We start from the raw sequence: 55,546 nt of genomic DNA, 5'->3' as shown, positions 1-55,546 counted from the left end.
CGACGGAGCCCTCGGCAAGCTCCTCGTGCGCCGTGAGCCGGTCGGGGTCGTCGCGGCCGTCGTCCCGTGGAACGTCCCGCAGTTCGTGGCCGCCGCCAAACTCGCCCCCGCCCTGCTCGCCGGCTGCACGGTCGTCCTCAAGCCGTCACCCGAATCGCCCCTGGACGCCTACCTGTTGGGCGAGATCGCGCAGGAGGCCGGGCTGCCGGAGGGCGTGCTCTCCATCCTGCCCGCCGACCGCGAGGTCAGCGAGTACCTGGTCGGACATCCCGGCGTCGACAAGATCTCCTTCACCGGGTCCGTCGCGGCCGGCAAGCGCGTCATGGAGGTCGCGGCCCGCAACCTCACCCGCGTCACCCTGGAACTGGGCGGCAAGTCGGCGGCCGTCGTCCTGCCCGACGCGGACATCGAGTCGACCGTCGCCGGGGTCGTCCCCGCCGCCTGGATGAACAACGGCCAGGCCTGCGTCGCCCAGACCCGCATCCTCCTGCCGCGCTCCCGCTACGACGAGTTCGCCGAGGCCTTCACCGCCGCCGCGTCCGCGCTCGTCGTCGGCGACCCGCTCGACCCGGCCACCCAGGTCGGCCCGCTCGTCGCCAAGCGCCAGCAGCAGCGCAACCTCGACTACATCCGCATCGGCCAGGAGGAGGGCGCCAAGATCCTCACCGGCGGCGGCGTGCCGAAGGGCTACGAGCAGGGCGCGTACGTCGAGCCGACCCTCTTCGGCGACGTGGACAACAGCATGCGCATCGCCCGCGAGGAGATCTTCGGCCCGGTCATCTGCCTGCTCCCGTACGGCGACGAGACCGAGGCCGTGAAGATCGCCAACGACTCCGACTACGGGCTCAGCGGCAGCGTGTGGACCGCCGACGTCGCGCACGGCATCGACATCGCGCGGCAGGTGCGTACGGGCACGTACAACGTGAACACCTTCAGCCTCGACATGCTCGGCCCCTTCGGCGGCTACAAGAACAGCGGTGTGGGGCGGGAGTTCGGGCCCGAGGGGTACAGCGCCTACCTGGAGCACAAGATGATCCACCTGCCGGCCGGCTGGGAGGGCTGACGCGTATGGGTGACCGGTGGCATGTGGAGGTCGACCGGAGTGTGTGCATCGGCTCGGGCATGTGCGTGAACCACGCTCCGGACGGCTTCCGGCTCGACACGGCACGGCAGTCGCACCCCGTCGACGACGACGCGGACGCCAACGAGAAGGTGCTCGCCGCCGCCGAGGGCTGCCCCGTCGAAGCCATCATGATCACGCTCATCGGCAGCGGTGAACCCGTTTTCCCGCCCGAGGAGTGACAGCAATAGAAATATGCTGGACGATTTGAAGAAGTCGTGAACTCGAACAAGGCGAACATTAGTTGACCTGTGCGTTCCGCACGGTTTTCTGGTGACAATCGTGACTGTCCCCCTCCTTGGCGGCGTGCGAATCTCTTTGCCAGCCGGTAAAGGCCGTCGGAGGAGGGGACGCACGCCATGGACAAGCGGTACGAGGTCTATGCGCTGGCCGACCCGCATTTCTACGAGACCCCCGACAGGCTCGCGGTGGGCGGGAGAGCCGGCGGGCTGCCCGAGTTCGACACCGCCCGCCGTCCCGTGCCCGAGGGGTGGCGCGCCGACAGCAACGGCGAGTGGCTGAATCTCACGCCTCTGGACGCCGACGGCGCCCCGCGTCAAGGCCCCTGGCAGGGCTGGAAGATCCACGCGTCCGCCACCAGGACCGACGCCGAGAAGACCGCGGGGATCGTGTGGGACTACTGCGTACCGCGCGGCATTCCCTTCAAATTCGTCCCGGCTCCGCATCTTCTCCACTTACGGAACACGAAGTACGCGGCCCGTGACATCAGCGGGAAATTCGCCACCCTCTATCCGGCCGACGACGGCCAATGCCGGCTGATTCTCGAGGAGTTGGGCGAGCTGCTGCGCGGCCTCGAAGGGCCGTACATTCTCACCGATCTGCGCTGGGGCGAGGGGCCGCTCTACGTCCGCTACGGCGCGTTCGCCCGCCGTATGGTCGTCAACGAACGCGGCGCCCTGGTCGGCGCCGTCGAGGACCCCGACGGCCGGCTCGTCCCCGACCACCGGGAACCCGCCTTCCACGTCCCGCCCTGGGTGACCCTGCCCGACTTCCTGAAGCCGCACCTCGACGCCCGCAACGCCACGACCGTCACCGATCTGCCCTACCGCTTCGAGAAGTCCCTGCACTTCTCCAACGGCGGCGGTGTCTACCGCGGCGTCGACACCCGCGACAGCAGCCGCGTCGTCCTCAAGGAAGGCCGCCCGCACGCCGGACTCGCCGCCGACGGCGCCGACGCCATCGCCCGCCTGGAACGCGAGAAGGCCGCCCTGGAACGCCTCTCGGGACTCGGCGTCGCCCCCGAGGTCCGCGACTGGTTCACCGTCGACGACCACCGATTCCTCGCCATGGAGTACGTGCCAGGACGCACCCTCAACGCCTTCTTCGCCGAACGCCATCCGCTGCTCACCCCGGACCCCGACCCCGAGGCCCTCGCCGCCTACGCGGACTGGGTGGTACGGATCGTCGCCGCCGTCGAGAAGGCGGTGGCCGCCGTCCACGAGCGCGGCATCGTCTTCAACGACCTGCACATGTTCAACATCATCGTCGCGCCCGACGAGCAGTCCGTGACCCTCATCGACTTCGAGGCCGCCACCCGCGTCGAGGAGAGCGGCAGCCAGCTCCTCGCCCATCCGGGGTTCTGGGCGCCCCTGGACCGCTCGGGCACCGACATCGACCGCTACGCGCTCGCCTGTCTGCGGCTCGCGATGTTCCTGCCCGTCACCACCCTGTTCGTCGTCGACCGCGGCAAGGCCGCGCATCTCGCCGAGATCATCGCCGAGCAGTTCCCCACCGTGCCACGGGAGTTCCTCGACGAGGCGGTCGCCGAGATCGTACGGGGGCGACAGGGGGCCGCACCCTCCTTCGGGAGCGGCTCCCTGCCGGCGCCGGGCGACTGGCCGCGCAGCCGCGACTCCCTCGTCGCGGGCATCCTCGCCTCGGCCACCCCCGACCGCGGCGACCGGCTCTTCCCCGGCGACGTCGTCCAGTTCAACACCGGCGGCGGCCTCGGCCTCGCCCACGGCGCCGCCGGAGTCCTCTACGCCCTCGCCGCGACCGGCGCCGAACGGTACGAGGAGGGCGAGCGCTGGCTCCTCGACCACACCGCCCCGGCACCGCCCGGCACCCCGCTCGGCCTCTACGACGGCCTCGCCGGAATCGCGTACACCCTCGACCTGCTCGGCCACCCGCAGCGCGCCCTCGACCTCGTCGGCACCCTGCTCGGCGAGAAGTGGCAGCGCCTGGCCGGGAACCTGCACGGCGGACTCGCCGGGGTCGGCCTCGTCCTCGACCACCTCGCGCACCGCACCGGCGAGAGCGCCCTCGCCGACCGCGCCGCCGAAGCCGCCGCCATCCTCGCCGACCGGATCGCCGAGGTGCGCGACGCCCGGCCCGCCAAGCGCCGCGCCGGACTCCTGCGCGGCCTGAGCGGCCCCGCCCTCTTCCTGCTGCGCCTGTACGAGCGCCACGGCGACCCGGCACACCTCCAACTGGCCCTGGACGCACTCACGTCGGACCTCGACCGGTGCGTGACGGCCCGCGACGGAGGCCTCCAGGTCGACGAGGGATGGCGCACCATGCCCTACCTCGGCGACGGCAGCGCAGGTATCGGCATGGTCCTCGACACGTACCTGCGGCTCGCCCCCGACCCCGGCCTGGAAGCGGCCCGCGCGGGCATCGTCACCGCCGCCACCTCCCGCTTCTACGTCCAGCCCGGACTGTTCGAGGGCCGCGCCGGCATGATCCTGCACCTCGCCCGCACCACGGCACCCGGCGCGACCCCGCGGCGGCTCGCCGACCAGGTCGACGCCCTGGGCTGGCTCGCGATGACCTACGAAGGCCAACTCGCCTTCCCCGGACACCAGATGATGCGCCTGTCCATGGACCTCGGCACCGGCGCCGCGGGCTGCCTGCTCGCCCTCGGCGCGGCCCTGGGCGAGGGCACCCGCGCCGGTCTGCCGTTCCTGCCGCCCCTGAGCGGCCCCGAAGCCGGCTCCGGCCACCGAGCGGAGTCGTGACACAACCGGCACTCCCGTCCCCACGGGAACCACAAGGCACAACGACAACGCACGACGAAGGGAAGAACCATGGCACTTCTCGACCTCCAGAACCTCGAAGCCGACGAGACGGACGGCGGCGGTGGCGGCGGCGAGGGCAGCAACGTCTCCCTCCTGCTCTGCGACAAGCACAGCTCCAACAGCACGATCCTGTGTCTGTGACCGACGATCGCGCCGAGGTCACCCGTTCATGACCTCATGACCTGATGACCGACGGGCGGGCCCGCCACCACGCGGGCCCGTCCGTCCCGTTCCCACCAGCGACCCGGAGAGGCCCCATGACCGCGACCGGTGACCGGCTGCTGCGCGGCGCGCTGCGCTCCAGCGCGGGCCGCTGCGCGCTCCTGTGCCTGGTCACCGCCGCCGCGGCGGGCGCGGGCCTGCTCCTGCCCTACGTCCTCGGCCGCACCCTCGACGCCCTGTTCGCCGCGCACACCGCGGGGGCCGTCGACTCCGTCGGCGGCGACGTCGGACGATGGCTCCTGACCGCCGGGGCCCTCGTCGCGGCCCTCGTGGTCCTCGACGCCGCCGAGGCGGTCCTCACCGGCACCACGAACGCCCGCACCACCGCCCGGCTGCGCCACCGCCTGCTGCGCCACGTCCTCGCGGCAGGCCCCCGGACCACCGCCCGGCTGCCCGCAGGTGACCTCGTCGCGCGGCTCGTCGGCTCCACCGCGCAGGCCGGACCCGCGCCCGCCATCGCCGCCGCCCTGTTCGCCACCCTGCTCACGCCGATCGGCGCGATCGTCGCCCTCGGCGTCACCGACCCCTGGCTCGCCGCCGCGTTCCTCGCGGGCGCGCCCGCCCTCGTCCTCCTCCTGCGCGCCTTCGCCCGCGCCTCCTCCGACTGCGTCTCCGCGTATCTGCGCGCCCAGGGCGACCTCGCCACCCGGCTCACCGAGGCCATCGGCGGCGCCCGCACCATCGCCGCCGCGCACACCGCCGACCGCGAAGCCGCCCGCATCCTGCAACCGCTGCCCGAACTCGCCCACCAGGGACGGCGGATGTGGCGCGTTCAGGGCCGGGCGAGCGCGGGCGCCGTCGCCCTGGCGCCCCTGCTCCAGCTCACGGTCGTCGCGACGGCGGGCTATCTGCTCCTGCACCACCGGATCTCCGTCGGCGAACTCCTCGCCGCGTCCCGGTACGTGGTCCTCGCCACCGGCATCGGCGTCCTCGTCGGCGACCTCTCGGCCCTGATCCGCACCCGGGCCGCGGCCCACCGCCTCGGCGACGTCCTCGACCTCCCCGCACCTTCCTACGGGGATGAGCAACTGCCCGTATCGGGCGGCGAGTTGGAGATGCGCGGCGTCACCGTCCGCCGCGACGGGCGCACCGTCCTCGACCACGTCGACCTCACCGTGCCCGCCGGAGCCACCCTCGCCGTGGTCGGCGCGTCCGGCGCCGGGAAGTCCCTGCTCGCCGCCGTCGCGGGGCGCCTCGCCGACCCGGACTCCGGCACCGTCCTCCTCGACGGCGTCCCGCTGCCCGAGCTGAGCCGCACCGCCCTGCGCCGCGCGATCGGCCACGCCTTCGAGCGCCCCGCCCTGCTCGGCACCACCCTCGCCGACACGATCGCCCTCGGCCCCACGCCGCGCCCCCGCGCCGACGTCGTCGCCGCCGCCCGCACGGCCCGTGCCGACGGCTTCGTGCGCCGCCTGCCGCACGGCTACGACACCGCCTGCGCCGAGGCCCCGCTCTCCGGCGGCGAGACCCAACGCCTGGGACTGGCACGGGCGTTCGCCCACGGCGGCCGGCTCCTGATCCTGGACGACGCGCTGTCCAGCCTCGACATGATCACCGAACGCGAGATCGCCGCCGCCCTCCTCGCACCCGGCCGCGGCGCCACCCGCCTCGTCGTCGCCCACCGCGCCACGACCGCCGCCCGCGCCGACACGGTCGCCTGGCTGGAAGCGGGCCGGGTCCGCGCGGTCGGCCCGCACGAACGGCTGTGGCGCGACCCCGAGTACCGGGCGGTGTTCGCCGGATGACCGGCGAGGCGGGGGCGCCCCCGGGAACGTACCGCCGCGGCGCCCGCTTCCTGCTGCGCCGCCGGGCCGTCCTCGTACGGCTCGCCGCCTGGTCGGTCCTGGAGGCCGGGCAGACGTTCCTCCTCGGCTACGCCCTCGCCCGCGCCCTCGACGACGGCTTCCTCGCCGGACGGCAGGGCACAGGGCTGCTGTGGCTCGGCGCCGCCGCACTCGGCGTCCTCGCGGGCGCGCTCGGAACGGCCCGCGTCTACGCGGCCGTCGCCCAACTCGTCGAACCACTACGCGACGTGCTCGTCCGCAAGGTCGTCGACCGCGGTGTGCGCGACGGCGACGGGGGAGCGGTGTCCCGGCTCACCCAGCAGGTGGAGATCGCCCGCGACACCTTCGCCGGGATCGTCATGGTGGCGCGCACCTTCGTCGTCACCGCGGCCGGCGCCCTGGTCGGCCTGTTCTCGCTCGCCCCGGCGCTGCTCCTCGTCGTCGCGCCGCCCCTGGTCCTGGGTGTCGCCCTGTTCCTGGCGACGCTGCGCCCGCTGGCCCGCAGGCAGGAGGCGTTCCTCGCCGCGGACGAGGCCGTCTCGGCGCGGCTCGGCGCGGTGTGCGGCGGACTCAGGGACATCACGGCCGCCGGAGCCGAGGAGCCGATGGCGGCGGACGCGGACCAGGTGATCGAGCGCGGCCGGCGCACGTCGAGCGCCCTCGCCCACTGGTCCGTCCTCCGTGTCCTCGCCCTGGGCGTCGGCGGGCAGCTCCCGCTGGTCCTGCTCCTGTTGACGGCTCCCTGGACCCTGCACCGCGGGGTCAGCCCCGGCGCCCTGATCGGCGCCATCGCCTACGTCACCCAGTCGCTGCTGCCCGCCCTGCGCGGCCTCGTCCACGGCCTCGGCGTCGGCGGCTCCCGCCTGGTCGTGGTGCTGCGCCGCCTCACGTACGAGGCCGCTGAACAGCCGCTTCCGGCAAGGGCGTTGGTGGCCGGATCCGAGAGTGCCCCCGCCCTGGAGATCTCCTCGCTCACCTTCGCCTACGGCACCGGCGCCGACCCGGTGGTGGACGGCCTCGACCTGACCGTCCCGCGCGGCGGCCACCTCGCCGTCGTCGGACCCAGCGGCATCGGCAAGTCGACCCTGGCCGGCCTCGCCGCCGGACTGCTCACGCCCGACGCCGGACAGGTCCGGGTGCACGGGCTCCCCGCCGATGCCCAACAGGCGGTGCGGCAACGCGTGTTGATCCCCCAGGAGGCGTACGTCTTCAGCGGCGCACTCCGCGCCAACCTCGGCTACCTGCGCCCGGACCCGGTGCCGGACGACGAGCTGTGCGCCGCCGCCGCGGCGATCGGCCTCACCCCACTGCTCGACCGGCTCGGCGGCCTCGACGCCCCCGTCGACCCGGCGGCGCTGTCCGCGGGGGAGCGGCAACTGATCGCACTGACCCGCGCCTACCTGTCGCCCGCGCCGCTGGCCCTCCTCGACGAGGCCACCTGCCACCTCGACCCGGCGGCGGAGGCCCGCGCCGAGCGGGCGTTCGCCGAGCGGCCCGGCGGCACCCTCGTCGTCGTCGCGCACCGCCTCAGCTCAGCGCTGCGGGCGCCGTGCACCCTCGTCATGGACGGCCCGCGCACCGTCTGCGGCCCCCACGAGGAGCTCCTCCACCGCTCGCCCCTCTACCGCGAACTGGCCGGCGTCTGGACGCGCCAGGGCCGGCCGCCCCGGGTGGCCTCATGACCAGCCCCTCATGAGCCCGGCCTCATAACCAGCCCTCGCCCTGCGAGATCCGGATCGCGTCGATGCGGTTGCGGGCGCCGATCTTGCGGGTGATGGCCGCCATGTAGTTGCGCACCGTCCCGTTGGACAGATGCAGCCGCCGCGCGATCTCCGCGACGGGCGCGCCCTCGGCGGCGAGCGACAGAACACTCAACTCCCGTCGCGTCAAAGGGTTCTGGGACGCCTTGAGGAAGCCGAAGCCCAGGGAGTCGTCGATGAAACGTTCTCCCCGGGCCACCTGCCGGATGCCCAGCAGAAGCCGCTCGACGGGGCCGTCCTTGTCCACGTAACCGAGCGCCTGCACCTCGAGCGCGCGGCGCAGCAGGCCGGGCCTGCTCCGGGTGGCGAGCACGAGCAGCGAGCACCTCAGCTCGCCCAGCGGGGGGATCCCGTACGACGCCTCGTAGTCGAGGTCGGCCACGCAGAGCTGCGGCCTGAGCGCGCCCACCCTCCCCGGCGCGCTGTGCCACGGTGTGTGATCCACCTCCAAGTCCGGTTCTCTGTCGAGGCGTTCGGCGAGTGCCGACCGCATCAGACAGGAGTCCTGCACAAGAAGTACCCGGGTCACGTCTGCCCCCTCAAGCCCCGCTCCGGCCGCTGGTCCCGTGCATGAAGACTTCGCATGAACAATTCAAGCGGGCGGGTTCCCCGGAGCGGATGGGCAGAACTGGCCAAGGAGGCGGCGGCCGACTTTGACGGGTTATCGGCCCTCGGGCGCAGCGCCGCGTGCCGTGTCGGGCACCGTGAGGTCGATCAGCTTGCACACCGTCTCGATGTCGATCTTCACCTGGGCGATCGAGGCGCGCCCCGACAGCCATGTGATCAGCGCCGAGTGCCAGGTGTGCTCGATGACGCGGACCGCCGAGAGCTGGGCAGGGGTCGGGTCGTCGAGCTCCATCGCGTCCAGGATGATCGCCGTCGTCTGCCGCGAGACCTGGTCGACCTCGGGGCTGACGCTGCGGTCCGCGAAGGTCAGGGCGCGGACCATCGCGTCGGCCAGATGCGGCTCGCGCTGGAGCGCCCGGAAGGCCCGCATCAGCGTCTCGGCGACCCGCTCGGAGGAGGTGGCCCCGGCGGGCGGGCGCTTGCGGACCGTCGTGTGCATGTGCTGGAGCTGGTCCTGCATCGTGGCCACGAGGAGATGGACCTTGCTCGGGAAGTAGCGGTACAGCGTGCCGAGCGCGACCTGGGACGACTCGGCGACCTCCCGCATCTGCACCGCGTCGAAGCCGCCGCGCGCCGCCAGCTGGGCGCTCGCGTGCAGGATCCGGCGGCGCCGTGCCTCCTGCCGCTCCGTGAGCGCCGCGGCGCCCCCTTGTGCAGAGCTTCTCGCGTCCGGAGCTGTCATCTGTCCGCTTCCGTGTCCCGTGTCCCGGCCCGTGGCGTGAATCACCTGATCCGCCCGTCACAGGCCGGCTACCTGCCGGTAGATTCGATGCTCATTGAACGATCAAGTCTGAAACTTGTTCTAGATTAGCGCCCCAAGTAGTGTCCACGGGCAAGTAGGGAGAAGGGTGGCCTGGAGTGACCGCGGAGTCGTTGCGCATCGCTCTCCTCACGTACAAGGGCAACCCGTTCTGTGGTGGTCAGGGGGTGTATGTCCGCCATCTCTCCCGTGAGCTCGCCCGCCTCGGCCACCGCGTCGAGGTCATCGGCTCCCAGCCCTACCCCGTCCTCGACGAGGGCGAGGGCCTTGAGGGTCTCTCGCTCACCGAGCTGCCGAGCCTCGACCTGTACCGCAGCCCCGACCCCTTCCGTACGCCCAAGCGCGACGAGTACCGGGACTGGATCGACGCCCTGGAAGTCGGCACCATGTGGACCGGCGGCTTCCCCGAGCCGCTGACCTTCTCGCTGCGCGCCCGCCGCCATCTGCGCGAGCGCCGCGGCCAGTTCGACGTCGTCCACGACAACCAGACGCTCGGCTACGGTCTCCTCGGGGACATCGGCGCCCCGCTCGTGTCGACGATCCACCACCCCATCACCGTCGACCGGCAGTTGGAGCTGGACGCCGCCGAGAACTGGCGGCAGCGGATGTCCAAGCGCCGCTGGTACGCGTTCACGCGCATGCAGAAGCGCGTCGCGCGCCGCCTGCCGTCCGTGCTCACCGTCTCCGGCACCTCCCGCGACGAGATCGTCAAGGACCTCGGCGTGCGCCCGGGCCGCATCCGCGTCGTGCACATCGGCGCCGACACCGACCTCTTCTCGCCGAACCCGGCGGTGCCCGAGGTGCCGGGCCGCATCGTGACGACCTCCAGCGCCGACGTCCCCCTCAAGGGCCTCGTCTTCCTCGTCGAGGCGCTCGCCAAGGTGCGCGCCGAACACCCCGAGGCGCACCTCGTCGTCGTCGGCAAGCGCGCCGAGGACGGCCCGGTCGCGCAGGCCATCGAGCGGTACGGGCTCGAAGGCGCCGTCGAGTTCGTCAAGGGCATCAGCGACCAGGAGCTCGTCGACCTCGTCCGCTCCGCGCAGGTCGCCTGCGTGCCCTCGCTCTACGAAGGGTTCTCGCTGCCCGCCGCCGAGGCCATGGCCACCGGCACCCCGCTCGTCGCCACCACCGGCGGCGCGATCCCCGAGGTCGCGGGCCCCGACGGGGAGACCTGCATCGCCGTCCCGACGGGCGACCCGGGCGCGCTCGCCGCGGGCATCAACCGGCTGCTCGACGACCCGGTGCTGCGGGTCAGGCTCGGCGCGGCCGGCCGCACCCGCGTCCTGGAGCGCTTCACGTGGGCGCGCGCCGCGCAGGGCACCGCCGACCTGTACCGCGAGTCGATCGAGCGCGCCGGGCGCCCGACTCCCCGCCCCACGACCGCCGTTGTGACCGAAGAGACCCCCCAGGAAAGCAGGGCCACGTGCTGACCGTCGACTTCACCCGCTTCCCGCTCGCCGCGGGCGACCGCGTCCTCGATCTCGGGTGCGGGGCCGGACGGCACGCGTTCGAGTGCTACCGGCGCGGGGCGCAGGTCGTCGCCCTCGACCAGAACGCCGAGGAGATCGCCGAGGTCGCCAAGTGGTTCGCCGCGATGAAGGAGGCCGGTGAGGCCCCGGCCGGCGCCACGGCCACCGCGATGGAGGGCGACGCGCTCCAACTCCCCTTCCCCGACGAGTCGTTCGACGTCGTCATCATCAGCGAGGTCATGGAGCACATCCCCGACGACAAGGGCGTCCTCGCCGAGATGGTCCGGGTCCTCAAGCCCGGCGGGCGCATCGCCGTCACCGTGCCGCGCTACGGGCCCGAGAAGGTCTGCTGGGCGCTGTCCGACGAGTACCACGAGGTCGAGGGCGGCCACATCCGCATCTACAAGGCCGACGAACTCCTCGCCAAGATGCGCGAAGCGGGCCTCAAGCCGTACGGCACCCACCACGCGCACGCGCTGCACGCGCCCTACTGGTGGCTCAAGTGCGCGTTCGGTGTCGACAACGACAAGGCGCTGCCCGTGAAGGCGTACCACAAGCTCCTGGTCTGGGACATCATGAAGAAGCCCGCCCTGACCCGGGTCGCCGAGCAGCTCCTGAACCCGGTCGTCGGCAAGAGCTTCGTCGCGTACGCCACCAAGCCGCACCTCCCGAAGGACCCCAGCGGGGCCGCTGCGTGAGCAGTCCCGAGCGGACCGAACTCCTCGTCCTCGCAGGCGTCCTGACGGCCGATCAGGCCGCCCGCACGGTCGCGGGGATCCTCGCCGTGCAGCGCCCCGACGGCGCCATCCCGTGGTTCCGCCGCCACCACCTCGACCCGTGGGACCACACCGAGGCCGCCATGGCCCTCGACGTGGCCGGCGAGCACGAGGCCGCCGAGCGCGCCTACGACTGGCTCGCCCGGCACCAGAACGAGGACGGGTCCTGGTACGCCGCCTACCACGACGGCGACCCCGACGACGTCACCGACCGCGGCCGCGAGACCAACTTCGTGGCGTACGTGGCCGTGGGCGTCTGGCACCACTACCTCTCCACCGGCGACGACGCGTTCCTGGACCGCATGTGGCCCGTCGTCTTCGCCGCGATCGAGTGGGTGCTGCGGCTTCAGCAGCCCGGCGGTCAGATCGGCTGGAAGCGCGAGGACGACGGCACGCCCGTCGACGACGCGCTCCTGACGGGCAGTTCGTCGATCCACCACGCGCTGCGCTGCGCCCTCGCCATCGCCGAGCAGCGCGAAGAGCCGCAGCCCGACTGGGAGTTGGCGGTCGGCGCGCTGCGCCACGCGATCCGCCGCCACCCGGAGCGCTTCCTCGACAAGAACCGCTACTCGATGGACTGGTACTACCCGGTCCTCGGCGGCGCCCTGCGCGGGGACGAGGCGAAGGAGCGGATCGAGGCCGACTGGGAGAAGTTCGTCGTCCCCGGCCTCGGCGTGCGCTGCGTCGTCCCGAACCCCTGGGTGACGGGCGGCGAGAGCGCCGAACTCGCCCTCGCCCTGTGGGCGGTGGGCGAGTCCGACCGTGCGCTCACGATCCTTCAGGACATCCAGCACCTGCGGGACCCGCGGACCGGCCTCTACTGGACCGGCTACGTCTTCGAGGACCGGGCCGTGTGGCCGGAGGAACTCACGACGTGGACCGCGGGGTCCGTCCTGCTGGCGGTCGCCGCACTCGGCGGCGACGAGGCGACGTGCCATGTGTTCGGCGGAGAGCTGCTCCCGTCCGGCGTCGAACCGGATTGCTGCGCGTAGTCGCACGCAGGACTGCTCAGTTGCGGGAGAGACGAGTCGCCGAACCCTGGACCGTCGGTGACGTCAGTACCGCCTGAGCCGGTTCGCGACGGCGTGGCCGACGAACAGGTACACCACTGCCGCCAGGCCGTACCCGGCAACTACCCGCGCCCAGGCCTCGTCGAACGTGAACAGGTCGTGCGACCAGCCCGCCAGCCAGTTCGCCGCGTTGTGGATGAACTGCACCAGGTCGTTGCCCCGGTTCGCGTCCAGCAGATACATCAGGATCCACAGTCCGAGGATCAGGGCGAGGACGTCGGCGACGACCATGACGACCCGGCCCGCTTCGTTGGTGCCTCGGTAATGCCGATTCGCAGACATACGGTCCGGGTGTCCCGGATTCCGGCCGGGAAACGCCGTGGGACAAGGGCGGGACACGTTCGGGCTCGCCCGAGTGGCGCAGCCGCGGGGCCCGGGTGAGGCTGCCAGCAGCGCACTCGCCCCACCTGCCCCGGAGGTCCCCGTGGTGCCCACCTTCCCCCTGCCCGTACGCCGCCTCGTCGTGGCCGTGCTGATGTGCGGCGCCCTGCTGGCCGGCACCACCGCGTGCGGCGGCGGCGACGAGGACGCCGTGTCGTCCCCGTCGAGCAGCAGCTCGGCGGAGCGGCAGAAGTTCGCCAAGACCCGCTTCGTGGCGAACGCGGGCCTCGCGGCCGGCGCCACCTACCAGTGGATCGTGAAGCCCTGGCGTGCGGGCACCTTCAAGAAGGGCGCCGACGGACGCAAGTTCGCACTGATCAAGGCCGGCGTCGCGGGCGCCTTCACGTACAACAGGCTCAAGGCCGCCGTGAAGAACGCCGAGGGCGACCCGACCCTCTCCAAGGCGGTCGCGCCGCTCGCCGCCGGCATCGAGTCCCTCAAGGACCTGCCGAGCAAGCTCCGCAAGGGCGACGGCGTCGACGGGGTGGCCGGCTCGTTCGACGACATCATCAACAGCGTCAAGGACGCCGGGAAGAGCGCGGGCGCCGAGGTGACGAACAAGGTGCCGTCGGCTTCCCAGCTGACCTCCGGCTCGTAACCCCGCCGGGTGCTCAGTCGGCCGTGACACCCCAGTACGCGATCCTCGTGGGCCGCCCCTCCTCGTCGTGGAGCACCGTGCAGTTCCCGCAACCGCGCGCCGGATAGTCGAGGACGTCGGTGTCGAGGGCGGCCTCCCACTCGGCGTGGGTCGGGCGGCCACCGGGGCACCAGGCCCGTATCTCCGCGTCGGTCAGCGGTCTCATCACGGGGCCGGGGTCGCGGTCCGTCGCCTCGACCAGGCACACGAGGTCCAGGACGGTGGCCGTGCCCCCGGTGAAGATGTACTCGTGCCACTCCGGGTCGTCCCACAGCTCCTCGATCGTGCGGCCTGCGAACCCGTGGTCGTCCGCGGCCAGTTCCCGCTCCTGCTCGGCGCGGAAGGCCGCTGCCAGGTCCGCCTGATAGGCCCCCGTCGTCGCCCACGCATTGCCACCCATGGCCCCACCCCTCCCTCGGCGCGGCCGGTCTTCGGCCGTCGGGGAAACAGCGTACGAGCGCCCACTGACAACGCCCGGACGGAGCGCGGAGCTCAGGAGTTGAGCTCGGCGAGCACACGCAGGGTGTGCGGGTCGGGGGAGAGCACCAGCAGGTCCGTCACGGGCCCCTTGCGCCACAGCTCCAGACGCTCGGCGATCCGTTCCCTCGGCCCCACCAGGGAGATCTCGTCGGCGAACGCGTCCGGCACGGCGAGCACCGCCTCCTCGCGCCGCCCCTCGGCGAACAGCTCCTGGATCCGCCGGGCCTCCTCCGCGTATCCCATCCTTGCCATCAGATCGGCGTGGAAGTTGCGGGTGGCGTGCCCCATGCCGCCGATGTAGAAGCCGAGCATCGCCTTGACGGGCAGCAGCCCTTCGGCGACGTCGTCGCAGACCTTCGCGCGGGCCATGGGGGCGACGAGGAAGCCGGCGGGCAGGTCGGTGAGCGACGCTTCGTACACGTCGGTGCGCGTCGGCGACCAGTACAGCGGCAGCCAGCCGTCCGCGATCCGCGTCGTCTGCGCGATGTTCTTCGGCCCCTCCGCCCCGAGCAGGATCGGCAGGTCGGCGCGGAGCGGGTGCGTGATCGGCTTGAGCGCCTTGCCGAGCCCGGTCCCGTCGTCGCCGCGGTAGGGGAGGGGGTGGAACCGGCCGTCGACCTCGACGGGCCCTTCCCGCCTGAGGACTTGGCGTACGACATCCACGTACTCGCGGGTGGCGGTGAGCGGCGACTTCGGGAACGGCCGTCCGTACCACCCCTCCACGACCTGCGGCCCGGACAGGCCGAGGCCCAGCATCATGCGCCCGCCGGACAGATGGTCGAGGGTGAGTGCGTGCATCGCGGTCGTGGTGGGGGAGCGGGCCGCCATCTGCGCGATGGCGGTGCCGAGCCGGATCCGGCTCGTGTGCGCCGCGAACCAGGTGAGGGGGGTGAAGACGTCGGACCCCCAAGACTCGGCGGTCCACACGGAGTCGTAACCCAACTCCTCCGCGTGCTTGACGAGTTGGAGGTGATCGGGGTCCGGCCCGCGCCCCCAGTAGCCGAGTGCGATGCCGAGCCGCATGAGCGCCACCCCTGCCCGAAGTCACCTGATGGTCCGTCAGTTTCGGTGGGTGACTGTACGCGAAAGGCCCCTCGCCCGGAAGGTGGGCGAGGGGCCTTTACTGGCTGTGGGGTACGTCAGCCGCGCTGGATCCCCGTGGTGTCCTGGAGCACACCACGACGGCCGTCCTGCGTCTGGGCGACGAGGCCGGGGCCGCGCTGCTCGACGGCCAAGTACCAGGTACCCGGCGCCAGTTCGGCGATCGGCGTCGGGTTGCCGTCCTCCGCGTACAGCGGGCGCGGCACCGGCACCGCGAACCAGAACGGCGAGAAGTCGGCGGCCGGCTGACCGCCCTGCGACGGCTGCGGCGCGGGCGCGGCGGCCTGCTGCGGCTGAGCGCCGTACGGCTGCCCCGGACCGGGCTGACCGTGCTGCGCGGGCTGACCGTGCTGTCCCGGACCCGGCTGCCCCGGCTGCGCGCCGTAGGGCTGACCCGGCTGCTGGGCGCCCGGGTACCCGTAACCACCCTGCGGCTGACCGCCGTAGGGCTGCGGCTGCTGCGGACGCGGGGCGCCGACGAGGGCGCCCTTGAGAGCGGGGACCAGGGGGGTGGCGATGGCGGCGGCGGCCATGACCAGGGTGGCGATGAGGGCGAGGATGAGGCCGATGCCTGCGTCGATACCGCTGCCGCCGGAGCCCAGGTTGTCGACGCCGCTGGTCGGGTCGAAGATGTTGGCCAGCGCGCCCCAGGCGGCGAACACCGTTGCCGCCACGCCGAACTGGCCGAGGTCGAGGCCGGCGACCTTGCGCGGCTGCGGCAGTCCGCGGGCCACCACGATGAGCACGGCTCCGATGATCCCCGACAGGACGACGCTCATCAGGAACGGGCCGCTTTCCCAGCCGTTCGGGAACTCGACGCTGTCCGGGGCGTCGTCGGCGGAGTAGATATCGAGGAACGAGGCGATGAACAGCAACACCGCTGCTCCGATCACCACGCCGTCGCCTCGAGTGAGGGAGCGGATATTCACTTCAGGTCCTTCGTCAGTCGTCTCGTCATCGGTGGAGGCGGCGCCAAGCGCGGGGGTGGCCCCTCATCGTAGGGACGACACTATCGCCCCCCTACGACAGGTGTCTGCCGAGATCCATACGGTGACGGCTACCCGCGCAGGAAACTCACGATTCCCTCAGAGATGCCCTGCGCCGCCTTCTGCCGCCAGGAGCCGGAGGTCAGCCGGCCCGCGTCCTGCGAGTCCCGCATGTTGCCACATTCGATGAACACCTTGGGGACCGTCGACAGGTTGAGGCCGCCCAGGTCGGAGCGGGTGTCGAGGGCTGTGCCGCCGCCCACGTAGTTCGACGGGGGTTCGCCCGTGACCTGCAGGAACTTGCCCGCGACGCGCTCGCCGAGGTCGCGCGAGGAGGCGACGATCGGGCGGGTGTCCGCGGCGCCCGCGTGCACGGATGCGGGAAGGATCACATGGAAGCCGCGGTTGCCGGACGCGGAGCCGTCGGCGTGGACGGAGACGACGGCGTCGGCCTTCGCGGCGTTGCCGATCCGGGCGCGCTCGTCGACGCAGGGGCCCCAGGCCCGGTCGCCGTTCTGCGTCAACCGCACGGTGGCGCCCTGCTGTTCGAGGACGGTCTTCATGCGGCGCGCCACGTCCAGCGTGAACTGGGCTTCTGTGTAACCGGCGTTGGTGGACGTACCAGTGGTGTCGCACGCCTTGCTGCCGTTGCCGACGTTCACGGTGCGATTGATATCGGCCGTGTGCCGAAAGTTCCCCGGATTGTGACCCGGGTCGATCACGACGACCTTGCCCTTGAGGGGACCGGAGCCGCCGCCCGCGGGCTTCGAGGACGGGGAGGGCTTGCGGGTGGCCGTCTTCGAAGGGGACGGCGACGCGGACGACTTGGAGGGCCACGGCGACGGTTTCTTCGCGTCGTCGCTGGCCCCGGCCGCCGACGTGGACGACTGGCCGGGCGCCGGGAGCACCTTCGGCGGTGTGCTCTCGCCGGGGCCGCTCACCACCTGCCACAGCAGCCAGGCCGCCAGCGCCGTGGGCACGAGCGCGGCGAACGTGACCAGCACGGGCCGGCCACCGAACCGGCGGCGGCCCCCGGGGTCGCCGCCGCGGTAGTAGTCATCGAAGCCGTCGGCGTCATCTGGGTCAGGTCCTACGTACGACACGTCCCCGACCCTAACCGGGGGCTCAGATCCCCGCTCCCGTTCGCCGCAGGACGCGCAGCGAGTCGTGTGCCGAGACCTCGGTGAACGCGCCGGACGCGAGGGCCCGCTGGTACACGCGGTACGGGGCCTGTCCGGTCCACTCGTCGTGCTTGACGGGGAACACGTCGTGGATGAGGAGGAGTCCACCGTCGGCGACGTGCGGGGCCCAGCCCTCGTAGTCGGCGGTGGCATGCTCGTCGGTGTGGCCGCCGTCGATGAAGACGAAGCCGAGCTTGCCGCCCCACACCTTCGCGACCTGCGGTGACCTGCCGACGAGCGCGACCACGTGGTCCTCCAGGCCCGCCGCGTGCAGGGTCCGCCGGAAGGTCGGGAGCGTGTCCATCGCGCCGACCACCGGGTCGACGGTCTCCGGGTCGTGGAAGTCCCAGCCGGGCTGCTGCTCCTCGCTGCCGCGGTGGTGGTCGACGGTCAGGGCCGTCAGGCCTGCCGCGCGGGCGGCGTCGGCGAGCAGGATCGTGGAGCGCCCGCAGTACGTGCCGACCTCCAGGAGCGGCAGCCCGAGCGCCGTCGCCTCGACGGCGGCGGCGTACAGCGCGAGCCCTTCGCCGAGCGGCATGAACCCCTTGGCGTTCTCGAAGGCGGCGAGGATCTCCGGCGCGGGCTTGTGGCTTGTGGTGGTCATGGCGCTCATGCTGCCGTACGGGGACGAGGCAGCGGGAGCCGGGGACGTGCCCGCAGCGCGACGACGGCCGTCGCGGGGACGCCGGCGAGGGGCACCATCGGCCAGGGGATGCCGAGCCACACCGCCGGGAGGCCGATCCCGCAGCCGCGAGATGGGAAAGCACTGCCGCGATCAGGGAGGAGCACCAGCACCACGCCCGTGCACCGCACCCAGCTCGGCGACGTGTCCAGAGCCGTACGACCCGGAGCGCTGCCCCTGTGCGCCGTCGCTCTCGATCTCGCCCGCGTTGCCATCGCTCGCCCGCCCCCTTCTTCCTCCGGCATCGTCCGCCGGCCGGAAGCGGCAGGGGCCGGGGCCCGGACGGCAGAACGGGGCCGGTGCCGGTTTCCGTACCCCGGCAGTTCCGGCCCCGCTGCGCCCTGCCCGGGCGCCGTGCGTCGGGGGTTACCCGACGTGCTCGGCGACCGCCTCAAGTGCGAGGTCCACCTGCACCGGGCGGTTCTCGCCGTGGTGCGTGGCGGCCGAGGCGCGCGGCGCGTGGCCGGCGGCCGTCACCGCGAGGACGTAGGAACCGGCGTCCGGGACGTCGAGGGCGTAGTGGCCCTCGGGGTCGGTCAGGGCCGCGCCTGCCTGGCGGCCGCGGCGGTCGATGAGGGTCACCTTGGCGCGGGCGACGGGCATGCCCGCCGGGTCGACGACCTGGCCGCGGAAGTGGGCGAGGACCTCTTCGGCGTTCGCGATGTTGGCGTCCTCCTCGCTGCTGGCCCGCAGCTGCACGACGGCGACCTTGCGCTTCGGCAGGAACAGGGCGAGCACCACGCCGACCGCGACGGCCGCGGTGGCGATCAGGAACGAGACACGGAAGCCGTGCATCGTGGGGATCGCGACGCCGCCCACGTGGTTCGCCGTGTTGGCCAGGACCATGCCGATGACGGCCGACGACACCGACGTGCCGATGGAGCGCATCAGGGTGTTGAGGCCGTTGGCCGCGCCCGTCTCGGACGGGTCGACCGCACCGATGATCAGGGCGGGGAGCGAGGAGTAGGCGAGGCCGATGCCCGCGCCGACGACGACGGCGATGATGATCGTCTGCCAGGCGGCGCTCATCAGGCCGATGCCCGCGCCGTAGCCGATCGCGATGATCAGCATGCCGAGGATCAGCGTGAACTTCGGGCCGAACTTCGCCGACAGGCGGGCGTAGACCGGGGCGGTGAACATCATCGTCAGGCCCAGCGGCGCCACGCACAGACCGGCGACGACCATCGACTGGCCGAGGCCGTAGCCGGTGGCGGACGGGAGCTGGAGGAGCTGGGGCAGGACCAGGGAGATCGCGTAGAAGGCGACACCGACCATGATCGAGGCGAGGTTCGTGAGCAGGACCTCGCGGCGGGCGGTGGTGCGCAGGTCGACGAGCGGGGCCTTCAGGCGCAGCTCCATCGCGCCCCAGGCGAGCAGTACGACGAGCGCTGCGGCGAACAGGCCGAGCGTGGTGCCGCTGCTCCAGCCCCAGTCGCTGCCCTTGGTGATGGGGAGGAGGAAGAGGACCAGGCCGAGGGAGAGGCCGATGGCCCCGGCGACGTCGAAGGTGCCCTGCGCGCGCAGCGGGCTCTCCGGGACGAAGACGAGGGTGAGCACGATCGAGACGACACCGAGGCCGGCGGCGCCGAAGAACAGCGCGTGCCAGTCGGCGTGCTGGGCGACGAGTGCGGCCAGCGGCAGGGCGAGACCGCCGCCGACGCCGATGGACGAGGACATCAGGGCCATGGCCGAGCCGAGCTTCTCGCGCGGCAGCATGTCGCGCATCAGGCCGATGCCCAGCGGGATGGCGCCCATGGCGAAGCCCTGGAGGGCGCGGCCGACGATCATCACGAGGAGGTTGTCGGTGAACCCGCAGACCAGCGAGCCGACGACCATGATCGCGAGGCTGGTGAGCAGCATCCGACGCTTGCCCGCGAGGTCGCCGAGGCGGCCCATGATCGGGGTGGCGACGGCGCCGGCGAGGAGGGTCGAGGTCATGACCCAGGTGGCGTTGGAGGGCGCGGTGCTCAGCAGCTCCGGCAGGTCCTTGATCACCGGGACGAGCAGGGTCTGCATGACCGCGACGACGATGCCGGCGAAGGCGAGGATGGGGACGACGCCGCCTGTTCGGCGGGTTGGGGCCGTCGGCTGGGACATGAAGGGGGGCCTCCGGAAGGCTGTTTCGGGGGTCGGTCGCATGCACGGCGCTGTGCGGGGTGCGGGCAGGTTGCGTGTAAGCCGAACTTGTTTCCTCGGGCGACTATTCCGACGATCGTCGTACCAGCGGAAGTCTTGACCTTTTCATTACATGGGGCGCCGTTCGAGGTGATCTGCGCCTCATCGGTCCGCCGTGGATCTGCCGTGGATCCGCCGTCGATCCGCCTTTTCTGATATGGCGTCAGATTCGGTCTTCCGGTCTACTGGAACGTGTTCTACCGTGCGCGCCATGGGCATCGCCATCACGCAGGAACAGCGGGAACTCGCGGGATCCGTGCGCGGCTGGATCGCTCGCGCCGTCCCGCCCGAAGAGATACGCAAACTGCTCGACGCCCCGCCGGCGCCCGGCCACCGCCCCCTCTACTGGGACGGCGCCGCCGCGCAGGGCCTGCTCGGGGTGCACCTTCCCGAGTCGTACGGGGGCGGCGGCGGGACCCTGCTCGATCTCGCCGTGGTCGTCGAGGAGGCGGGGCGGGCGGCGCTGCCCGGGCCGTTCCTGGCGAGTGTGCTCGCGGCCGAGGTGCTGCGCCGGGCCGAGCGGCCGGAACTGGCGCGGAGTCTTGCCGAAGGCTCGCGGGTCGGGGCCGTCGCGTTCGGGCCGGGCGGGCTCAGCGCCGTCGCCGGGCCGGGCGGGCTCGTGCTCGACGGGACGGCGCCGCCGGTCCTCACCGGGGCCGACGCCGATCTCCTCGTCCTCGCGGCGCGGGGCGAGGGCGGCGTCGTATGGGCCGCCGTCGACGCGGGCACGGCCGGGCTCACCGTGCGGGCGCACGAGAGCGCCGACCCGACGCGGCCCACCGCCGAGGTCGTCGCGGCGGGCGCCGTCGTCCCGGCCGACCGGATCCTCCCCGTCGACGCCGGTCTCGTACGGGACGTCGCGGCCGTGCTGCTCGCCGCCGACGCGTGCGGGGGCGCCGCCTGGGCGCTGGGCACGGCGGCCGAACACGCCAAGGTGCGCGAGCAGTTCGGGCGGCCCATCGGACAGTTCCAGGGCGTCAAGCACCTCTGCGCCGACATGCTCGTACGGGTCGAGCAGGCCTGCGCGCTCGTGTGGGACGCGGCGCGGGCGCTGGCGGACGGGGCCGGCGCCGACGTACGCGGTCTGGTCGCCGGGCTCGCCGCGGGGGCCGCGCTCGACGCCGCGTACGGCTGCGCCAAGGACTGTGTGCAGATCCTCGGCGGCATCGGCTTCACCTGGGAGCACGACGCCCACCTCTATCTCCGCCGGGCCGTCGTCGCCCGGCAGCTGATCGGCGCCGGGGACGCGCACCGGCTGCGGGCCCTGCGGTTCGCGGAAGGCGGGGCGCGCCGCGAGCTGCGCCTCGACCTGCCCGCCGAGGCCGACGCGTACCGGGAGAGCGCCCGGGACGCGATCGACGGCGCCCGCGGACTCGACCCCGCCGCCGCCCGCCGCGCCCTCGCGCCCACCGGATACGCGGCCCCGCACCTGCCGCCGCCGTACGGCCTCGGCGCGGGACCGGTCCAACAGCTGGTGATCCAGGAGGAGTTGAGAGCGGCGGGGGTGAAGGTCAGCGACCTCGGCATCGCCACGTGGGTCGCCCCCTCCCTCCTCACCCACGGCACCGAGGCGCAGCGCGCACGCCACCTCCCCGCGACCCTGCGCGGCGACGTCCTGTGGTGCCAGCTCTTCTCCGAGCCGGGCGCGGGCTCCGACCTCGCCTCCCTGCGCACGCGTGCGGAACGGCTGCCGGACGGGCGGTGGCGGATCAACGGGCAGAAGGTGTGGACGTCCGCCGCGCAGTGGGCCGACCACGGCATCCTGCTCGCCCGCACCAACCCGGACGCGCCCAAGCACAAGGGCCTCACCTACTTCCTCGTCGACATGAAGCACACCGACGGCATCGACATCCGCCCGCTGCGCGAGATCACCGGCGACTCCCTCTTCAACGAGGTCTACTTCGACGACGTCCTGCTGCCCGCCGACGCGGTGGTCGGCGAGGTCGACGACGGCTGGCGGGTCGCCCGGCACACGCTCGGCAACGAACGCGTGCACATGGCCGACCAGTTGACCTTCGACACGGGCCTGGAGGCGCTCCTCGCCCGCTCGGCGGACCTCGACGACGCGTACCGGGCACGGATCGGCGCGCTCGCGGCGGAAGCGCACGCCCTCGCCTGCGTCGGCCTGCGCACGACGATGCGCCAGGTCGCGGGCGAGGAACCCGGCGCGGGCGCCTCCGTCCGCAAACTCGTCCAGACCCCGCACCAGCAGAAGATCGCCGAACTGGCCCTCGAACTCCTCGGCCCCGCGGGCGCCCTCCGCGAGGGCCCGGGCGAACGCGCCCTCCACGGCTTCCTGCTGTCGCGCTGCCTGACGATCGCCGGGGGCACGACACAGGTGCAGCTGAACGTGGTCGCCGAACGGATTCTGGGGCTGCCCAGGGACGCGGCCTAGGGGCCGGTGATCAGGCCGTCTCGAACACGCGGCGCACGGCGTCCAGGTCCACCGGCTGCTCGTAGTAGTCCTCGGCCCACTCGCGAAACGCCTCCGGGGTGCCCTCCAGGAGCAGTTCGAGGAGCCACTCCGCGCCGTCCGCGTCCTCCTCGTCCTCGGGGAAGGTGATGTCCCCGGTGTGCCACCGGGTGTCGTCGGCCGCGCGCCATAGGCAGCCGGTGACGCGCGGCAGGCCGCCTTCGTCCACGAACGCGGGCTCGTCCACGTACCGCTGGAAGGCCGCGGGGACCGTGTCGAGGACGCCCGGCCAGGGCTGATGGTCCTCGTCGCCGTACGGGCTCATCGGCGATTCGTGGCTGAAGACGCGTATGTAGGCGCCCGCGGGACCGAAGACGACGGACAGGTCGTCCCCCGATCCGTTGTCCACCGAGAAGACCTCCTCGGTCGGGCTCCAGTCCGCGGAGTACGAGTGGTACGCGTACTCGCCCGACGGGTTGATCAGCGCCTCCGCCGCCGCGATGGCACGGCACCGGGCGCGCAGGGTCGGGATGTCGGGAAGCCGGCGGGCGGCGTCTGCTGCGGTCATACGGAGATTGCAGCAGACGCCACTGGCAACGGCCGGACCCGTCAGTCCCTGCCGCGGCGGCCCCACCGTGACGCCTTGCGGATGTCGCTCACCACCGTCGGGGCCGGACCCGGAATCGGAGCCGGAGCCGCTGCGGGGGTCGAGCCGGGCTGCATGCCCTTGAGTTTGGCCCGCCAGGGGCCGTCCGCGCGTTCGAGGCGGATGACGGCCGGGCCCTCGGGCAGGGGGTGGGTCTCGCGGCGGGCGCCGATCTCGTTGATGAGGGTCTCGCCGCGCGGCAGGGTCGCCGGGTCGCCGTGGCCCTCGAACTCAAGGAGCTCGGCGATGAGGTTGTCGTCGCCCTTGTAGCGGATGTGGAAGTCGGCCGGGCCCGCGGTGTGCAGCAGCACGTCGGGGCCGCGCCACTCCAGCCACTCGTCCGTCAGCCGGTGCGCCGCCGCGAGCGGCAACACCCTTACCTGCCAGGGCCCTTCGGCGCGCAGGCGCAGCCGGAGCGGGCCGCGCTGCGGGACCACGGTCAGCAGGCGGCCCTGGAAGTCCTCCTCCGTGCTGTTGACGAGGGTCTCGCCCTCCTTGTTGCGCCAGTTCAGCGGGAAGAGGCCGGTGTAGCCGTCGCCCTTGATGCACAGCTCGACGACCACCGGGCCCGGCGGCAGGCCGTCCACCTGGATCACGTCGTTGTCGCGGCCGGTGAGCGTGTACGGCTCGAAGGCCGGGCCGAACGACCAGGCGTGGTCCGCCTGTTGGGGCGGCGGTGGGGCAGACGCCCGGGCCGGTATCGCGTCCGCCGGTGCCGGTGCCGGTGCCGGTGCCACCGCTGCCGGCGGCGCGAACGGCACCGCCTCCGGCACGGGCACAGGCGTCGGCACAGGCGTCGGCGCAGGCACAGAGACAGGCGCCGGAGCCGGAGGCGCCACCGCAGCCCCGGCCGCAGGAAGCGCCCCCACCCCGTGATCCCCCACCAGCCCGTCGAGCCCGTCGGCGTACCCCTGGCCCACCGCCCGGAACTTCCAGCCTCCGGCGCGCCGGTACAACTCCCCGAGCACCAGGGCCGTTTCGGCGCCGAGCTCCGCGGTCTCCACCTCGTAGCGTGCGACGGACGTGCCGTCCTGCGCGTACGCCTCCACCGACGGCACGCCCGTCTCGCGCACCGTGCCGCCCCGCGTGAAGCCGACGACGAGCACCCGCTCGACGTCCGCCGCGAGGCCGGGCAGCGTCGCCTCCAGCCAGACCGTGCCGTCCGCGCCCCCGGCGAGCCGCACGCCGCCCGACACGTGCGCGGGCGCCCCGTCGAACACGACGTCATGGTCCCCCCGGACCTTGCCGTCGGCCGTCAGGAGCAGCGCCGCTCCGTGCAGCCAGCTGCGGATCGCGATGCGCAACGGCACCGTCGGCACGAACGTGTTGGCCCCTTTGGTCAGATCCCCCACGGAAAAGCCCCCTCCACGTTTCCTTCACGTAGACATCACGCGACCGCCATGGCGATCTCCGAGCGGAGCATCCCATACGGCGACGTGCCGGGTGCACGTATCGTCGCCCCGTGGAGCTGAAACACCTCACCGGGTTCGTCGCCGTCGCCGAGGAACTGCACTTCGGACGGGCCGCCGAGCGCCTGCACATCGCCCAGTCCCCGCTCAGCCAGCAGATCAGGCTCCTCGAACGGGACCTGGGCGTACGGCTCTTCGACCGCACCACCCGCTCCGTCCGCCTCACCCCGGCCGGGCAGGCGCTGATCGAGCCGGCGCGGCGGCTGCTCGCCGACGCCGCCGCCCTGCGCCGCACCGTGCGCACCGCGCACCTCGGCGAGACCGGCCGCGTCACCGTCGGCTTCGGCGGCGCCAGCGCCTACGCCGCGCTGCCCGCCCTCACCCGCGCCGTGAACTCCGAACTCCCGGGCGTGGAGCTGGTGTTGGAGGGTCAGATCTTCACCGGCGAAGCGCTCGCCCGGCTCACCGACGGCACCATCGACCTCGGCGTCGCCGCCCTCCCGGTGCGGCGCGGGATCACCGCCCGGGTGGTGCGCGCCGAGCCGCTGGTGTGCGCCCTGCCCGAAGGGCACCGGCTCGCCGCCCGCGACGGCGTCACCTTCGCCGACCTCGCCGACGAGCGCGTCGTCACCTTCCCCGTGGCCCGCGGCTCGGCGGTCCGCGAGGCGATGGTGCAGGGCTGCCACGACGCCGGGTTCGCACCCCGGATCGCGCAGGAGGCCCCGGACTCGTACAACCTCCTCGCGCTCGTGGGCGCGGGCGTCGGCGTCGCCGTCGTGGTCGGCTCCGCGCGCTCCATCCACCTGGAGCACGTCGTGTTCCGGCCGCTGGTCGGGGAGGGTGTCCCGGTGCTGCCGATCGCGCTCGCCTGGCGGACCGGGAACGACAGCGCCGCCCTCGCCGCCGTCCTGGAGATCGCCGAGCGGGTCCTGCCGACACCGCCCGATTATGTGGCATAGCAGCTCACTGAGCGCCGGAATCAGTCTTGGACAGCACTTAATCGCGCGGGCAGAGTGATCGTCATGCCTGAGCCGACCGCGCGACAGTCCCCGGGTGCCGCCGCCCCGCTCGCCGGGATCAAGGTCGTCGACCTGTCCAAGATCCTCGCGGGCCCGTACGCCACCATGTCCCTCGCCGACCTCGGCGCGGACGTGACCAAGGTCGAGCACCCCGAGGGCGGCGACCCGACGCGCCGCTGGGGCCCGCCGTTCCAGGGCGACGACGCCACGTACTACCTGGCCGCCAACCGCAACAAGCGCTCGGTCACCCTCGACCTCAAAGCGGCGGAAGGCCGGGCCGAGGTGGAGCGCATGCTCGCCGATGCCGACGTCCTCGTGGAGAACTTCCGCCCCGGCTCGACCCTCGCCCGCCTCTTCGACTACCGCGAACTGACCGAGCGGCACCCGCGCCTGGTCGTCCTGCACATCTCCGCCTTCGGCGAGAGCGGCCCGCTGCGCGACGAGCCCGGCTACGACATGGTCGCCCAGGCCGCCGCCGGGCTCATGTCCCTCACCGGCGAACCCGACGGACCGCCCGTCAAGGCAGGCTTCGCGATGGGCGACCTCGGCGCGGCCCTCTTCGGTCTCATCGGCATCACCTCGGCCCTCGTCGAACGCGCACGCACCGGCCGAGGCCAGTACGTCACCACATCCCTCTACGAGACCCAGCTCGCCCTGCACGCCAACTGGGCCACCGCGCACTTCGCCACGGGGGAGCGCCCGACCCGCCTCGGCTCCGGACACCCCAGCCTCGTCCCGTACCAGGCGTACGAGGCCGCCGACGGCCACTTCGTCATCGCGGTCGGCAACGACGCACTGTTCCGCAGACTGTGCGAGGCCGTCGGCCTGCCCGCGTTCGCCGACGACGAGCGCTTCGCCACGAACGCCGCCCGCGTCGTCAACAGGGCAGCGCTCAACGCGGAGTTGACGCGGGTCCTGGCGCGGCGCACGGTCGGCGCATGGTGCGACACGTTCAAGGAGGCGGGGGTGCCCGCCGCGGCCATCCGCCACCTCGACGAGGTGTACACCTGCCCGCAGACCGAGGCGCTCGGCATCGTCCAGGAGGTCGACCACCCGACGGCAGGACGCCTGCGCCAGGTCGCCTTCCCCGTCAGCTTCAACGGCGTACGCCCCGCCGTACGCACCGCACCCCCCACCCTCGGCCAGCACAACGACCGTACGCATCTCCGTACGCAGCAAGGAGTTTGAGGACACCATGCCGTTCCCCGCGCTCGACCCGACCGACCCGCTCAACCTGGAAGCCCTCCTCACCGACGAGGAGCGCGCCGTGCGCGACACGGTCCGCCAGTACCTCGACGACAAGGTCGAGCCGCACATCGCCGACTGGTTCGAATCCGGCGAACTGCCCGCCCTGCCCGAACTCGCCCGCGACTTCGGCAAGATGGGCCTGCTCGGCATGCACCTGGAGGGCTACGGCTGCGCCGGGATGTCGGCCCGCGCGTACGGGATCGCCTGCCGCGAACTGGAGGCCACCGACTCCGGCCTGCGCTCCTTCGTCTCCGTCCAGGGATCGCTCGCCATGTTCGCCATCCACCGCTTCGGCTCCGAGGAGCAGAAGCAGGAGTGGCTGCCGAGGATGGCGGAGGGCTCGGCCATCGGCTGCTTCGGCCTGACCGAGCCCGACCACGGCTCCGACCCGGCGTCCATGACGACGCGGGCCCGCCGCGACGCTTCCGGGGACTGGATCCTCGACGGCCGCAAGATGTGGATCACGAACGGTTCGGTCGCGGCCGTCGCCGTCGTCTGGGCGCAGACCGAGGACGGCGTACGGGGATTCGTCGTCCCCACCGACAGCCCCGGCTTCTCGGCGCCGCTCATCAAGCACAAGATGTCGCTGCGCGCGTCGGTGACCAGCGAGCTGGTCCTCGACGGGGTGCGGCTGCCCGCTTCCGCGCGGCTCCCCGAGGCGCGCGGCGTCGGCGCCCCGCTCACCTGCCTGAACGAGGCCCGGTACGGGATCGTGTGGGGCGTCACCGGCGCGGCCCGCTCGGCGTGGCAGTCGGCGCGCGACTACGCCTTGCAGCGCGAGCAGTTCGGCAAGCCGATCGCCGGGTTCCAGCTCACGCAGCAGAAGCTCGTCGACATGGCCCTCGAACTCCACAAGGCGACGCTGACGGCCCTGCACCTGTCGGCGCTGAAGGACTCGGACGCGGGCGTGCACCCGGCCCAGATCAGCTTCGGCAAGCTGAACAACGTCCGCGAGGCCATCGAGATCTGCCGCACCGCCCGCACCATCCTCGGCGCGAACGGCATCTCCCTCGAATACCCGGTGATCCGCCACGCCAACAACCTTGAGTCCGTGCTCACTTACGAGGGCACGACCGAGATGCACACCCTCGCCCTCGGCCAGGCGCTGACGGGGCTCGCGGCCTTCCGTTAACCGGCGCGCCCTGCCAGTATCTGACGAGTCGTCAGATACTGGCAGGAGGGCTGTGCAGCCATGAAGTCGTACATAGTCGGCGTCGGCATGACCAAGTTCGAGAAGCCCGAGAGCCGTGACTGGCAGTACTGGGACATGGCGAAGGAGGCGGGAGGCGCGGCGCTCGCCGACTCGGGGATCGCCTACGAGGACGTACAACAGGTCCCCGTCGGCTACTGCTTCCAGGCGTCGACGGCCGGTCAACGGGCGGTGTACGAACTGGGGTTGACCGGCATCCCGGTCTACAACGTCAACAACAACTGCGCCACGGGATCCACCGCGCTGATGATGGCCCGCCAGTTCGTCGAGGGCGGGATCAGCGACTGTGTGCTGGCGCTCGGGTTCGAGAAGATGAAGCGCGGCGCGCTGGGCGGGGGAGCGGACGGCGGCGACTTCAGTACGTCCCCGGTGGCCCGCCACTACGGCATCATGGCCGCCCGGCACGGCTTCGAGATGTCGCCGCCGACCGCCCAGATCTTCGGCGACGCGGCCCGTGAGCACATGGAGAAGTACGGCACGACCGAGGCGCAGCTCGCCGCGGTCGGCGCCAAGAACCACCGTCACTCCGTGAACAACCCCTACGCCCAGTTCCAGGACGCGTACACCGTCGACGAGATTCTCGCCGCGAAGGCCATCCACGCCCCGCTGACGAAACTCCAGTGCTCACCGACGTCGGACGGCGCCGCCGCGGCCGTCGTCGTCTCCGAACGCTTCGTGGAGGAACGGGGGTTGGGGGAGAAGGCCGTCGAGATCGTCGCCCAGTCGATGACCACCGACACCGAGGAGTCCTTCGCGTCGGGGTCGTGCATCGACGTCGTCGGACAGCCCATGTCCCGGGAGGCGGCCCGCCAGGTCTACGAGGCGTCGGGCCTCGGCATCGAGGACGTGGACGTCATCGAGCTCCACGACTGCTTCTCCGTCAACGAGTTGCTCACGTACGAGGCGCTCGGCCTGTGCGGCGCGGGCGAGTCGGGCCAACTCGTCGAGTCCGGCGCGACGACCTACGGCGGCCGCTGGGTCGTGAACCCGTCCGGCGGCCTGATCTCCAAGGGGCATCCCCTCGGCGCCACCGGCATCGCCCAAGCAGCCGAACTCACCTGGCAGTTGAGGGGCGAGGCGGGCGCCAGGCAGGTCGAGGGCGCGCGCACCGGGCTCGCCCACAACATCGGGCTCGGCGGGGCGGCGGTGGTGACGCTGCTGCGCAAGCGCTGAGCCGCGTCCCGGTCAGCGGGCCCGCCACTCCTCGGCGAGGAGGCCCATGACCACCTCGTCCCGCCAGACCCCGTCGTGCAGCTCGACCTGCCGGCGCACGCCCTCGACGGTGAACCCGATCTTCTCGTAGACGTGCCGGGCCCGGTGATTGTCCGCGTACGCCTCCAGGCCGATCCGGTGCAGCCCGGCCGTCTCGAAGCCGTAGCCGACGATCAGCCGCGCGGCCTCCGTGCCCACACCGCGGCCGCGGCCGCGCGGGCCGATGAGGGTGCGGAAGGTGGCGTGGCGGTGGTCCGGGTCCCACTCGTTGAGGACGACCTCGCCGACCAGCTCGCCGGTGACCCGGTCCGTCACGGCGAGGTCGAGCCGGTCGTCCTGGTCGGACCGCGACCCGTACCAGGCGCGCAGCCGCTCCGCACCGAAGGAGGCCGGGCCGCCCGTGAACCGGACCACCTCGGGGTCCTCGATGATCACGGCCATCACCTCGGCGTCGTCCTCGGTGAACGGGCGCAGCACGGCTCTGGCGCCGGTCAGGACGGGTTTCGCGGCGAAGGGGGTGGCGGAGGTCATCCGGGGAGTCTGTGCGATCGGCGACCGGCGGGCAACGGGGTTTCCCGGCAGTCCGGGTCCTAGGACCCGCGTCCTATGGCCCGTGCACCGAAATCCTGATGTACGGGGTGCCGCCGGGCTGGGACCATGACACTCATGCTGCATTCGCCTCCCGCGTCCGACGCCGATCCCCGTACCGCGATACGCACCCGCCCGACCCCGCCCACCTGGCTCGTGGTGGCCGTCGCGTGCGCCGGGCAGTTCCTCGTCGTCCTCGACGTCTCCGTCGTGAACGTCGCGCTGCCCTCCATGCGCGCCGACCTCGGGATGAGCGCCACCGGCCTCCAGTGGGTCGTGAACGCGTACTCGATCGCGTTCGCCGGATTCATGCTGCTCGGCGGGCGCGCGGGCGATCTGTTCGGGCGCAAGCGGATGTTCCTCGTCGGGCTCGGCCTGTTCACGCTCGCCTCGCTCGCGGGCGGGCTCGCGCAGTCCGACTGGCAGCTCCTCGCGGCGCGCGCCGTACAGGGCCTCGGCGCCGCCGTCCTCGCACCCTCCACCCTCACGATCCTCACCTCGGCCGTTCCGGAGGGCGCCGCACGGGCCCGCGCCATCGCCACGTGGACCGCCGTCGGCGCGGGCGGCGGCGCCGCCGGCGGACTCGTCGGCGGCGTTCTCACCGAGGGCCTGAACTGGCGCTGGGTGCTCCTCATCAACGTTCCGCTCGGCGCCGTCGTCCTCGCGGCCGCCGCCCGCTGGATCCACGAGTCCCGCGCCGACGGCGAACGCCGCCTCGACCTGCCGGGCGCCCTGCTCGTGACGGCCGGCACGGCGCTGCTCGCGTACGGCATCGTGCAGACGGAGGCGGAGGGCTGGGGCGCGCCGGCGACCCTGGTCCCGTTGGCCGTCGCCCTGGCGCTGATCGTGCTGTTCCTCGTCGTCGAAGCGCGGACGCGACTGCCCCTGATGCCGCTCGGCCTGTTCAGGGTGCGGTCGGTGGCCGCCGCGAACGCCGCGATGTTCGTGTGCGGCATGGGCTCGTTCGCCATGTGGTTCTTCATGACCCTGTACGCGCAGAACGTGCTCGGCTACACCCCGATCGAGGCCGGCCTCGCCCTCGTCCCCAGCTCGCTCGCGGTCGTCGCGGGATCGAAGTTCGCGCCGCGCCTGATGCCGCGGTTCGGGGCGCGGAACGTGGCGACGGCCGGTGTCCTCGTGACCGCCGCCGGGTTCGCCTGGCAGTCGACGATGACCGCGGACGGCTCGTACGTGACGACGATCATGCTGCCCGGGATCGTGATGATGGCCGGCGCCGGGTTCGCGATGACGCCGCTCGCCTCGCTGGCGACGTCGGGGGCGGCGGCGCGCGACGCGGGTCTCGTCTCGGGCCTGGTCAACACGTCGCGGACGCTGGGCGGGGCGCTGGGGCTGTCGATCCTGTCGACCGTCGCGGCGAGTCGCTCCGCGGGTTCGGCGGATCCTGGGGCGCTGACCCGTGGCTATGCGGGGGCCTTCCAGGCGGGGGCCGGGATATTGCTGGTCGCCGTCCTGGTGCTGCTGGTGTGGATGCCGCGTACATCACGCTCTGTCAGCGCCGGTTGAGCGCCGGGTCCGGGGCAGGGCCTCCGGGCCTCAGTGCCGTTGCCGGGTGGGGATGTGATCGCGGGTGCTGGATCGTTGTGGCTGGTCGCGCAGTTCTCCGCGCCCCTTACGGGGCTGGGCACATCAAGCCCCTGCGGCGATTGAGCAGCGGGGGCCGGGGCAGAGCCCCGGGGCCTCCGCTTCGTTGCCGGGTGCCGTGCCGCGGGGGCTGGTCGCGCAGTTCCCCGCGCCTCAAAAAGTCCCGGCTGCCCTCCAGCCGGGTCTATCAGAGCCAGCCCTGCTGACGGGCTTCCCGGAGGGCCTCCGCTCTGTTGCGGGTGGAGGTCTTGCCGATCGCAGCCGACAGGTAATTGCGGACCGTCGACTCGGAGAGGTGGAGCCGCGCCGCCATGTCGGAGACGGTCGCCCCGTCGGCGGACGCGCGGAGTACGTCAGCCTCCCGCGCGGTCAACGGACTCGGCCCGGCGGAGAGCGCGGCCGCGGCGAGCGCCGGGTCGACGACCGTCTCGCCGCGCAGCACCTTGCGGATCGACTCGGCCAGGTCCTCGACGGGCCCGTCCTTCACCAGGAACCCTGCGGCCCCGGCCTCCATCGCCCGGCGCAGATACCCGGGCCGCCCGAACGTCGTGAGGATCAGGACGCGGCAGTCCGGGACCTCGTCCCGCAACTGGGCCGCCGCGTCGAGGCCGGTCATGCCGGGCAGTTCGATGTCGAGGAGCGCCACGTCGGGGCGGCACTCGAGCGCCCGGCCGACGATCTCGTCCCCGGAGGCGACCTGCGCGACGACCTCCAGGTCCGCCTCCAGGCCGAGCAGCAGCGCGAGCGCGCCCCGCATCATGCCCTGGTCCTCGGCGAGCAGCACCCGCACACTCTTGGCCGGACGGTGGTCCTGCGGCATCTCTGTCACAGGGCAGAGGGTACGGGGAGCGCGGGCGCCTCTCCCTGTGCGACGGGCAGTTCGGCCCGTACCGTGAACCCGCCGCGCGCCCCGGGCTCCGCCACCAGCGAGCCCCCTGCCGTGGCGAGCCGCTCGGCGAGGCCCTTCAGGCCGGTGCCCCCGATGCCCGGTGCGGCGGGCGCCGCGCCCGCGCCGACCCCGTCGTCCGAGATCCGCAGCCGCACCCGCTCCGCCGCCCCCTCGACGGAGATGGTGCACGACGTGGCCTCGCTGTGCCGCACCACGTTGGTGACCGCCTCCCGCACCACCCAGCCGAGCAGCGCTTCCGTCTGCGCCGACAGCGGCGGCCCCGACAGCCGTACGACCGGCTCGACGGCGGCGGCCGTCAGGGCCGAACGCGCCCGGTCCAGCTCCGTGGCGAGGCTGCCCTCGCGGTAGCCGGTGACCGCCTCACGGATCTCGGTGAGGGCCTGCCTGCCGACCGCCTCGATGTCGGAGACCTGCTCCAGGGCGGCCTCGATGCTGCGCGGCGCGAGCCGCCGTGCCGCCTCCGACTTCACCACGATCACCGACAGCGTGTGCCCGAGCAGATCGTGCAGGTCGCGGGAGAAGCGCAGGCGCTCCTTCTCCACGGCCTGGCGCGCCAACTCCTCGCGGGCGTCGCGCAGTTCACGTACGGTCTCGGACAGGGACAGGATCGCCGCGGTCACCATCGTGGACAGGAACGTGCCGTACGCGACGCCCACCGCGTCCCAGCCCTCGCGCAGCCCGGCCACGGCCCCCGCGAGCACCGTGAGGCCGAGCCCGATCTTCCCGAGGTACCGGCCGCGGGCGACGGCCCCGACCGCGAGCCCGAGCAGCGGGAAGAGCGCCAGCCAGGCCCCGCCGTACGTGCCGGCGAGCGCGCACGTCAGCAGGGTCATCGCGCCGACCGCCCCGCGTGTCGACGTCGCCTGCCGTGTCTGCCGGTGGAACGCCCTGAACACCACATACACGTAAAGGGAGTTGAAGACGAGCAGTCCCGCTCCGCCGACCCACGGGTGCGGGGTCTTGCCCTGGACGAGGTTCGAGGCGGCGCCCAGGCCCATCAGGAGCCACGGAAGGAGCGCGAAGCCGGTGGGCGGCGGGCCAAGCTCCTCGGCCGGCCTGCCGTGCTCGCGGCGGTACGCCTTCATCCGCGCGTGATCGGCCTTCCACTCGTCCCGCGCCAGCTGCCAGGACCGCCACCCCTGCACAGCCCTCTGCATCCTCGTCATGTCCCGGTTCCCCCGTCCGTCAGATGGTCCGTGCCGCCCTGCGGTACGAGACCACAGCGTACGAACCGAAGGCCAGCAGCCAGCAGGTGAGGACGGCGACCGCCGCGAGCGACGGCGCGTGCCCGTCGGCGACCGCCGTGCCCAGCTGCGCGAAACGGTTGGTCGGCGTGAACGCGGAGACGTGCCGCAGCCACTCGGGGAACAGCGCCACCGGGAACCACAGCCCGCCGAGGACCGCGAGCCCCAGGTAGCAGAGCATGTTCATGCCGCCGAGCGCCTGCGAGGTCAGCCGGTAGCCGTTGCCGAGGCCCAGCATCGTGAAGGGCAGCGAGCCGAGCCACAGCAGCACCGCGATCACCGGCCACTTCCAGGCGTCCATCCGTACGCCGTTGACGAGCGCGCCCGCCAGCATCACCGCGAGGATCGCGGGCAGCACCGTCACCGCGCCCGTCAGGGCCCGCCCGATGACGCCCTGGCGCGGGGTCATCGGCGTGATCCGCAGTTGCCGCAGCCAGCCGATCGCCCGGTCCTCGGCGACCCCGCCCGCCGTGTTCAGGGCCGCACCGAGCGCCCCGTACGCGGCCATGCCGACCATCGAAGCCGTCTGCCAACTCCCTTCTGTCGAACCGATGTTGGTGAACAGGAGATACATCATCACCGGCATCGCCACCGTGCCGAGCACGAACCGTCCGTCGCGCAGCGTGCGCTTCACTTCGAGCCGCAGGTAGTCCCACATCACACACGCTCCAGGAGGTTCAGGTCTTCAGGGGTCGCGGTCAGTGCCATGAAGGCGTCGTCGAGGGAGGCCGCCCTGACCTCCAGATTCCGTACGGCGTCCAGCGCGGCCAGCGCCATCACCGTCGCGTCCGGGTCGTCGCTGCGCAGCCGTGCCCGGTCGCCGCGCACCTCCACGGACAGCACGCCCGGCAGCGCGGCGAGCCCCTCGGTGCCGCGCCCGGCGAGGTCGAAGGAGACGGAGCTGCCGCCGCCCGCCCGCCGCAGCTCGGCGCCGCTGCCGTCGGCGACGACCCGGCCGTGGTCGATCACCACGATCCGGTCGGCGTTGGTGTCGGCCTCCTCCAGGTAGTGCGTGGAGAACAGCACCGTGTGGCCGCGCCGTGCGTACGCCCGCATCGACGTCCAGAACGCGTGCCGCGCCTCCACGTCGAGCGCGGCGGTCGGCTCGTCGAGGACGATCAGCTCGGGGTTGCCGGCCAGCGCCACCGCGAACCGCACCCGCTGCGTCTGACCGCCGGAGAGTTTGTCGACGCGGCGGCCCGCGAGCTTCTCGATCCCCGCGAGCCGCAGCGCCTCCTTCACGTCCATGGGCGCCGGGTAGCGTCCGGCGACGAAGCCGACCAGTTCGGCGACGGTGACCCGGGGGACCGCGCGGCCCTCCTGGAGCATCGCGCCGACCCGCCCGGCGCGCACCGCGGTCTGCGGCTGCCCGCCGAACAGCTCGACGCGGCCCGCGTCCGGCTCGTCCAGGCCGAGCAGCAGCGAGATGGCGGTGGACTTGCCCGCGCCGTTGCGGCCGAGCAGCGCGACCGTCTCGCCCGCGGCGATCTCCAGGTCGAGCCCGTCGACCGCGCGGACGTCCCCGAAGGCCCTGACGGCCCCGGTGAAGCGCACGGTCGGGGGTGCGGTGTCGGTGTCGTGTCCGGTGTCCGGTGTCCTCGTCGTCATGGGTACGACGCTACGGAGCGGGGCGGGGGCCGCGGCAGATGCGCATGTCCGCACCTCGGCAGTACAAATGTCACAGCCGCCGTCCCGCACAGGGTTTCTGACTGAGCGTCAGGAAACCGCGCCGCGACTCTTCCCAACCCATCCGCTCTTGGCTATACATGGGGTCGCCGGGTGAATTGGAACAGGTTCTACCCGGCCCGCGACGACCTCGGTGCGACCGACGGTGCGGACGGCCGCACCGAGGTCTTGACGAACCTAGGAGCGTTCACCTCTATGCCCATCGACGCAGCGAAGGCCGTGGCCGCCGAGCCCAGGTCCGCCGAGATCGCCTGGGACCACAAGGACATCCAGCTCTACCACCTGGGCCTCGGCGCGGGGCTCCCCGCCACCGACCCCGACGAGCTGCGCTACACCCTGGAGTCGAAACTCCACGTCCTGCCCAGCTTCGCGACCGTCGCGGGCGCAGGCATGGGCGTCGTCGGCGGCCTGTCCGCACCCGGCGTCGAAGTGAACCTGGCGCATGTCCTGCACGGCGGCCAGACCATCGAGCTGCACCGCCCGATCCCGGTCAAAGGCAGCGCGACCACCACCTCGCGGGTCGCCGCCGTCTACGACAAGACCAAGGCCGCCGTCCTCGTGCTGCGCACCGAAGTCGCCGACACGGACGGCCCGTTGTGGACCGCCGACGCGCAGATCTTCGTACGCGGAGAGGGCGGATTCGGCGGTGAACGCGGGCCGTCCGAGCGCCTCGACGTCCCCTCCCGCGAGCCCGACCGCACGCTCGACCGCCCGATCCGGGAGGACCAGGCCCTGCTCTACCGCCTGTCCGGCGACTGGAACCCGCTGCACGCCGACCCCGAGTTCGCCAAGCTCGCAGGCTTCGACCGCCCGATCCTGCACGGCCTGTGCTCGTACGGGATGACGCTGAAGGCCGTCGTCGACACGCTCCTCGACGGCGACGTCTCCCGCATCACCCGCTACCGCACACGGTTCGCGGGCATCGTGTTCCCCGGCGAGACGCTGCGCGTGCGGATGTGGCGCGAGCCGGGGCGGGTGCAGGTGACGGTCTGCGCCGTGGAGCGCGACGAGGCGCCGGTCCTCGCGGACACCGTCGTCGAGCACAGCTGATTTCCCAGGTCCGTACACGCGAAGGAGCCGCACGCCATGCGAGCAGCCGTACTGCACGAGATAGGCCAGGACAAACTCGAGGTGCTCGACGACGTCGAGGCGGTCGGCTTCGGCCCCGGCAAGGTCCGCATCCGGGTCCGCGCGACCGGCCTGTGCCACTCCGACGTCTCCGCGATGAACGGGGTCCTGCCGCAGCCGGCGCCCTTCATCCCCGGCCACGAGGGCGCGGGCGAGATCACCGAAGTCGGCGACGGGGTCAGCGGCCTGACGGTCGGTCAGCGCGTGCTGGTGTGCTGGCTCCCGGCGTGCGGCGCCTGTCCCGCCTGCAAGCGCGGCCAGACCCAGCTGTGCCTCGCCGGGTTCATGAACGCCGGCACCCCCAACTTCAAGCGCCCCGGCGGCGACGTCTTCGGCTTCGCCGGGACCGGGACCTTCACCGAGGAGGTCGTCGTCGACGCGGGCTGCGCCGTACCGATCCCCGACGACGTGCCGTTCGACATCGCGGCGCTCATCGGCTGCGGCGTCACGACGGGGCTCGGCGCGGCCATCAACACCGCTGATGTGGCGGCCGGTTCATCGGTCGCGGTCATCGGCTGCGGCGGCGTCGGCATCTCGGCGATCCAGGGCGCCCGCCTCAAGGGCGCGGCGCAGATCGTCGCGGTCGACCCGGTGACGTCGCGGCGCGAGGCGGCCCTGAAGTTCGGCGCGACCGAGGCGGTCTCGCCCGACGAACTCGCCGACGCCAAGCAGCGGATCACGGCGGGGGAGGGCTTCGACTACGTCTTCGAGGTCGTCGGGAAGTCGGCGACGGCGCGCACGGCGTACGAGACGACGCGGCGGGGCGGCACGCTCGTCGTCGTCGGCGCGGGCGCCATGGACGACAACCTCCAGCTCAACATGTTCGAGCTGTTCTTCGACGAGAAGAAGATCCTGCCGTCGATGTACGGGGGCGGTGACGTCCTCACCTCGTACGAGCGGGCGATCGCGCTGTGGCGGGCGGGGCGGATCGACCTGGAGTCACTGATCACGCACCGGGTGCCGCTGGCGGAGATCAACGAGGCGCTGGACCAGATGAGGACGGGCTCCGCCCTTCGTACGTGCATCGAGATCTAGCGGCGCCTTCTTGGCCGGCCGCGGAGATGTGCCCCGTAAGGGGCGCGGGGAACTGCGCGACCAGCCACGACGGCGCCGCACCCGGCAATGAGGCGGGGGCCCCGGGGCTCTGCCCCGGACCCCGCTGCTCGATCGCCGCAGGGGCTTGAATTGGGAAGGGATCCGAATCCATATGGCAACGCCTCTCAAAGGGCGCACAGCGATCGTGACCGGGGCGGGCCGGGGACTCGGCCGCGCCGAAGCCCTGGAACTCGCCCGGCTGGGCGCGAACGTGGTCGTCAACGACTATGGCCAACCCGGCCGGGACGGCACGGGCAACGCCGACGCGGGCCCCGCGGAACAGGTCGCCCAGGAAATCCGCGCGGCAGGCGGCGCGGCCACCCAGCACACCGGCGACGTCGCCGACCACCAACAGGCCGCGGAACTCGTCCAGTTGGCGATCGACACGTACGGACAGCTGGACATCCTGGTCAACAACGCCGGCATCCTCCGCGACCGCATGATCTTCTCGATGACGGAGGACGAGTGGGACACCGTCATCCGCGTCCACCTCAAGGGCCACTACAACACCAGCCACTTCGCGGCCCGCCACTGGCGCGAGAGGTCCAAGGAGACCGGCGGCCCCGTCTACGGCCGCATCGTCAACACCTCCAGCGAGGCGTTCCTCGCGGGCAGCGCCGGACAGCCCAACTACGCGGCGGCGAAAGGCGGAATCGTCGGACTCACCACGTCCACCGCCCTCGCCCTCGCCAAGTACGGCGTCACCGCCAACGTCATCTGCCCGCGCGCCCGCACCCGGATGACCGAGGACGTCTTCGCCGGATTCGGTGTCCCGGACGAGGGCCGCCTCGACCCGCTCGCGCCCGAACACGTCGCACCGCTCGTCGGCTACCTCGCCTCGCCCGCCGCGGCGAACGTCAACGGGCAGCTCCTCGTCGTGCACGGCGGCATGGTCGCCGTCGTCGAACGCCCCAAGGTCCAGGCGAAGTTCGACTCCGCGAAGGACGTCTTCACGTACGACGAACTCGACGCGCTGCTCACCCCGCACTACAAGGACCGCCCCCCGAACGAGACGTTCGCGGCGGCGGAGGTGCTCGGCCTCAAGCACGACTGACGCACCGCGCAACGAAAAGAAGGGCCCGGCCGGAGCCGGGCCCTTCCCTCGTTCCTACGTACGCGAAGACCTACGCCTCCTGGGCGCGCGGCCCGCGGTGCCGCCCCCGCGGTTCGGGCTGCTCGCCGTGGGCGGGCGCCGTGGCGACCGCCCCCCGGTGCCGGCCCGAAGCGGAGGCCTCGCGGCGCTCCCGGCTGTCCGTCGTCACGTTCGTTCCGTTGGATTCCGCCATCGGAATACTCACCCCGTAAACCCTTTAACAAGATCCTTCACTTACAGCCGGGCGAGTCTAACCGCCCTGCTTGCGCCCTCCGAGAGGCGCCTGCCCCAACGGCACCGGACGGGGCGCGGCCGGTGTCTCGGGGACGACCGGAGCGGCCGGCCGGGGCGCCGGTGCCTCCGGCGCGGGTACCCGCGCGAGCCCGCACCGAACCTCCTCGGTGACGTAGGGGAGGGAAAGGATCCCGTCCCTCGACCAGAAGCCGGAACCCGCCAACCACCCCACCGGCGCCGCGAGTTGATGCATACGGTTCTCGACCGGGCGCCACACGCCGAGCCACGGCACCCCACCCTCCGGCCCGTCCACCCGCACCGCCACCGCGCAGCTCTCCGGCATCAGCGTCTGCCCGGGCTGGATCGCGAACGGTGTCGTCGTGCAGTCCGCGATACGCAGCGACTCCGGGAAGCGGATCGGCAGCGTACTGCCCAACACGCCCCAGCCGAGCCGGAGTTCACCCGGCGACGCCGCGTCCGAGCTGACCAGGATCAGGCCCGTGTCGAGGTCGGCGAGGAGCAGCCGGTCCTGACTGTCCTCCGTGATCTGGAGCAGCGCGGACACCTCGCCGCCCCGGTCCAGATCAACGGCGACCGACTTCACCGGGCCGCCCTCCACCGGCTCCCGGTCGAGCGCGAGCAGCCGCCCCGCACGGTCCAGCCACACCCCGCCGCCGCACCGCCCCGGCACCTCGGCCACGTGCTCGGGGCCGAACGAGCCGCCCGCCACCAGCCACACGTTCGTCGACGTCTCGCCGACGGCCAGGGCGTACGCGCAGCGCCCGTCCGGCGCCGGCGGCAGCAGCGTCAGCTCCGCACCGGCGCACTCCACGGCCCCGAGCGGCACCTCGCCCGTGCCGGGCCCGGTCGGATAGAGCAGCGAGAACAGGTGCCTGCCCGCCGCCTCGCGCCGGATCAGGACCCGGCCGTCGGTCAGCGGCAGCACCTCGGTGCCGGGCTCCTCGGGCTGGTTCCCGGGCAGCGGCACCGCGTACGGCTCGGGCCCGTCCAGGGTCCAGCGCTCGGGGAACCACGCCCCCGGGTCCGTACCGTCGCGTCCGTCGTGCGCGAGACGCGCCGCGTACGAGGCATCCGCCGTGATCACACAGCGGGCGGGCGGCACCTCCGGCCGCGCCCCGGTCGCGGTCTCGATGGCCAAGGCCGTCATGGGGATCTCTCACCTCCGCTTGTCCGCAGCCGAAACTAGTTTTCGCACGAACCTCCGTGGCACTCACGGCCTCCCGCTTCACACCAAAGGGTGGCGATGTCCGTAATCGGCTGAGAGTGCTGTGCCTGGTGTGCTCATGAACGCCTCACGCACCCCTCGCCGACCCCGGAACGCCGGATGTTAGGTTTGCCTAACCAAAACCTGTGGGTGCCCTGTGGTCCGCGGTGCCCCGCCACACCTGGAGATCAGCCGATGTCGATACGCCACCGCACCCGGATCGCGGCCACAGCCGTCACCGCTGTCGCCGCCCTCGCCCTCACCGCCTGCGGATCCGGCTCCGGCGACGACACCTCGGCCAAGAGCGACAACGGCGCGGGCTCCAAGAAGGTGGCCCAGGGCGGCGACGACTTCTCCAAGGCCGCCGAGCAGACCGCGGCGATGGGCACGAAGGCCGCCGCCGGCACGTTCCCGCGCACCGTCACGCACGCGATGGGCAAGACGGAGCTGAAGAAGAAGCCGCAGCGCGTCGTCGTCCTCGACGTCGGCGAGCTCGACAACGTCGTCTCCCTCGGCATCAAGCCCGTCGGCTACGCGCCCACCGAGGGCGACGAGGGCATCCCCTCGTACCTGAAGAAGGACGCGGGCAGCCCCAAGAACGTGGGCACGATCAACGCCCTCAACATGGAGGCCATCGCGAACCTCCACCCCGACCTGATCCTCGGCAGCGAGCTGCGCGCCGCCAAGCTCTACCCGCAGCTCTCGAAGATCGCGCCGACCGTCTTCTCCATCCGCCCGGGCTTCACGTGGAAGGAGAACTACCTCCTCAACGCCTCCGCCCTCGACGAGAAGGCCAAGGCCGAGGCGAACCTCGCCACGTACGAGAAGAACGTGAAGCAGCTCGGCGCCGATGTGAAGAAGTCCAACGGGGGCAAGGCCCCGACCGTGACGATGCTCCGCTACATGCCGGACCGCATCCGCCTCTACGCGAAGGCCTCCTTCATCGGCACGATCCTCGACGACGCCGGCATCCCGCGCCCGAAGAACCAGCAGATCGACGACCTGGCGACCGAGATCAGCCCGGAGAAGATCGACTCCGCCGACGCCGACTGGATCTTCACCGGCGTCTACGGCGACGCGAAGAAGACCCAGCGCGCCAGCGCCGAGGACAACCCGCTCTGGAAGAAGCTGGGCGCCGTCAAGAACGGACAGGCCAAGGACGTCCCCGACGAGACCTGGTACCTCGGCCTCGGCGTCACCGCCGCAGGCGAGGTCCTCAAGGACCTGCGGGCCGATCTCGTCAAGTAACCACGGCAAGTGACGACGTCAAGCAGCCACGCTTAGGGCTGGGGCGCGCAGCGCGGGTAACCTGTCTGCGTGCCCCGTCTGTCTGAAGTCACCGCCGCGCTCGACGCCCTCTGGCCCCCGGCCCTCGCCGAGGGATGGGACGCGGTCGGCACGGTCGCGGGCGACCCCGACGCCGAGGTGACCCGGGTCCTGTTCGCGGTCGACCCGGTCCAGGAGATCGTCGACGAGGCCGCCGACCTCGGCGCCGACCTCGTCGTCACCCACCACCCGCTCTACCTGCGCGGTACGACGACGGTGGCGGCGGACACCTTCAAGGGCAAGGTCGTCCACACCCTCATCAAGAACGACATCGCGCTGCACGTCGCGCACACGAACGCCGACAAGGCCGACCCCGGCGTGAGCGACGCCCTCGCCGGCGCCCTCGACGTCCGCGTCGTACGCCCCCTCGTGCCGGACCCGACGGACCCCTCGGGCCGCCGCGGCCTCGGCCGCGTCTGTGAGCTGGAACACCCCCTGACCCTGCGCGAACTGGCCGGCCGCGCCGCCGACCGGCTGCCCGCCACCGCGCAGGGCATCCGCGTCGCCGGCGACCCGGACGCGACGATCCGTACGATCGCCGTCTCCGGCGGCTCCGGCGACAGCCTCTTCGACGACGTACGCGCGAGCGGCGTCGACGCCTTCCTCACCGCGGACCTGCGCCACCACCCGGTGAGCGAGGCCCGCGAACACACCTCTCTGGCGCTGCTCGACGCGGCGCACTGGGCCACCGAGTGGCCCTGGTGCGAGCTGGCCGCCGCCCAGCTCGACGAGATCTCCGACCGGCACGGATGGGGACTCCGCGTCCACGTCTCGCGCACGGTCACCGACCCCTGGACCGCCCACGCGGCGTCCTCAGCAGCACCTCTCTCAACCCTTGGAGCCCCCAACTGAACGCCGCGCCCGCCGACCAGATCCGTCTTCTCGACGTCCAGGCCCTGGACGTACGCCTCCAGCAGCTCGCGCACAAGAAGAAGTCGCTGCCCGAGCACGCCGAGATCGAGCAGCTCACCAAGGACCTCACGCAGCTGCGCGACCTGCACGTCGCCGCGACGACGGAGGAGAGCGACTGCGCCCGTGAGCAGACCAAGGCCGAGCAGGACGTCGACCAGGTCCGCCAGCGCGCCGCCCGCGACCAGCAGCGCCTCGACTCCGGCGCCGTGACGTCGCCGAAGGACCTGGAGAACCTCCAGAAGGAGATCGCCTCGCTGGCCAAGCGCCAGGGCGACCTGGAGGACGTCGTCCTGGAGGTCATGGAGCGCCGCGAGTCCGCGCAGGAGCGCGCCGGCGAGCTGTCCGAGCGCCTCTCCTCGGTCCAGGCGAAGATCGACGACGCGACGTCCCGCCGGGACCAGGCGTCCGCCGAGCTGGACGCGGAGGCCGCCTCCATCACGAAGGAGCGCGAGGTCATCGCGGGTGCCATCCCCGGCGATCTCCTCAAGCTGTACGACAAGCTCCGCGACAAGGAGGGCGGCGTCGGCGCGGCCAAGCTGTTCCAGCGCCGCTGCGAGGGCTGCCGTCTGGAGCTCAACATCACGGAGCTGAACGAGGTCCGCGCCGCGGCCCCCGACGCCGTCGTCCGCTGCGAGAACTGCCGCCGCATCCTGGTCCGCACCTCGGAGTCGGGCCTGTAGTGAGTACCCCTGCGAAGGCGGTCGCGGCGCCCGATCTGGGCGCCCCGGCCGCCTTCGTGCTGCTCCGGCACGGCGAGACCGCGCTGACCCCGGAGAAACGCTTCTCCGGCAGCGGCGGCAGCGACCCGGAGCTGTCGGAGACGGGCCGTCGGCAGGCCGAGCGCACGGCCGCCGCCCTCGCCGGGCGCGGCACGGTCGAGGCGATCGTCTCGTCGCCCCTGAAGCGCTGCCGCCAGACCGCGGACACCGTCGCCGCCCGCCTCGGCCTCGACGTGAGCGTCGACGACGGGCTGCGCGAGACGGACTTCGGGGCGTGGGAAGGGCTCACCTTCAAGGACGTACGCGAACGCTTCCCGGACGACATGAACGCCTGGCTCGCCTCACCGCAGGCCGCGCCGACCGGCGGTGGCGAGAGCTTCGAGGCGGTCGCCGAGCGCGTCGCCGCCACCCGCGACCGGCTCACCGCCGCGTACCGGGGCCGCACCGTCCTCCTGGTCAGCCATGTCACGCCGGTCAAGACACTCGTCCGGCTCGCGCTCGGCGCGCCGCCCGAGGCGCTGTTCCGCATGGAGCTCGCGGCGGCGTCCCTGACCGAGATCGCGTACTACGCCGACGGCAACGCCAGCGTCCGCTTCCTCAACGAGACCGCTCACCTGCGATAAGGCTCGCCTCGCGGGCCAGCGCCTCGATGCGGCCCCAGTCCTTCGCGGCGACCGCGTCGCCGGGAAGCATCCAACTCCCGCCCACGCAGCCGACGTTCTCGAGCGTCAGGTACGAGAGCGCGTTCGCCGGGGAGATGCCGCCGGTGGGGCAGAAGCGGGCCTGCGGCAGCGGCCCGGAAAGCGACTTGAGGTAGGCCGCGCCACCGGCGGCTTCGGCAGGGAAGAACTTCATCTCCCGCACGCCCCGCTCAAGCAGCGCCACGACCTCCGACGTCGTCGAGACGCCGGGCAGGAACGGCACGCCCGACCCCTTCATGGCGACGAGCAGCGCGTCCGTCCAGCCGGGGCTGACCAGGAACCGGGCCCCGGCGGCCACCGAGTCGGCGACGTTCGCGGGGGAGATCACCGTGCCCGCGCCGACGACCGCGTCCGGCACCCCGTCGGCGATGGCCCGTATCGCGTCGAGCGCGGCGGGCGTGCGCAGGGTCACCTCGATCGCGGGCAGGCCGCCCGCGACGAGCGCCCGAGCGAGCGGCACCGCGTCGGCGGCGTCCTCCACGACGACGACGGGGACGACGGGGGCGAGATCGAGCACGGAGGCGGCAGCGGGCGCGGCAGGCATCGGAGGCATGGTGCCATCCTGCCCCGGCGCGCGCAGCATGCGCAAAGGGCGTTGCGCATGCTGCAACGCAAGTGCTTTCGGTGTCAGTGAACCTCGTCCACCAGCACGTCCAGGCTCCACGCCCGCCCGGCCTTCGCGGGCGCCTCGACCTCCACCTCGTACCCGAGATCGCGCAGGACCTCGACGAGTTCGGCGGGCCCCGACGGCGCCGCCCCCGACGTCAGCAGGGACCGTACGATCCGGCCCTTGGTCGCCTTGTTGAAGTGGGAGACGACCTTGCGGGTCGGCGCGTGCAGCACCCGCACACCGGCCGTGCGCCCGGCGACCTCGCCCTTCGGCTTCCAGGCCGCCGCGTACGCGGCCGACCGCAGATCGAGCACGAGCCCGTCCCCGGCCGCCTCCGGCATCACCTCGGCCATCGGCGCCCGCCAGTGCGCGCCGAGCGCGCCGAGCGCGGGCAGCTTCACGCCCATCGAGCAGCGGTAGGTGGGGATCCTGTCGGTCACGCGGACCGCGCCCCACAGCCCGGAGAACACCAGCAGCGAGCGCGCCGCCCGCTTCTTCGCGGCCGTGTCGAGCGAGGCCAGGTCCAGGGCGTCGTACAGCACGCCGGTGTAGATCTCCCCGGCGGGACGTGCGCCCGCCGTGCGCAGCTCGGTGTTCTTCGCGACCTCGCCGCGCAGCCCCTCGCTCAGCCCGAGCACGTCACGGGCCTTCTCCTCGTCGGCGGCGCACAGCTCGACCAGCTCGTCGAGGACGGCGGCCCGCGCCGCGGCGAGCCCCGGCAGGCTCAGCCCCTCGGGCTTCAGCGGCGCCCCGCGTCCGGAAGCGGCCTTACCCTCCGACGGCGGCAACAGCACAAGCACGGGCGCTCCTCAGACACGTACGGGATCACAGGTTTTCCGCGGTTCAGCGTACGGCGTGCCGAGGCCGCCTCGGCGTCCTAGGCTCGACGCATGCCCCGCCGCCACCTTCGTGTGACCGGCGCAGCACAGGCCCCGCTCGGTGCCGTGCTGCGCGAGCTGCGAACGACGCTGGACGTGCCCGAGGAGTTCCCCGCCGACGTCCTCGCCGAGGCGGAGGCGGCCGCCGCGCGGCCCCGGCTGCCGGACCGGGACGAGACGGCGATCCCCCTCTTCACCATCGACCCGCCCACCTCCACCGACCTCGACCAGGCCATGCACCTGTCCCGGCGGCCCGGCGGCGGCTACCGCGTGCGGTACGCGATCGCGGACGTCGCCGCCTTCGTCACCCCGGGCAGCGCCCTCGACGCCGAGGCGCACCGCCGCGTGACGACCCTCTACTTCCCGGACGAGAAGGTCCCGCTGCACCCGCCCGTGCTCAGCGAGGGCGCGGCCAGCCTGCTGCCCGGCCAGACCTGCCCGGCCGTCCTGTGGACGATCGACCTCGACGCGGACGGGCGGACCGAGACCACCGACGTCGTACGGGCCCTCGTGCGCAGCCGCGCCAAGCTCGACTACGAAGGCGTGCAGCGGGCCATCGACGACGGCACCGCCGAGGAGCCCCTCGCCCTGCTCAAGGACGTCGGAACCCTGCGCGAGGCGCGGGAGGTCGAGCGCGGCGGCATCTCCCTGAACGTGCCCGAGCAGGAGATCGTCGTCAGCGACGGCGCGTACGCGCTGGCCTACCGCGCCCCGCTGCCCGCCGACTCCTGGAACGCCCAGATCTCCCTGCTCACCGGCATGGCCGCCGCCGACCTGATGCTCGCCGCGGGCACCGGCATCCTGCGCACCCTGCCCGCCGCCCCGGACGGCGCGGTCGGCCGGCTTCGGCGCACCGCGAAGGCGCTGCACATCGACTGGCCGCACCACGTGGCGTACGCGGAACTCGTGCGCTCCCTCGACCCCCGGGATCCGCACCACGCGGCGTTCCTCCAGGAGTGCACGACGCTGCTGCGCGGCGCGGGCTACACCGCGTTCCACGGCGGCGAGGTGCCCGAGCTCGCCACGCACGCCGCCGTCGCCGCGCCCTACACCCACTGCACGGCCCCGCTGCGCCGCCTCGTCGACCGCTACGCGTCCGAGCTGTGCCTGGCCGCGTGCAACCAACAGGGCGTCCCCGAATGGGTGTTGACCGCCCTCGACAACCTCCCGAAGGAGATGGCGGAGGGCACGCGGCGCGGGAACACCGTGGAGCGCGAGTGCGTCGACATCGTCGAGGCGGCCCTCCTGGAGAACCGGATCGGCGACATGTTCGACGCGGTCGTCGTGGACGTGAAGGACCACGAACCGGCCGTCGGTACCGTCCAGTTGACCCAGCCCGCCGTCGTCGCCCGCGTGGAGGGAGGCACCGCCGCGCTGCCCCTGGGCGAGCGCCTTCGCGTACGGCTCACGCAGGCGGATCCGGGACGGGCGAAGGTCCAGTTCACGCCCGCATGAGGCTTTTGAGTGCCCGTGCGAGCCGCTCGGGATCCTCCGCGTGCAGCCGGACGACACGGACGTCCACGGCGCGCCCGAGCAGCGTCACGTGCCGTACAGGGGTGGCGAGTTCGACGACGACACTGGTCTGCGCGCCGACGTCCAGGTTCAGCTCGCCCTCGACCGGCGTGTGCGTGTACCGGTTCTCACGGCGCACCGCCGCGATCCGCTCCACCGGTATCCACAGATCGACCTGCGCGCCGCGCCGCACGCGCAGCGCGTCGCCGGTCAGGACGTGCGGCCGGGTCACCGCCGCCGCGTGCAGCCCGAGCACCATGACGACGGTGTAGACGTCGAGGACGAGCACGACCCGGTGCAGCACCGGATGGTCGCGGAGCAGCACGGCCATCCCGACGCTCTCCACAAGGCAGACGAACGCGAAGCCGTACATCATGGCCGCCTGCCCGCGGGCGTACGGGAACGCGCTCGCCCCCGCCGGGACGCCGTGCCGGCGCCGCGCCACCCACCGGCCGAGACTCCCGAGCATCCGCAGCTCGTGCCCGGCGAGCAGCCGCAGCGCGCCGCTCATGGCGCACCGCCGTCGGCCGCGATGCGCAGGGCGAGGCGGAGCGCCGCCGCCTGGGCGGGGGAGAAGTCGGCGAGAAAGGCGTCGAGCAGCGGACTGTCCTGCCAGCCCTCCTCGCCCGCCGGAAGGCTGTCGGGCAGGCAGGCCAGCAGGGCGTGCGCGGCCTCGGTGACCCGGGGGTCGTCCGGCTCGGCGTCGGCGAGGGCGTCGAGCCGGGCGTACACGTCGCGGGCCGCGTCGAGGGCGCCCGGCTCCGTGAGCGCGGGCACCAGCGCCGCCATCAGCCGCTCCCGGGCCTCGGGCGGGGCCGCGGTGTCGATCAGGGCGAGCACCTCCCGGTCCTTCACGGCCATCGGCGACTCCTGGTCGACCTCCCCCAACTCGCTGAACAGCGCGGCCAGTTCGGGCGAGAGCGGCCCCTCCGCCGGCAGCCGCCCCCGCTCGGCCTCGGTGAGCAGCGCACGCAGCCGCGCCCGGCGCTCACGAATCGCGCTCTCCTGCCGCGCCAGGTCGGCGTCCAGCTCGGCGAGCACCTCGACCAGCTCGCGCCCGGCGTCGTCGGCCAGCACGTCCCGCACCTCACCGAGCCCGAGCCCCAGCTCCGTCAGCCGCCGGATCCGGGCCAGCTCGACCGCGTGCCGCAGCCCGTACTCCCGATACCCGTTCCCCAGCCGCTCGGGCTCCGGCAGCAGCCCGAGGTGGTGATAGTGCCTGATGGCGCGTGTGGTGAGGCCGACGATGCCGGCCAGCTCTCCGATCCGCATGACCTCAGTAGAAACGTTGACGCTACGTGAGGGTCAAGCGCGACGTGCCCCGCGCCCCGAAGCCACCGACACCCCACCCCCCCTTCCCATCCCCGAACCCTGACCGAGGCCGCGCGCCTGCGCCACGATCGAGGGAACAACCCCCGATCCGAGGGACGGCTGATCACCGATGTCCCAGTCCGGCGAGCGACCGAAGAAGGGACGTGATGGCATGACTGCTCTCGCGCACGAGCCGCTCACCCCGGCAGAGGTCCTGCTGGAGGGCTTCCTCTCCCTCGACACCCCGGAAGGCTTCCGGGCGGAACTGATCCAGGGGGAGATTGTCGTGACGCCGCCGCCGGACGGGGACCACGAGGACTACATCAACCTGATCCTGAAGCAGGTCATCAGGCGTTCCCGGACCGATATGGACTTCTCCGGGAACAAGGGGCTGAAGCTGCTCGCGGGCGGAGACTGCCCGTGAAACCACCTGATCCCCGACGGCACGTTCGCGCCCACCGAACGCCGCCTCTTCCGCGGCGCCGGCCCCTGGATGCCCTGCGAGGGCGTCGCCATGGCGGTCGAGGTGACCTCCTCCACGCCGCAGCGGGACCGGGAGACCAAGCGGCGCTGCTACGCCCAGGGCGGCATCCCCCTCTACCTCCTCATCGACCGCGACAAGTCCTCCGTGACCCTGCACAGCGACCCCGTGAAGGGCGACTACCGGCAGTCCTGCACGCTCCCCTTCGGCAAGGCCCTGACGCTCCCCGAGCCCTTCGGCTTCGACCTGGAGACGGCCGACTTCGTCTGATCCGGCTCCGTCCACCGCGCCGCGCGACCCCGGGTACCATGGTCGACACGGCAGACGAGCCGGGCGGGCGGCCGCGTGGGGTTCTCCGGAACCTCCCGAGGAACGTCCGGGCTCCACAGGGCAAGGTGGTGGCTAACGGCCACCCGGGGTGACCCGCGGGACAGTGCCACAGAAAACAGACCGCCCAGCTCGCTGGGTAAGGGTGAAACGGTGGTGTAAGAGACCACCAGCGCCTGAGGTGACTCAGGCGGCTAGGTAAACCCCACCTGGAGCAAGGTCAAGAGGAAGCACCTCGGTGCTTCTGCGCGAACGATCGAGGGCTGCCCGCCCGAGTTCGCGGGTAGACCGCACGAGGCCGGTGGCAACGCCGGCCCTAGATGGATGGCCGTCGCCGGGGGCCCCGCGAGGAACCCCCGGAACAGAACCCGGCGTACAGCCCGACTCGTCTGCCTTTACGGCCCTGACCGGGGTTTTCCCCGGGGCGGGGCCGTTTGGTGTTTGGGGTGGTGGGCGCGGCTGCACGGTGAGCGCGCCGTCCGTCGACGCTGCCGGGCTGTCGGCGTGAACCCCGGGCGTGCCGTCAGCAGCTCTCCAGAAAACATACAGACCTGTACGCCGGTTGGCTGGGATGCGTCGGCATTTGTGGCTGCTTCGTGCGAGTTCGAATCGGAGGCTTCGACGGCTACCCAAGAAAACAGGCACGGTTGTATGGTTCTTGAGGGGAGAAGGCGCTGTCCAGGCGTCTCCTCCTTGTCGTGCTGAGAGCTGTTGTCGTACCAAGCAAGGGGCTACGCGATGCAGAAACGGTCGCAAACTTCCCGTGAGGTCATCGTGCGGGCCACCGCGGAACTCATAGCGGCCGGCCGGCCCGCTGACGCGGGGCTGGTCAATATCTGCAATGCCGCGGGGGTGACCCGTGGTGCGCTCTACCACCACTTCCGCTCCATCGCGACGCTGGTGGGAGAGGTCCACGAGCAGGCCAGGGGGCGTGTCCTCGCGCTGGTCGGCGAGAGTTTCGCCCGCCGGGACGCGGAGGCGCCCGCGCACTTCAGCGCCGCGCTCGGCGAGGCGCTGACGGACGATCACCTGGTGCGTGCGGGGCTGCGGCTGGCGCCCGACGGCACCGAGGAGCCGCCGCGGCTGCGTGAGGAGATGCTCGAGCGGGTGCGGGCCGAGATCCTGGCGGGAGCGCCCGAGACCGCCGACCGGTCGGTGCTGGCGGACCTCGCGGTCGTGGTCATCGCGGGCCTGGAGTCCCTGGGGTACGCCGACAGGGACTGGTGGAGCCGGGGGAGCGCCAAGCGGATCTGGGACGTGCTGCTGCCGCTGTTCGCCGAAGCGGGGCCGGACGGCGCCGAGGGCGGGGCCGGGAGCGGGCCGGTCACGGGTCCCGCGCGGGCCGCGGAAGTGTCGGGCCGGCCGTCGGGCTGACCCTCCGTCAGGCCCGGTCGCCGGTCTGGACCGCGGCCTCGGCGCGGGCCTGGTCGGTGGCGAGGAGGGACGCGGGCGGCGGGCCGACGCGCAGGTGGCCGATCAGACCGGGGCTGGCGATGCCGGGCAGCAGGAACCGCCACATCGCACTGAGCCGCTCGGGCAGGTCCTCGCGGTCCGTGTAGACGTGGGACATCACCTGGAGTCCGGTGAACGAGCCGAGGATCACGGTGGTGGCGTCGTCCAGGTCGATGCCCGGCAGGATCTCGCCGTGGTTCTGAGCCTGTGCCAGGAGGCCCTGGATGGCCTCCATCGACTGCTCGTAGGGCGTATTGGCCGGGCGGGGGAACGACGTCTTCTCCACCGCCAGACGCACGCTGGCCCGCAGCACCGGATCGCACCGGAGCTGGGCCGCGAAGGCGTAGGACAGATCGATGATCGACTGGAGCCTGGTCGGCCGCTCGGGGGCGGCGAGAGCTCCGCTGTGCGCCTCGAACAGCGCTGTCGCGATCGACTCCTTGGAGCGGAAGTGGTGGTACAGCGCGCCACGGGTGAGACCGCTGCGCGCGAGGATCTCGTTGGTGCTCGCCGCGTCGTACCCGTGGAGGTCGAACACTTCGGCGGCGGCCTCCAGGATCGCTTGCCGCGACCGCGCTCCGCGTTCCTGCTTCGCCATACCCGGGTCCTCACCGCTCGCACTGTCAAAACAGACAAGTCTGCATTGTACTTGGCCGCGGCGAACTCGCCAGAGGCGTGCGGGGGGCGAACCGGAATTTCTTCGTCCGGGATCGCCGGGTGCACTGGCGCCGACGGCGGGGGCGCCAGTGCACCGGACCGCCTGTCACGGGCCGCCCAGGCGGAAACCGACACCGCGGACCGTCACGATCCAATGGCTGGATCCGAGCTTGCTGCGCACGCTGCTGACGTGTGTGTCGATGGTACGGCCCTTGTGCGACCAGGCGTCGTCCCAGACCTGGGTCATCAACTGCCGCCGGGAGACCACCGCGCCCGGCTGGATCGCGAGGGCGTGCAGCAGGTCGAACTCCTTGCGTGTGAGGTCGATCGGGCGGTCGTACAGCGTGATCTTGCGGACGTCGGCGTCGATGCGCAGCGGGCCGTGCTCGATCGTGCGGACCGTCGGCGACGGCCTGACCCGGCGCATCACCGCCTCCATGCGGGCGAGCAGTTCGTGGAATCCGTACGGCTTGACCATGTAGTCGTCCGAGCCGGCCTGTAGCCCGAGGACGCGGTCGAGCTCGCTGCCGCGTTCCGTGACGGCGATGATCGGGGTGTCGCTCATCGCGCGGATGCTGCGGCACACCTCCAGGCCGTCGAGATCGGTCAGGTCGAGGTCGAGCAGGATCAGGTCGGCCTGGCGGTGCACCCGCAGGGCCTGGCTTCCTGTGGTCACGCTCTCGGCCCGGTATCCACGTCGAATCAGGTCCTGGGCCAGCGCTTTCGCCGCGCGCTCCTCGTTCTCGACGACCAGGATGCGCAGAGCGGGGTGGGTGACCGGGACGTGCAGCCGGGGTGTGGCGGGGTGCGCGTGCCGGGGTGCGGCGGGGCGCGGGGCAGGGGGTGCGGACAGGTCAGCTACCTGCTGATTCAACTGGTCCTCCTTGAGCGTGCCGGTGTGGGCCGGCGATGGATGCTCGTGTCGAAGTTCAGGTGCTCCAGGACGATAACAAACAGACTTGTCTGATTGTCAATGATGCAACGGAAGGGCGCCATTGGCTAGCCGTATGCCGTTCTACCAGCGATGATTATCGAGAAGTGGCCATTTGTACCGGCCTCACAAGGGGGTCGAGGTGCCGGTGCGGCAGGGTTAAGAACAGGTAAAGCTGTCTGTTCTTCGGTCTCCTCGCGTGGCGTGGCCGCTGCGCAGCGTGCGCGAGGGGCGCCAGGGCCTTTGCGGATTCCCACCTTCCGGTCTTTCATGGCGGCAAGGGAGAACTTTTACTTGATTTACCCAACAGACCTGTCTGTATTTTATTGGGTGTGTGGATCGGGGGCTGTTGCCGCACGACAGCTCCCTCCTGCCCATCAACAGACAGGAGCGCCAGCCATGACCGTGATGCTCGACTCCGCTCTCCCCACGTTCACCACGACCGTCCCGCGCGAGTACGTCCACCGCGCCGCTGTCTCCGAAGTCCTGCTCACCGGCTGGCGGGCGGCCGACGAGCCCCACGCCTTCGTCGTGAGCTGCCAGTGGCCGCGCGGCCACGCGCTCTTCGCCCAGTCGGGCGGCTACCAGGACCCGATGCTCCTGGTCGAATCCGTCCGCCAGGCGGGAGTGCTGCTCGCGCACGCCGAGTTCGGAGTCGAGTTCGGCAACCAGTTCCTCATGGGCGCGATGCACTTCGTCGCCACGCCGCCGCTGTTCCTCGCCACGCCCGTCCCGACGGAAGTCGAACTGCACGTGGTGTGCCGCGACATCGTCCGGCGGGGCAAGAGCCTCGCCGGCATCCGCTACGAAGTGACCGCCCAGATCGGCGGAGTGGCCCTGGCCAACGCCGTGGGCGCCATGAACTGCATACGGCCGAACGTCTACAAGCGCCTCAGAGGCGAGCGGTCCACCCGTTGCGACCGGCTGCCCGGCGCGCCGATCGACCCGGCCCGGGTGGGCCGCACCGACCCGCAGCACGTCGTCCTGTCCGAGCACCCGGGCGGCACGGGCAACCAGTGGGAGCTGCGTGTCGACTGCACCCACCCGATCTTCTTCGACCACCCCGTGGACCACGTCCCCGGCATGGTGCTCCTCGAGGCGGTCCGGCAGGCGGCTCACGCCGTCACCGGCATGACCGACGGCCTCATCGTCGGCCTGGACAGCTCCTTCGAGCGGTACGCGGAACTCGACGAGGTCTGCGTCGTCGAGGCGGAGCCGACGGGCGTCGACGCCGCCGGCGACGTCGAGGTCCGGGTGCGGGGACTGCAGAGCCGTGGACCCGTCTTCGAAGCCGCCGTGACCCTGCGGCCGCGCGGCCACTGACTCCTCCTACGACCGGAGCCCCCCACATGCCGAACATTCTGATCACGGGAGCAGGCGGGTTCGTCGGAACCCACGTCGCCCGCGAAGCGGCCCGCTGCGGCGGCCGGCTGACCCTGACCTCGCACCGCCGTCCGCCGCAGCCGCCCGGCGAGGGCCGGTACCGGACCGTCCGGGTGGACCTCGCGGACCCCGACTCGCTGCGTGGTCTGTGCGACGGCGTCGACGTCGTGCTGCACTGCGCCTCGCAGATCGGCGGCACGCCCGAGGCCAACGAGGCCGTCAACGCCCGCGGAACCGAGGCTCTCTGCGCCGAGGCCCGGCGCGCCGGAGTCTCCCGCATCGTGTACCTCAGCACCGCCTCCGTCTACGGGCGCGGCACCTTCCGCCGCGCCCGCCCCGAACACCTCCCGCGCAACCCGATATCGCCCACGTCGCGGACCCGGGCCGAGGCGGAGGACTCCGTCCTGGCCGCAGACGGGATCGTGCTGCGCCCCTACCTGGTGTACGGACCCGGTGACACCTGGGTCGTGCCGGGGCTCGGCCGGCTGCTGCGGGCGCTGCCCGGCACCCCGGTCGGCTGGGACGCCCGGCTCTCCGTCATCGCCGTGGCCGAACTGGCCGCACTGCTCGTGGCGGTGGGACTCGCCCCGCGCGAGCGGCTGTCGTCGTCCGTCTACCACGCGACGCACCCGGAACCGGTCGCCGCGGCCGCACTGCTGCGCGGGGTGGCCGACGGCCTGCGACTGACACGGGGGCGCTGCCTCATGGGCCCGGCGCAGGCCAGGGCCCTGCCCTGCGACAACGGGGCCGTCAGCCGCGCGGTGGACATGCTGGCCACCGACCACTGGTTCGACAGCGCGCCGCTCTGGGACGACCTGAACCGCCCGGCAGGCACCGGCTGGGACGCGGACGTATCGCGCATGGACGAGTGGTACCCGCAGTGGGCGGCCGCGGCCTGAGCCGGTCACCCGCCGTCCGTGCCCCGCCGGCCCGCCCGGCCCGCACGACGACACACACCAACCCCGACCCATCCCGCACTACCCGTAAGGACTGGCACGCGTGGAATACACCCACCTCGGCCGCAGCGGACTCTCCGTGTCCCGCCTCGTTCTCGGCACGATGAACTTCGGGACGCAGACGTCCGAAGCGGACAGCCACACCATCATGGACCGTGCGCATGAGCGCGGTATCAACTTCTTCGACACGGCCAACGTGTACGGCACACGCCCGGGGGAGCAGCCCACGGAGCCGATCATCGGCCGCTGGTTCGCCGCCGGATCCGGGCGGCGCGAGAAGACCGTCCTCGCCACCAAGGTCTATCTCCCGACGGGTGGTTGGCCCAACGAGTCGTACCTGTCGGCGCTGAACATCCGCCGCGCCTGCGAGGCGTCGCTGAAGCGCCTCGGCACCGACTACCTCGACGTGTACCAGATGCACCACGTCGACCGGAGCACGCCGTGGGAGGAGATCTGGGAGGCGTTCAGCGTCCTGCGCCAGCAGGGCAAGGTGCTGTACTTCGGCTCGTCCAACTTCGCCGGCTGGCACATCGCCCAGGCGCAGGAGGCCGCCAGGTCCCGGCACTTCCTGGGCCTCGTCAGCGAGCAGTCCAGGTACAACCTGATGACCCGCTGGGTCGAGCTGGAAGTGCTGCCCGCCGCCCGCCACTACGGCCTCGGTCTGATCCCCTGGGGGCCGTTGAACGGCGGTGTGCTCGGCGGCGTCCTGCGCAAGATGCGCGACGGCGGCGCGGGGCGCGGCACCAGCGGGCACTCGGCGGGCCTGCTCGCCCAGCACCACGACACCGTGGAGGCGTACGAGAAGCTGTGCTCCGAGATCGGTGAGGACCCCGCGCACGTCGGACTCGCCTGGCTGCTCGCCCAGGAAGGGGTGACGGGCCCGATCATCGGCCCGCGCACGGCCGAGCAGCTCGACGGCTCGCTGCGCGCGCTGACGATCCGGCTCGACGACGCGATCCTGGCGAAGCTGGACCAGCTGTTCCCGCCGCCCGGCCCGAACGGGGCCAAGCCGGCGCCCGAGGCGTACGCGTGGTGACCGGGGCCGGAGCGGCCGTAACCCTTCCGACTTTGAGCAGAAGTGAGACATCGTGCGCAAGGTGCTCATCGCCAACCGTGGCGAAATCGCTGTCCGCGTGGCCCGGGCGTGCCGGGACGCCGGGATCGCGAGCGTTGCCGTCT

The 55,546-nt window shown here is 72.3% G+C and carries 52 protein-coding genes, 1 other RNA gene and 2 pseudogenes (1 of these 55 cut by a window edge); 31 read left to right on the top strand and 24 right to left on the bottom strand.

The genetic code is table 11. The features are described from left to right. From AB0L37_RS19180 to AB0L37_RS19155, 6 genes are all read left to right on the top strand, one after another. Window positions 1–1,063, top strand: partial view of an aldehyde dehydrogenase gene (locus tag AB0L37_RS19180; RefSeq protein ID WP_365506366.1) — the 3' portion only. Its footprint begins 395 nt before the window's first position; 1,063 of the gene's 1,458 nt are visible here — the last part of the coding sequence; the start codon falls outside the window, past its left edge; it ends in the stop codon at window positions 1,061–1,063. Between the two features lie 5 nt (window positions 1,064–1,068). Beyond that, window positions 1,069–1,302 (top strand): ferredoxin, encoded by a 234-nt coding sequence (locus tag AB0L37_RS19175; protein WP_365506363.1) that lies wholly within the window; start codon window positions 1,069–1,071, stop codon window positions 1,300–1,302. Window positions 1,303–1,479: 177 nt separating this feature from the next. Next, window positions 1,480–4,098 carry a class III lanthionine synthetase LanKC gene (lanKC, locus tag AB0L37_RS19170; RefSeq protein ID WP_365506360.1) on the top strand — a complete coding sequence of 873 codons (2,619 nt, stop codon included), beginning with the start codon at window positions 1,480–1,482 and terminating at the stop codon, window positions 4,096–4,098. Between the two features lie 69 nt (window positions 4,099–4,167). Continuing rightward, entirely contained in the window at window positions 4,168–4,299 is a 132-nt protein-coding gene (locus AB0L37_RS19165; protein WP_365506358.1) for a SapB/AmfS family lanthipeptide, read from the top strand. Between the two features lie 116 nt (window positions 4,300–4,415). After that, complete coding sequence (locus AB0L37_RS19160) at window positions 4,416–6,125, top strand: ABC transporter ATP-binding protein (RefSeq protein ID WP_365506354.1); 1,710 nt, start codon at window positions 4,416–4,418, stop codon at window positions 6,123–6,125. Beyond that, window positions 6,122–7,846 (top strand): ABC transporter ATP-binding protein, encoded by a 1,725-nt coding sequence (locus tag AB0L37_RS19155; protein ID WP_365506351.1) that lies wholly within the window; start codon window positions 6,122–6,124, stop codon window positions 7,844–7,846. The genes AB0L37_RS19160 and AB0L37_RS19155 overlap by 4 nt, the downstream gene beginning before the upstream one ends. Window positions 7,847–7,868: 22 nt before the next feature. Here the strand turns inward: AB0L37_RS19155 and AB0L37_RS19150 are convergent, their stop codons facing one another. Continuing rightward, the gene (locus AB0L37_RS19150; RefSeq protein ID WP_365506349.1) at window positions 7,869–8,453 is read right to left on the bottom strand and encodes a response regulator transcription factor; all 585 of its coding nucleotides are present in this window, start codon (window positions 8,451–8,453) and stop codon (window positions 7,869–7,871) included. A 132-nt stretch (window positions 8,454–8,585) separates the two neighbouring features. Beyond that, window positions 8,586–9,233 (bottom strand): TetR family transcriptional regulator, encoded by a 648-nt coding sequence (locus AB0L37_RS19145; protein WP_365506346.1) that lies wholly within the window; start codon window positions 9,231–9,233, stop codon window positions 8,586–8,588. A gap of 176 nt (window positions 9,234–9,409) precedes the next feature. On the opposite strand from AB0L37_RS19145, the gene AB0L37_RS19140 reads away from it, so the two are divergent. From AB0L37_RS19140 to AB0L37_RS19130, 3 genes are read left to right on the top strand one after another with little or no spacing between them, the layout of a single operon-like run. Further along, complete coding sequence (locus AB0L37_RS19140) at window positions 9,410–10,741, top strand: glycosyltransferase family 4 protein (protein WP_365506343.1); 1,332 nt, start codon at window positions 9,410–9,412, stop codon at window positions 10,739–10,741. Next, the gene (locus AB0L37_RS19135) at window positions 10,735–11,478 is read left to right on the top strand and encodes a class I SAM-dependent methyltransferase (RefSeq protein ID WP_365506340.1); all 744 of its coding nucleotides are present in this window, start codon (window positions 10,735–10,737) and stop codon (window positions 11,476–11,478) included. Before AB0L37_RS19140 ends, AB0L37_RS19135 begins: the two co-directional genes overlap by 7 nt. Then, window positions 11,475–12,548 (top strand): prenyltransferase/squalene oxidase repeat-containing protein, encoded by a 1,074-nt coding sequence (locus AB0L37_RS19130; protein WP_365506337.1) that lies wholly within the window; start codon window positions 11,475–11,477, stop codon window positions 12,546–12,548. The genes AB0L37_RS19135 and AB0L37_RS19130 overlap by 4 nt, the downstream gene beginning before the upstream one ends. 63 nt (window positions 12,549–12,611) lie before the next feature. Here AB0L37_RS19130 and AB0L37_RS19125 read toward each other — a convergent pair whose 3' ends face one another. Further along, window positions 12,612–12,908, bottom strand: a complete 297-nt coding sequence (locus AB0L37_RS19125; RefSeq protein ID WP_365506334.1) for a hypothetical protein — start codon at window positions 12,906–12,908, stop codon at window positions 12,612–12,614. 145 nt (window positions 12,909–13,053) lie between these two features. On the opposite strand from AB0L37_RS19125, the gene AB0L37_RS19120 reads away from it, so the two are divergent. Continuing rightward, a complete protein-coding gene (locus AB0L37_RS19120) occupies window positions 13,054–13,605 on the top strand; it encodes a hypothetical protein (RefSeq protein ID WP_365506332.1) in 552 nt (183 codons plus the stop codon). Window positions 13,606–13,618: 13 nt separating this feature from the next. Here the strand turns inward: AB0L37_RS19120 and AB0L37_RS19115 are convergent, their stop codons facing one another. The 6 genes from AB0L37_RS19115 to AB0L37_RS19090 form a co-directional block, all read right to left on the bottom strand. Continuing rightward, the gene (locus AB0L37_RS19115) at window positions 13,619–14,044 is read right to left on the bottom strand and encodes a hypothetical protein (RefSeq protein ID WP_365506329.1); all 426 of its coding nucleotides are present in this window, start codon (window positions 14,042–14,044) and stop codon (window positions 13,619–13,621) included. A 92-nt stretch (window positions 14,045–14,136) separates the two neighbouring features. After that, complete coding sequence (locus AB0L37_RS19110) at window positions 14,137–15,147, bottom strand: LLM class F420-dependent oxidoreductase (protein ID WP_365506326.1); 1,011 nt, start codon at window positions 15,145–15,147, stop codon at window positions 14,137–14,139. 116 nt (window positions 15,148–15,263) lie between these two features. Beyond that, window positions 15,264–16,154 (bottom strand): DUF5336 domain-containing protein, encoded by an 891-nt coding sequence (locus tag AB0L37_RS19105; protein WP_365506323.1) that lies wholly within the window; start codon window positions 16,152–16,154, stop codon window positions 15,264–15,266. A 128-nt stretch (window positions 16,155–16,282) separates the two neighbouring features. Continuing rightward, complete coding sequence (locus tag AB0L37_RS19100) at window positions 16,283–17,215, bottom strand: N-acetylmuramoyl-L-alanine amidase (RefSeq protein WP_365506808.1); 933 nt, start codon at window positions 17,213–17,215, stop codon at window positions 16,283–16,285. A 121-nt stretch (window positions 17,216–17,336) separates the two neighbouring features. Further along, entirely contained in the window at window positions 17,337–18,005 is a 669-nt protein-coding gene (locus AB0L37_RS19095) for a class I SAM-dependent methyltransferase (RefSeq protein WP_365506320.1), read from the bottom strand. Window positions 18,006–18,440: 435 nt separating this feature from the next. After that, the gene (locus tag AB0L37_RS19090) at window positions 18,441–20,171 is read right to left on the bottom strand and encodes an MFS transporter (protein WP_365506318.1); all 1,731 of its coding nucleotides are present in this window, start codon (window positions 20,169–20,171) and stop codon (window positions 18,441–18,443) included. 289 nt (window positions 20,172–20,460) lie between these two features. Here AB0L37_RS19090 and AB0L37_RS19085 point away from each other — a divergent pair, with 289 nt between their 5' ends. Then, window positions 20,461–22,644, top strand: coding sequence for an acyl-CoA dehydrogenase (locus AB0L37_RS19085; protein WP_365506315.1), 2,184 nt, complete (start codon window positions 20,461–20,463; stop codon window positions 22,642–22,644). A gap of 10 nt (window positions 22,645–22,654) precedes the next feature. Here the strand turns inward: AB0L37_RS19085 and AB0L37_RS19080 are convergent, their stop codons facing one another. Then, complete coding sequence (locus AB0L37_RS19080; protein ID WP_365506312.1) at window positions 22,655–23,230, bottom strand: hypothetical protein; 576 nt, start codon at window positions 23,228–23,230, stop codon at window positions 22,655–22,657. Window positions 23,231–23,271: 41 nt separating this feature from the next. Beyond that, window positions 23,272–24,660 (bottom strand): TerD family protein, encoded by a 1,389-nt coding sequence (locus tag AB0L37_RS19075; RefSeq protein ID WP_365506310.1) that lies wholly within the window; start codon window positions 24,658–24,660, stop codon window positions 23,272–23,274. Between the two features lie 110 nt (window positions 24,661–24,770). On the opposite strand from AB0L37_RS19075, the gene AB0L37_RS19070 reads away from it, so the two are divergent. The 4 genes from AB0L37_RS19070 (at window position 24,771) to AB0L37_RS19055 (ending at window position 29,367) form a co-directional block, all read left to right on the top strand. After that, complete coding sequence (locus tag AB0L37_RS19070; RefSeq protein ID WP_365506307.1) at window positions 24,771–25,676, top strand: LysR family transcriptional regulator; 906 nt, start codon at window positions 24,771–24,773, stop codon at window positions 25,674–25,676. A 63-nt stretch (window positions 25,677–25,739) separates the two neighbouring features. Continuing rightward, window positions 25,740–26,924, top strand: coding sequence for a CoA transferase (locus tag AB0L37_RS19065; RefSeq protein WP_365506304.1), 1,185 nt, complete (start codon window positions 25,740–25,742; stop codon window positions 26,922–26,924). A 7-nt stretch (window positions 26,925–26,931) separates the two neighbouring features. Next, a complete protein-coding gene (locus AB0L37_RS19060; protein ID WP_365506301.1) occupies window positions 26,932–28,116 on the top strand; it encodes an acyl-CoA dehydrogenase family protein in 1,185 nt (394 codons plus the stop codon). 60 nt (window positions 28,117–28,176) lie between these two features. Further along, window positions 28,177–29,367, top strand: a complete 1,191-nt coding sequence (locus AB0L37_RS19055) for a lipid-transfer protein (protein WP_365506298.1) — start codon at window positions 28,177–28,179, stop codon at window positions 29,365–29,367. Between the two features lie 12 nt (window positions 29,368–29,379). On the opposite strand, the gene AB0L37_RS19050 is transcribed toward AB0L37_RS19055, so the two are convergent. Continuing rightward, a complete protein-coding gene (locus tag AB0L37_RS19050) occupies window positions 29,380–29,937 on the bottom strand; it encodes a GNAT family protein (protein ID WP_365506296.1) in 558 nt (185 codons plus the stop codon). 135 nt (window positions 29,938–30,072) lie between these two features. Between AB0L37_RS19050 and AB0L37_RS19045 the strand changes: the two genes are divergently transcribed. Then, entirely contained in the window at window positions 30,073–31,518 is a 1,446-nt protein-coding gene (locus AB0L37_RS19045) for an MFS transporter (RefSeq protein WP_365506294.1), read from the top strand. Between the two features lie 265 nt (window positions 31,519–31,783). On the opposite strand, the gene AB0L37_RS19040 is transcribed toward AB0L37_RS19045, so the two are convergent. Genes AB0L37_RS19040 through AB0L37_RS19025 form a run of 4 tightly spaced genes read right to left on the bottom strand, consistent with a single transcriptional unit; the run spans window position 31,784 to window position 35,358 of the window. After that, on the bottom strand, window positions 31,784–32,416 hold the full coding sequence (locus tag AB0L37_RS19040; RefSeq protein WP_365506805.1) for a response regulator transcription factor: 633 nt from the start codon (window positions 32,414–32,416) through the stop codon (window positions 31,784–31,786). Window positions 32,417–32,421: 5 nt separating this feature from the next. Beyond that, the gene (locus AB0L37_RS19035; RefSeq protein ID WP_365506291.1) at window positions 32,422–33,672 is read right to left on the bottom strand and encodes a sensor histidine kinase; all 1,251 of its coding nucleotides are present in this window, start codon (window positions 33,670–33,672) and stop codon (window positions 32,422–32,424) included. Between the two features lie 19 nt (window positions 33,673–33,691). After that, on the bottom strand, window positions 33,692–34,408 hold the full coding sequence (locus AB0L37_RS19030; RefSeq protein ID WP_365506288.1) for an ABC transporter permease: 717 nt from the start codon (window positions 34,406–34,408) through the stop codon (window positions 33,692–33,694). Beyond that, window positions 34,408–35,358 carry an ABC transporter ATP-binding protein gene (locus tag AB0L37_RS19025; RefSeq protein WP_365506285.1) on the bottom strand — a complete coding sequence of 317 codons (951 nt, stop codon included), beginning with the start codon at window positions 35,356–35,358 and terminating at the stop codon, window positions 34,408–34,410. The genes AB0L37_RS19030 and AB0L37_RS19025 overlap by 1 nt, the downstream gene beginning before the upstream one ends. Window positions 35,359–35,631: 273 nt before the next feature. Here AB0L37_RS19025 and AB0L37_RS19020 point away from each other — a divergent pair, with 273 nt between their 5' ends. The 3 genes from AB0L37_RS19020 (at window position 35,632) to AB0L37_RS19010 (ending at window position 38,713) form a co-directional block, all read left to right on the top strand. Then, window positions 35,632–36,486, top strand: a complete 855-nt coding sequence (locus tag AB0L37_RS19020; protein ID WP_365506283.1) for a MaoC/PaaZ C-terminal domain-containing protein — start codon at window positions 35,632–35,634, stop codon at window positions 36,484–36,486. 36 nt (window positions 36,487–36,522) lie between these two features. Beyond that, on the top strand, window positions 36,523–37,599 hold the full coding sequence (locus tag AB0L37_RS19015) for a Zn-dependent alcohol dehydrogenase (protein WP_365506280.1): 1,077 nt from the start codon (window positions 36,523–36,525) through the stop codon (window positions 37,597–37,599). A gap of 172 nt (window positions 37,600–37,771) precedes the next feature. Further along, a complete protein-coding gene (locus AB0L37_RS19010; RefSeq protein WP_365506277.1) occupies window positions 37,772–38,713 on the top strand; it encodes a 3-oxoacyl-ACP reductase in 942 nt (313 codons plus the stop codon). 70 nt (window positions 38,714–38,783) lie between these two features. On the opposite strand, the gene AB0L37_RS19005 is transcribed toward AB0L37_RS19010, so the two are convergent. Then, window positions 38,784–38,945: a hypothetical protein gene (locus tag AB0L37_RS19005; protein ID WP_365506274.1), complete on the bottom strand. Its 162-nt coding sequence runs from the start codon at window positions 38,943–38,945 to the stop codon at window positions 38,784–38,786. 57 nt (window positions 38,946–39,002) lie between these two features. Then, window positions 39,003–40,154: a hypothetical protein gene (locus AB0L37_RS19000; protein ID WP_365506272.1), complete on the bottom strand. Its 1,152-nt coding sequence runs from the start codon at window positions 40,152–40,154 to the stop codon at window positions 39,003–39,005. A gap of 252 nt (window positions 40,155–40,406) precedes the next feature. Between AB0L37_RS19000 and AB0L37_RS18995 the strand changes: the two genes are divergently transcribed. The 4 genes and pseudogenes from AB0L37_RS18995 to AB0L37_RS18980 form a co-directional block, all read left to right on the top strand. After that, the gene (locus tag AB0L37_RS18995; RefSeq protein ID WP_365506269.1) at window positions 40,407–41,459 is read left to right on the top strand and encodes an iron-siderophore ABC transporter substrate-binding protein; all 1,053 of its coding nucleotides are present in this window, start codon (window positions 40,407–40,409) and stop codon (window positions 41,457–41,459) included. 69 nt (window positions 41,460–41,528) lie between these two features. Beyond that, window positions 41,529–42,389, top strand: a complete 861-nt coding sequence (locus tag AB0L37_RS18990) for a Nif3-like dinuclear metal center hexameric protein (protein ID WP_365506266.1) — start codon at window positions 41,529–41,531, stop codon at window positions 42,387–42,389. Next, window positions 42,386–43,129 (top strand): C4-type zinc ribbon domain-containing protein, encoded by a 744-nt coding sequence (locus AB0L37_RS18985; RefSeq protein ID WP_365506802.1) that lies wholly within the window; start codon window positions 42,386–42,388, stop codon window positions 43,127–43,129. The genes AB0L37_RS18990 and AB0L37_RS18985 overlap by 4 nt, the downstream gene beginning before the upstream one ends. 23 nt (window positions 43,130–43,152) lie before the next feature. Further along, a pseudogene (locus tag AB0L37_RS18980) lies at window positions 43,153–43,791 on the top strand (histidine phosphatase family protein); the annotation flags it as partial. Here AB0L37_RS18980 and eda read toward each other — a convergent pair. Together eda and yaaA are read right to left on the bottom strand one after the other, a co-directional pair. Next, a complete protein-coding gene (eda, locus tag AB0L37_RS18975) occupies window positions 43,766–44,413 on the bottom strand; it encodes a bifunctional 4-hydroxy-2-oxoglutarate aldolase/2-dehydro-3-deoxy-phosphogluconate aldolase (RefSeq protein ID WP_365506799.1) in 648 nt (215 codons plus the stop codon). The pseudogene AB0L37_RS18980 and the gene eda sit on opposite strands and share 26 nt — an antisense overlap. Window positions 44,414–44,496: 83 nt before the next feature. Further along, on the bottom strand, window positions 44,497–45,279 hold the full coding sequence (gene yaaA, locus AB0L37_RS18970) for a peroxide stress protein YaaA (protein ID WP_365506264.1): 783 nt from the start codon (window positions 45,277–45,279) through the stop codon (window positions 44,497–44,499). Between the two features lie 90 nt (window positions 45,280–45,369). Between yaaA and AB0L37_RS18965 the strand changes: the two genes are divergently transcribed. Next, the gene (locus AB0L37_RS18965) at window positions 45,370–46,812 is read left to right on the top strand and encodes an RNB domain-containing ribonuclease (protein WP_365506262.1); all 1,443 of its coding nucleotides are present in this window, start codon (window positions 45,370–45,372) and stop codon (window positions 46,810–46,812) included. On the opposite strand, the gene AB0L37_RS18960 is transcribed toward AB0L37_RS18965, so the two are convergent. Further along, a complete protein-coding gene (locus tag AB0L37_RS18960; protein ID WP_365506260.1) occupies window positions 46,799–47,380 on the bottom strand; it encodes a hypothetical protein in 582 nt (193 codons plus the stop codon). The genes AB0L37_RS18965 and AB0L37_RS18960 overlap by 14 nt on opposite strands. Further along, window positions 47,377–48,141, bottom strand: coding sequence for a MerR family transcriptional regulator (locus tag AB0L37_RS18955; protein WP_365506257.1), 765 nt, complete (start codon window positions 48,139–48,141; stop codon window positions 47,377–47,379). The genes AB0L37_RS18960 and AB0L37_RS18955 overlap by 4 nt, the downstream gene beginning before the upstream one ends. Window positions 48,142–48,352: 211 nt before the next feature. On the opposite strand from AB0L37_RS18955, the pseudogene AB0L37_RS18950 reads away from it, so the two are divergent. The 3 genes and pseudogenes from AB0L37_RS18950 (at window position 48,353) to AB0L37_RS18940 (ending at window position 50,362) form a co-directional block, all read left to right on the top strand. Beyond that, window positions 48,353–48,931 (top strand): annotated as a pseudogene (locus tag AB0L37_RS18950) (Uma2 family endonuclease). A 55-nt stretch (window positions 48,932–48,986) separates the two neighbouring features. Beyond that, window positions 48,987–49,380: RNase P RNA component class A (gene rnpB, locus AB0L37_RS18945), an RNA gene on the top strand. Window positions 49,381–49,726: 346 nt separating this feature from the next. Next, window positions 49,727–50,362 (top strand): TetR/AcrR family transcriptional regulator, encoded by a 636-nt coding sequence (locus tag AB0L37_RS18940; RefSeq protein ID WP_365506254.1) that lies wholly within the window; start codon window positions 49,727–49,729, stop codon window positions 50,360–50,362. 7 nt (window positions 50,363–50,369) lie between these two features. Here AB0L37_RS18940 and AB0L37_RS18935 read toward each other — a convergent pair whose 3' ends face one another. Both AB0L37_RS18935 and AB0L37_RS18930 read right to left on the bottom strand, forming a co-directional pair. Next, complete coding sequence (locus tag AB0L37_RS18935) at window positions 50,370–51,038, bottom strand: ScbR family autoregulator-binding transcription factor (RefSeq protein ID WP_365506251.1); 669 nt, start codon at window positions 51,036–51,038, stop codon at window positions 50,370–50,372. Window positions 51,039–51,203: 165 nt separating this feature from the next. Continuing rightward, on the bottom strand, window positions 51,204–51,971 hold the full coding sequence (locus AB0L37_RS18930; protein WP_365506248.1) for a response regulator transcription factor: 768 nt from the start codon (window positions 51,969–51,971) through the stop codon (window positions 51,204–51,206). 456 nt (window positions 51,972–52,427) lie between these two features. Here AB0L37_RS18930 and AB0L37_RS18925 point away from each other — a divergent pair, with 456 nt between their 5' ends. From AB0L37_RS18925 to AB0L37_RS18910, 4 genes are all read left to right on the top strand, one after another. Next, window positions 52,428–53,351 carry a ScbA/BarX family gamma-butyrolactone biosynthesis protein gene (locus tag AB0L37_RS18925; protein WP_365506245.1) on the top strand — a complete coding sequence of 308 codons (924 nt, stop codon included), beginning with the start codon at window positions 52,428–52,430 and terminating at the stop codon, window positions 53,349–53,351. 26 nt (window positions 53,352–53,377) lie between these two features. Further along, complete coding sequence (locus AB0L37_RS18920; protein ID WP_365506243.1) at window positions 53,378–54,310, top strand: NAD-dependent epimerase/dehydratase family protein; 933 nt, start codon at window positions 53,378–53,380, stop codon at window positions 54,308–54,310. A gap of 100 nt (window positions 54,311–54,410) precedes the next feature. Then, the gene (locus AB0L37_RS18915) at window positions 54,411–55,403 is read left to right on the top strand and encodes an aldo/keto reductase (RefSeq protein WP_365506240.1); all 993 of its coding nucleotides are present in this window, start codon (window positions 54,411–54,413) and stop codon (window positions 55,401–55,403) included. 52 nt (window positions 55,404–55,455) lie between these two features. Beyond that, window positions 55,456–55,546: biotin carboxylase N-terminal domain-containing protein (locus AB0L37_RS18910; RefSeq protein ID WP_308427085.1), on the top strand; the 91-nt coding region annotated here is incomplete at its 3' end.

This window comes from Streptomyces sp. NPDC052225 (genome assembly GCF_040679615.1).
GTDB lineage: Bacteria > Actinomycetota > Actinomycetes > Streptomycetales > Streptomycetaceae > Streptomyces.
The sequence above is the reverse complement of the archived record's forward strand: the minus strand, read 5'-3'. Positions and strand labels throughout refer to the sequence as shown.

Excerpts from the sequence above, each read along its gene's own strand:
- AB0L37_RS19110 (WP_365506326.1), bottom strand. The coding sequence starts at position 15,147 with ATGCGGCTCGGCATCGCACTCGGCTACTGGGGGCGCGGGCCGGACCCC.
- AB0L37_RS19010 (WP_365506277.1), top strand. The coding sequence starts at position 37,772 with ATGGCAACGCCTCTCAAAGGGCGCACAGCGATCGTGACCGGGGCGGGC.
- AB0L37_RS18955 (WP_365506257.1), bottom strand. The coding sequence starts at position 48,141 with ATGCGGATCGGAGAGCTGGCCGGCATCGTCGGCCTCACCACACGCGCC.
- AB0L37_RS19090 (WP_365506318.1), bottom strand. The coding sequence starts at position 20,171 with ATGTCCCAGCCGACGGCCCCAACCCGCCGAACAGGCGGCGTCGTCCCC.
- AB0L37_RS18935 (WP_365506251.1), bottom strand. The coding sequence starts at position 51,038 with ATGGCGAAGCAGGAACGCGGAGCGCGGTCGCGGCAAGCGATCCTGGAG.
- AB0L37_RS19025 (WP_365506285.1), bottom strand. The coding sequence starts at position 35,358 with ATGACGACGAGGACACCGGACACCGGACACGACACCGACACCGCACCC.
- AB0L37_RS19095 (WP_365506320.1), bottom strand. The coding sequence starts at position 18,005 with ATGAGCGCCATGACCACCACAAGCCACAAGCCCGCGCCGGAGATCCTC.
- AB0L37_RS19015 (WP_365506280.1), top strand. The coding sequence starts at position 36,523 with ATGCGAGCAGCCGTACTGCACGAGATAGGCCAGGACAAACTCGAGGTG.
- AB0L37_RS18925 (WP_365506245.1), top strand. The coding sequence starts at position 52,428 with ATGACCGTGATGCTCGACTCCGCTCTCCCCACGTTCACCACGACCGTC.
- AB0L37_RS19125 (WP_365506334.1), bottom strand. The coding sequence starts at position 12,908 with ATGTCTGCGAATCGGCATTACCGAGGCACCAACGAAGCGGGCCGGGTC.
- AB0L37_RS19080 (WP_365506312.1), bottom strand. The coding sequence starts at position 23,230 with ATGACCGCAGCAGACGCCGCCCGCCGGCTTCCCGACATCCCGACCCTG.
- AB0L37_RS18995 (WP_365506269.1), top strand. The coding sequence starts at position 40,407 with ATGTCGATACGCCACCGCACCCGGATCGCGGCCACAGCCGTCACCGCT.
- AB0L37_RS19065 (WP_365506304.1), top strand. The coding sequence starts at position 25,740 with ATGCCTGAGCCGACCGCGCGACAGTCCCCGGGTGCCGCCGCCCCGCTC.
- AB0L37_RS19045 (WP_365506294.1), top strand. The coding sequence starts at position 30,073 with ATGCTGCATTCGCCTCCCGCGTCCGACGCCGATCCCCGTACCGCGATA.
- AB0L37_RS19155 (WP_365506351.1), top strand. The coding sequence starts at position 6,122 with ATGACCGGCGAGGCGGGGGCGCCCCCGGGAACGTACCGCCGCGGCGCC.
- AB0L37_RS19060 (WP_365506301.1), top strand. The coding sequence starts at position 26,932 with ATGCCGTTCCCCGCGCTCGACCCGACCGACCCGCTCAACCTGGAAGCC.
- AB0L37_RS19050 (WP_365506296.1), bottom strand. The coding sequence starts at position 29,937 with ATGACCTCCGCCACCCCCTTCGCCGCGAAACCCGTCCTGACCGGCGCC.
- AB0L37_RS19085 (WP_365506315.1), top strand. The coding sequence starts at position 20,461 with ATGGGCATCGCCATCACGCAGGAACAGCGGGAACTCGCGGGATCCGTG.
- AB0L37_RS18960 (WP_365506260.1), bottom strand. The coding sequence starts at position 47,380 with ATGAGCGGCGCGCTGCGGCTGCTCGCCGGGCACGAGCTGCGGATGCTC.
- AB0L37_RS19160 (WP_365506354.1), top strand. The coding sequence starts at position 4,416 with ATGACCGCGACCGGTGACCGGCTGCTGCGCGGCGCGCTGCGCTCCAGC.
- AB0L37_RS18940 (WP_365506254.1), top strand. The coding sequence starts at position 49,727 with ATGCAGAAACGGTCGCAAACTTCCCGTGAGGTCATCGTGCGGGCCACC.
- AB0L37_RS19030 (WP_365506288.1), bottom strand. The coding sequence starts at position 34,408 with ATGTGGGACTACCTGCGGCTCGAAGTGAAGCGCACGCTGCGCGACGGA.
- AB0L37_RS19165 (WP_365506358.1), top strand. The coding sequence starts at position 4,168 with ATGGCACTTCTCGACCTCCAGAACCTCGAAGCCGACGAGACGGACGGC.
- AB0L37_RS19035 (WP_365506291.1), bottom strand. The coding sequence starts at position 33,672 with ATGACGAGGATGCAGAGGGCTGTGCAGGGGTGGCGGTCCTGGCAGCTG.
- AB0L37_RS19020 (WP_365506283.1), top strand. The coding sequence starts at position 35,632 with ATGCCCATCGACGCAGCGAAGGCCGTGGCCGCCGAGCCCAGGTCCGCC.
- AB0L37_RS18965 (WP_365506262.1), top strand. The coding sequence starts at position 45,370 with ATGCCCCGCCGCCACCTTCGTGTGACCGGCGCAGCACAGGCCCCGCTC.
- AB0L37_RS19055 (WP_365506298.1), top strand. The coding sequence starts at position 28,177 with ATGAAGTCGTACATAGTCGGCGTCGGCATGACCAAGTTCGAGAAGCCC.
- AB0L37_RS19005 (WP_365506274.1), bottom strand. The coding sequence starts at position 38,945 with ATGGCGGAATCCAACGGAACGAACGTGACGACGGACAGCCGGGAGCGC.
- AB0L37_RS19000 (WP_365506272.1), bottom strand. The coding sequence starts at position 40,154 with ATGACGGCCTTGGCCATCGAGACCGCGACCGGGGCGCGGCCGGAGGTG.
- AB0L37_RS18920 (WP_365506243.1), top strand. The coding sequence starts at position 53,378 with ATGCCGAACATTCTGATCACGGGAGCAGGCGGGTTCGTCGGAACCCAC.
- lanKC (WP_365506360.1), top strand. The coding sequence starts at position 1,480 with ATGGACAAGCGGTACGAGGTCTATGCGCTGGCCGACCCGCATTTCTAC.
- AB0L37_RS19115 (WP_365506329.1), bottom strand. The coding sequence starts at position 14,044 with ATGGGTGGCAATGCGTGGGCGACGACGGGGGCCTATCAGGCGGACCTG.
- AB0L37_RS19145 (WP_365506346.1), bottom strand. The coding sequence starts at position 9,233 with ATGACAGCTCCGGACGCGAGAAGCTCTGCACAAGGGGGCGCCGCGGCG.
- AB0L37_RS19175 (WP_365506363.1), top strand. The coding sequence starts at position 1,069 with ATGGGTGACCGGTGGCATGTGGAGGTCGACCGGAGTGTGTGCATCGGC.
- eda (WP_365506799.1), bottom strand. The coding sequence starts at position 44,413 with ATGCCTGCCGCGCCCGCTGCCGCCTCCGTGCTCGATCTCGCCCCCGTC.
- AB0L37_RS19040 (WP_365506805.1), bottom strand. The coding sequence starts at position 32,416 with ATGCCGCAGGACCACCGTCCGGCCAAGAGTGTGCGGGTGCTGCTCGCC.